Genomic DNA, 57671 nt, shown 5'->3' on the forward strand with positions numbered 1-57671 from the left:
TCCTGAAGCTTTTGATAATTTTCGTTGTCAAATTTGTACAAATACGCACCACGACGCGAACCAGATTTATCTTTTTCATTCAGCTTCACAAGTACATTTAGTGACAATACTTTTTTCCTGAAATTTCTTGAATCCAGTTCCTTCTGGTAAATTGCCTCATACAGTCGCTGCAACTGAGGGATGGTAAATTTCTCGGGTAAAAGTTCAAAACCAATAGGTTTGTAACGCGCTTTCCGTTTTAGCCTGTCCAGTGCATCCTGCACCATTTGGTTGTGATCAAGCACCAGCTTTGGCAATTCATTAATATCATACCAGTGTGCACCATGTTTTTCTACCTGCTCCCTGTCATATTCATTAATTCTTATTAAAGCATATTGCCCAATAGAGATACATCTGAATCCGGGGTCCCTATCTGCGCTTCCGTAGGCTCTCAACTCCTCCATATAAACATTTTCCAGACCTGTAATCTCTCTTAAAACGCGTTGTGCAGCTTCTTTAACATCTTCGTTGAGCTTTACGAAACTCCCTATCAATGACCATTCTCCTGCAAGTGGTTCTACCCTTCTCTTAAATACAAGAAGCTTAAGCGTCCCAGAATCAAAACCAAAGATGATACAATCTGTCGCCACATACATTTTGTCCTTCTGTACATAAAAATCCTGTCTGAATTCTGTCATTGCATCCTTTTGTTAATTGCATAAATATATAGAAACCTTAATATATGGGGAAATAAAAATATACGTATATTTTACATTTATTATCTTTACCTCCTAAAAGCAAAGGATTTTGAAAAAAGAATCATCACAGGATAAAAATCAATTATTGAAGAACTTTAACCAGGAGCTGTCTGTCTCGTCTCCAGGGAGGATCAATCTCATTGGCGAGCATACAGATTATAATGAGGGATTTGTACTGCCCACAGCAATAGATAAAAAGATACATTTTCAATTCCGGAAGAATTCAAATTCTGAAAAATGCCGTATTTACAGCAAAACATATAAGACCTATGCTGAGTTTGACCCACAAAATCTTTCCAAAAGTGAAGATTCGTGGAAGAATTATATTTCCGGAGTCATTCATGAAATTCAGAAGAAAGGCAACAAAATAGAAGCTTTTGACTGTATCATCAACAGCGAACTCCCGGTTGGGGCGGGAATTAGTTCTTCTGCCGCACTGGAATGCGGACTGGCCACAGGATTGAATGAGCTTTTTGATCTTGGTCTATCTCAATTAGAACTGGTGCAGCTATCACAGGCTGCCGAAAATAATTTTGTAGGCTCCAACTGCGGAATCATGGATCAATACGCTTCTGTTATGAGCAAAAAAGATCATTTGATCCTCCTGGATTGTCGCTCTCTTGAAGCTGAATTTATTCCGGCAGACTTTAAGAACTGCAAAATCCTTCTTCTGAATACGAATGTAAACCATAACCTGGCTGAAGGCGAATATAACACCCGCCGCCGCGAATGTGAAGAAGCCGTAAAGATCATCCAAAAAGGGCATCCTGAAGTAACTTCTTTGAGAGACGTGAATTATGAAATTCTGAAAGCATCTGAAAATGAATTATCTGAAAGCCATTACATGCGCAGCCTGTATGTTCTCAAAGAGAATGAACGAGTGCTTAAAGCTACGGAAGCCATCAAATCTGGTAATTTGAAAGAATTTGGAAAGCTGATGTACCAGTCTCATGAAGGATTGCAGCATAATTACGAAGTGAGCTGCCCTGAACTAGATTTCCTGGTGGAGCACACAAGAAATAAACCTTTCATTTTCGGCGCCCGAATGATGGGTGGCGGATTTGGCGGGTGCACGATCAACCTCATTGAGGCAGATGCGATTTCTGAATATACAAAAGAAGTTTCCGAAGCATATAAGAGGAAGTTCAACATTGATCTTGATGCCATCACGGTTTCTCCCAGCGAAGGCACTACCATTACAAAATAACAGTTAAAGAAATGTGTTTCAAAAATGTCATTTTTGAAGCACATTTCTGCAAACACCACACAAAATGAATCAGGAAATTAACAACATGCCCCATCGAAGATATAATATTCTTACAGGAGAATGGATTCTCGTTTCTCCCCATCGCACAAAGCGTCCGTGGCAGGGGAAAACCGAGAAAAGCATGGGTACCGAAAGAGAATCTTACGATCCTTCCTGTTATCTCTGCCCCGGAAATACGCGTTCCAGCGGAGAAAAAAATCCCGATTATAAAGAACCTTATACGTTTATCAATGACTTTGCGGCTTTACTGCCAGATACTCCAAAAAAGGAAGTGAAAAATGGCCTTTTGAGAGCCGAAACCGAAAAAGGAATCTGCAAAGTCGTCTGTTTCTCACCAGATCATTCCCTTACGCTGCCACTTATGGAAGTGGAAGAGATCACGAAGGTGGTACAAATGTGGAAAAAGGAATATAGAGAACTGGGAAGTACAGAAGATATTAATTACGTTCAGATATTTGAAAATAAAGGGGAAATCATGGGGTGCAGCAATCCGCACCCGCATGGGCAGATTTGGTCTCAGCTTTCCATTCCTACAGAAATTCAGAAGAAAACAAAGCATTTTTCAGAATACTGGGAACAAAACCAAAAAAGCCTTTTGGAAGACTACCTCCAACAGGAGCTCGAAGCAAAAGAAAGAGTTCTGCTTGAAAATGAGCAATTTGTGGCGCTCATTCCTTACTGGGCCGTTTGGCCTTATGAAGTGATGATCGTTCCCAAAAAACATTACCAGCACATTGGGCAGCTCAATGCTGAAGAGGAAAAAGCTTTTGCGGAAATTATTAAGAGACAAACGATCATGTATGACAACCTTTTTGGCACTTCCTTTCCTTATTCTTCGGGAATTCACCAGGCCCCAACTGATGGAAAAGATTACCCGGAATGGCATTTTCACATGTCCTTTTATCCGCCGCTGCTACGCTCGGCCACCGTCAAGAAGTTTATGGTAGGTTATGAAATGTTTGCAGGCCCGCAGCGGGATATTACTGCAGAACAGGCGGCTGCCACCTTGCGTGAACTTCCGGAAATTCATTATTCTAAAACCTGATCTGAACTCTTAAAAGTATGGTTTCAGAGACTTAAAAAGGTTGTTTGAAAAAATGTATTTTCTACGTCAACCTGAACTTGTTTCAGGTTCTTCATCAGGAAAAAATTTTCCAGTGATAAGATTCTGAAATAAATTCAGAATGACGAGTTATAAATGTCACTCTCAAACAACCTTTTTCGGTATCCAATTCACACCTTCTTCCGAAGAAATTTCTACCAGAACAAAGCGTACAGCAGGGTTACGATCAATAGAATTACAAAGGCTCCAATATTGAAAGCAGGACCGGTTTTGAAAAGGTCTTTGGTAATAATGATCGATTTCTCCTGATTCTTTCCTTTCGCCTCAAGTAGACTTATCACTACCATTACAAGCATGGTCAATATCCAGGTTGCAAACATTTGGTGCATAAATGGCCATTCCACAAAAAACGCACTATTAGACCAGCCGTTTGGTGCAACTTTGAAGTAAAGCGCAATGGGAATAGACGCCAACACTCCCCAAATAGCAGCGTTATTGGTCGTTTTTCGCCAGAAAAGCCCCAGCATGAATACCGCCAGAATTCCCGGACTCACAACTCCCGTATACTCCTGAATGTACTGGAAAACCTGTCCTAGATTAGCAAGCTGTGGCGCAATGATAATTGCAATGACCAATGCAACTGTCGCAGTGATCCTTCCTACCATTACCAGACCTTTTTCAGATTCTTTCTTCTGGAAGTAAGGTTTGTAGATATCCATCGTAAAGATGGTTGCTGTGGAGTTTAGCATGGAAGCCACAGAAGAAACAATCGCAGCAGCCAAAGCAGCTACTACAAGTCCTTTAAGTCCGGCAGGAACGAATTCCTTGATGAGCCACGGCGCCGCGTTATCGTTTATCACGGTCCCGGCTGCGGAAAAGAAAGAACCATCGGCAGAAGCACGGGTGATTTCACCACTTGGATCCATGTTCATTAAAAATGCCACAATTCCGGGAATTACTACGATTAACGGAATAAGTAACTTTAAAAATCCGGCTAAAATGATCCCTTTTTGGGACTCCCGCAGACTTTTAGCAGCAAGCGTACGCTGAATGATGTACTGGTTGAAACCCCAATAATAAAGGTTAGCAACCCACATTCCCCCTATAAGAACGGCCAGGCCGGGTAAATCCCACCAGGCATCTCTGCCGTTAGGGGTGAAAATTTCTCCTTTATCCAGGATCATTGAGAATTTCTCTGGTACTTCTTCATAAACCTTCACCATACCTGCAATTGCGCCCTCCCCTCCGGAAAGTTCTGAAAGCGCCATATAAGTCGTCACAAAACCACCAATGATCAACAGCACGACCTGTACAACATCTGTCCAGGCTACTGCCGAAAGTCCGCCATACAACGAATACGCCGCAGCAAAAAGTGCCAGTCCAAGAATGGAATACATAAAGATAGACCCATCTCCAGTTCCTAAAATGGTATCTAAAGCCGTTGCTCCCAAATAAAGCACCGAGGTAAGATTCACAAAGATGAAAAGACACACCCAAAAAACGGCTAAAATGGTTTTTAAGTTGGTACCGTATCTTACTTCCACAAACTCAGGAATCGTATATAATTTCTTTTCTATAAAAATTGGGAGGAAGAACTTTCCGACAATGAGAAGTGTAATAGCCGCCATCCACTCATATGAAGCTATGGCAAGTCCTATTGCAAAACCGGAACCGGACATCCCGATGAATTGTTCGGCCGAAATATTAGCTGCTATTAGTGAAGCACCAATAGCCCACCATGGAAGACTTTTATCTGCCAGGAAATAACTTTCTGATGTATCTCCTTTTCCTTTGGAAACGTACAGCCCAATCCCCAGGATTGTGAGGGCATAAATTATAAAAACGATTTGATCCAGTAATCCGAATTCCATGTTGTGATCTAGTTTATTAAGTATTCAAATAAAAGTTTGCTGCTTTATTTAATGCAGCAGTGATTTCTTTTTCATTACCTGCATTCTTTTTCTTCAGCGTGAGCTACCATTTCTTAAAAATTTCCTAAATATAAAATTAAATTCCGAAGAAATTGAGTTGTGCAGGTATTATGTAATACGGTTTTTAAGCATTATTTTTCCTCTTAAGAGCAATCCATTCCTCTACCTTTTGCTCCAATACATTCAAAGGCAGGGCACCGTCCAGCAGCACCACATCATGAAATTCCCGGATATCGAAATCCTTTCCAAGTGCTTTTTTCGCCTTTGCTCTTAGTTCGAGGATCTTGTTCATTCCTATTTTATAAGCCGTGGCCTGTCCCGGCATCACAATATGCCGCTCAACCATTTTTACAGCGTCGCTCTGTGCATTTGGTGAATTTTGAGTGTAATATTCTATGCCTTCTTCACGCGTCCATTTCTTTGCATGAATTCCCGTATCTACCACCAGTCTTATAGATCTCCAAAGCTCCATAGCCAGGCGTCCAAAGTCTGAATAAGGATCTTTATAAAAGCCTATTTCTTTTGGCAGAAATTCACTGTACAATCCCCAGCCCTCTACATATGCTGTATAAAAACTCATTTTCCGGAACATGGGCACTTCATCCAGTTCCTGCGCAATGGCAAGCTGCATGTGATGTCCCGGGATTCCTTCGTGATATGCTAAAGCTTCCATCTGGTAGATAGGCATGGCTTCCATATCATACAGATTGGCATAATAAATTCCAGGTCGTGAACCATCAATGGCAGGGGAAGAGTAAAAGGCTTTACCGGCACTTTTTTCCCTAAAAGGCTCCACAGCCTTTACCTGTATATCTGCTTCAGGCAGGGTTAGAAAAAGATCGTCTAACCGCTCTTTCATGTTGTTGATATGTTGCCTGGCTTCGGTAAGGTACTTTTGTTTTCCTTCAGCAGTGTTCTCGTAATAGAATTGTTCATCTGTTCGCATAAATTCAAAGAAATCCTGCAGGCTTCCTTCAAAACCGACTTGCGCCATGATATTTTTCATTTCTCCATGGATGCGAGCCACTTCATTTAATCCTATTTCGTGGATTTCGGCTGCAGTAAGATCTGTAGTGGTAATTCTTTTAAGCGCATTGTTGTAAAACTGCTCCCCTTTCGGAAATTTCCAAGCTCCATTCTCATTTGTAGCCCTTTGGCGTTGATTTTCAAGCGCAGCTATTAGTCCTTCATAGGCCGGTTGTACAGATTTTATCATGACTTCCTGCGCCCGGCTTATCAAAGAGTCTCTTTTCTCTGCAGGAATTTCAAGCGCATTTACCTTTTCTTTAAAATCGGCTAATAATGCACTGGATTCTGCCGATTTTTCAAAAGGTTTGCCAGAAATGACATTTTTGGAGGCTTCTATGGTATGCTCGTACACAAATTTTGGCGGCATGATTCCGTTGAATTCTCTAAGCTGTAAAGCGTCCTGCACATCTGTGAACACCTGCGGAATTTTGCTCATTCGGGCAATATACGCTTCGGCATCGGCTACCGAATCTATTTGATGCATGTTAATGAGAAAAGCAGGCACTTCTGCATGAATCCCGAACATTTGATTTACCGGATAATTGTAAAACCGGTAATCATAATCTGCAATTTCATTTTGCAATTGCTGTTTATAAAGCCGGTAACTTAATAAATCCTGCTCTTCGAGCGCATCCATGTCTATAGAATCATTTAAAAAAGCTAATCTTCTTTTAGCTTTTTCCAGGTCTTCTGCATGGCGCAAATGGGAGAAACTATCCCAACTGGCATAATCATCTTTGATTCCCAGCCTGGTTTGGAGCATGGGTGAATCTTCAAGGTCTTTATCAAATTCACGCTCAAAAAAGTTGTTCAGCTTAACAGATTCAGCTAAATTTTCTTCAGCAGAAGCAACGTTTTCTTCGGAATTTTTGCAACTGGTGAAGCTAAGAATGAGAATACATAAAAGAATATTGGCAGAGAGGAGTTTTTTCATAAACTGAAATAATTAAAACAAGAAAAACCTGGTGTTTTCAGGAAGGGAAAATAAGAAAAAAACACGCAAACCCTTCTTCTTCTGTCAGAAAAATTAAGGCCTGCGTGTTTTCAAAAAGTGTTCTTTTGCGATCTACTTCAACACCGTGAAAATAATTTCAGAATCATGAAAAACACTGTGTGTCTGCTTCTGAAAATCTTTCTCTTCAGCTTCAAAAATGTTATCTACATACGTCTGCGGATTCAAATCAATGAGCGGAAACCATGTACTCTGCACTTGTATTTGAAGTTTATGTCCTTTTTTAAATGTGTGATGAACTCCCTGAAGATTCAAATCTACCGCTGTTTTTTCGTTTGGTTCAAAAGGCTCGGGTTGCGAAAAGCTGTTTCTAAACCTCCCTCTAATGACTTCACTACGCACCATCATGTGGTAATTGCTCATTTTAATATAATCTTGCGTTTCCTCATAATCTTCGGCATCTGGAGGAAAGACATCTACTACTTTCACCACCCAGTCGGCGGCTGTTCCCGTAGTGGCCACCTGTAACTTTGCCAAAAATTCACCTGCAAGGGTAAGATCTTCTTCCAGTACTTCGGTTTCATAGATTAAAACATCAGGGCGGCGTGCCGCAAACCTTTGATCATCGGTCATATATTTTCTTGGAGTGAAAACCATCTTAATATCTTCGGAATATGGAACGGGTTTTTCAGGATCACTGATAAATTCTTCCGCTCCCTCTCCTGCTGACGGGGTTAATTGCTGATCATCACCCAGGAAAAATGACATTTTTGAGGCTTCTTTTGGAGGCCATGCTTCGTAAGATTTCCAGGATCTTAGCCCGGTGTCGTACATGTAAGCTTCAGGCAAGCCTACAGATTTGTCGCCGCTTCCTTTCAGAAAATGATTAAAGAAAAGCGTTTCTACGTCCTGCTGAAAGTGTTCAGAAATATTATCTCCAAAATACACATTTCCAATCGCCTGTCTTTTTGTGTTACGAGCCCAATCACCGTGGCTCCACGGCCCCATCACAAGCATGCTAAAATTGTCACCGGTTTTCTCGATGGCGCCGTAAGTATTGAATGGCCCGTAAAGGTCTTCTGCATCAAATAAACCTCCAACAACCATTACCGCAGGCTCCACATCATCAAGATGCTGAACGATGCCTCTTTTCTGCCAAAATTCATCATAATTTGGATGTTCCTTAAGCTGCTGCCAGAAAATGTTGTCTTCCTTGTAATATTTATCCAGGTTGCTCAACGGACCTGCATCAAGGAAAAACTGGTATTGATCTTTCGTTTCAATTTCAGGAAAGGCATACCAGGCTTCGGAAGTTGGTCCTTCCTTTTCATAGCCAAAAAGTGCGGTCGCTCTCCAATAACTTAGAAGATATGCGCCATTGTGGTGAAAATCATCAAAGAAAAAATCGCCAATAGGTGCTTGTGGAGAAACGGCTTTTAATGCGGGATGATTGCTTAGCAGGGAATAAGTAGAGTAAAAACCGGGGTAAGATATTCCCCATACTCCTACTCTGCCGTTATTATTTTCAACATTGTTCACCAGCCATTCAATCGTGTCATAAGTATCGCTGGCTTCATCAATTTCTTCCCCAGATTTCTGCGGAACAAAAGGTCGCATGTTATCATAAGCGCCTTCACTCATCCATCTTCCGCGAACATCCTGGTAAACGATGATGTTTCCTTGTTTCATCAAAAATTCATTTGGTCCAATCTTAGACCGAAACTGGTTTTCCCCGTATGGTTTTGAACTGTAAGGAGTCCTCGACATTAGGATTGGATATTCCTGTGAAATATCTTTTGGAGAATAGATGGTTGTGTGCAGTTTAATACCATCACGCATAGGAATTTGCACTTCCATCTTATTGTAATGTTCAGAAACTTCGTAGACGCTATCTGCTTGCGCAAATACGCCAAATCCTGCCACAAAACAGAGAATTAAAAAGGCATTCTTGAGTAATTTCATTCTTGATATTTTTAGTAAAAGTTCCTAAAGATAGGAATTCCATCAAAATGCTCAAGAAATGATTTGATCCTACTCCTTAAAATTTTGGAGTCCGGTTTCAAGCCAGTCTGCATATTCTTCAGCATCGGGAGTGTAACCCACCGGCTCATTCAGCAGATTCATTTCGCTGTCCAGCAGCACATAGTACGGCTGGGAATTATTTCTGAAGTTCAGGGTTTGAAAAGTAGCCCACTTGTCTCCTACCGTCTCAATTTTTTTAATTCCGCCGGAAGGTCTTTGATAGTTAAATTGCTGCTCTTCCGAAAGTTCCTGCCGGTCATCAACATAGAGGGAAATAAGCACATATTCGTCTCTTAATTTTTCAAAAACCTGAGGATCACTCCACACCTGCTCTTCCATTTTCCTGCAGTTAACGCAGGTAAAACCTGTAAAATCAAGCAATATAGGTTTGTTTTGAGCCTGCGCTGCGGCCACCCCTTCATCAAAATCTTTATAAGCTCTTAACCCCAGTGGCCCCTGAGTGTCTTTTTCATAGACGCTGTAATATAACGGCGGCGGAAATCCGCTTAATAGTCTCAAATTTGAATATTTTGTATTGGTAAGCCCTGGAATCAAATACACCACAAAAGCCAGCGTGATGATTCCCAGGATCAACCTTCCTTTGTTCAGTTTTGTCTTTGGGCCGTCATGAGGAAAACGAATAACACCAAATAAATAAAGCATTAGTCCGATACCGATCACTACCCAGATTCCGAGGAAAATTTCTCTTTTTAAAAGTCCCCAGTGTTGTACAAGATCGGCGTTGGAAAGGAATTTAAATGCCAGCGCGAGCTCTATAAAACCAAGCACCACCTTTACCGTGTTCAGCCAGCCACCACTCTTCGGAAGTGAATTCAGCCAATTTGGGAAAAGTGCGAACAGTGCAAAAGGCAAGGCAAGTGCAAGCCCGAAGCCGCCCATCCCGAAGGATAATTGCGTAGCACCCCCGTCACTGGTGAGCGAACCGCCAAGCAGAGATCCTAAAATAGGACCTGTACAGGAGAAGGAGACGATGGCAAGCGTAAGTGCCATAAAGAAAATTCCCAGTACGCCTCCAAAACTTGAAGCTTTATCATCCATCTTGCTGCTCCAGGAATGTGGAAGCGTGATCTCGTAATAACCAAAAAAGGAGAACGCAAAGAAGATAAAAATGACAAAAAAGATAAAGTTTAAAGTGGCATTAGAGGAAATATTATTCAGGATCTCGGGGTTTACCGAATCAAGTAAATGAAACGGAAGACTCAGCAAAAGGTAAATGAGGAAAATGAAAAGTCCGTACAAAATGGCATTTACGAGCCCTCTTTTGGAAGTCTTTGCGCCTTTAGTGAAAAAGGAAACAGTAAGCGGGATCATTGGAAATACACAAGGTGTAAGCAACGCAATTAATCCGCCGACAAAGCCCAGAAAGAAGATATTCCAGAAGCTGTTTTCCCCTTGCTCTTCAATTTCATAGTTGCTCATTCCCTGCAGCTCAATATTAAGAGCTTCGGTAAGGCGCACATCCTTTTCGGCAATATCAAGATCAGAAAAACCTTCAGAAACCTCATTTTTGGATGGTGAGAACGTAAAACGTTCGGTTTCGGGAGGAAGGCATTTGGCATCATCACAAACAGAAAAATAAACTTCAGCAATAATTTCAAGATTCTCTGGCTTAAGCACCTTTATTTTCTGAACAAAAGTCGCTTCTCCTTCAAAATAGGTGATATCGGCTTCAAAAACCTGGTCATACACAGGTTCGGCATCGGGTTCTTTGGTTTCCCCAATCAATTCATAACCTTCCTCAAAGTTGTTATAGGTAAATTCCGTGGGAATTGGAGCAATATCAATGTCTGCTTCTTTTTGAGAATACAGGTGCCATCCCGGCTCGAGTGAAGCCGTAAAAATAAGCTGGTAAATACTGTCATTTTCCTGCTCCAAAGAAGCTTCCCATTGTATAGGATTTTCAATATCCCCACTTCCGAAGTTTTCATTGTCGAAGATCTGCGCCGAAGCAGTTAAAAAAGAAAGCCCAAAAAATGCTAAAAACAGTAATAATCTCATGGTGTAAACGTAATTTTCAATATTTCTGAAGTGGCATCTTCCACTCCAAATCTTGCATCTGCCCGCTGGCCAATCACCCAAACGATCGCATTGCGGGAACACAGCACGCGGGTATTTTCTTTAGCGGGCAAAGATAGCTTATTGTCTTTAAAAAATTTGCTGAGTTTCTTTTTACCTGCCATTCCAAAAGGATGAAAATAATCTCCTTTTTGCCACTTTCTCACCACCAGCGGAAACTGAATTTTGTCTTTATCTACATAAATACAATCTGGCCCCGTTTCATCGATCTCCGCAACCTCATCCAGGTGAAAAGTTCCAATGGGAAACATGAGAACAGATTCTTCTTCGGAAATCTCATAAACTTTATCATCCCCCCGCGGAACTGTGGTTAAAAGCAAATTTTCCCGATCTTTAATAAGCCTGTGCGTGCCCGAAAGCACCATTTTTCCCGGCTGCGCTTCCAAAAGATGCAATACATCGTCCCATTCTGTAAACCCGAAAGGTTTAAAAAGCTCGTATAAAACGGCTTTTGTGTTGGGAATGGTCTTTATCAATTTTATATCAAAAGCGTAACCTTCATTGGTTTGATTTGCGATCCTGGAAAATATTGCAGAAACATAATCTTCAACCAGCAGAGAACTCTGTTCCAAATGTTGCCGCGTTTTCTCAAAACTTTCCAGCAACTGCGGATTCAATTCCTCCAGCGCCGGCACAATTTCATGCCGAATTTTATTCCGAAGGTATTTTGTAGAAGCATTGCTGCTGTCTTCCCTCCAGTTTAGATGATTCTCCCGGGCATATTTTTCAATTTCCGCTCTTGAAAATGGTAGCAAAGGGCGCAGGATAAACTCATTTTTGGCAGGAATACCGGTCAATCCTTCCAATCCTGTTCCTCGAACAAAATTGATGATAAAAGTTTCAAGATTGTCGTTAGAATGATGCGCGGTAAGCAAATAATCAAAATCCATGTGCTCCTTCAACTCTGCAAACCAACGGTAGCGGAGGTCACGGGCGGCCATTTGCACCGAAAGTTTGTTATCTTCGGCATAAGACGTAGTATCAAAATGCTCCACAAAAACCTCCAGCTCGAGCGCATCTGCAAGTTCTACCACAAAATCTTCATCGGCGTCGCTTTCTTCATTCCGAAGGTTGAAATTGCAATGAGCCAATGCGACCTCAAGACCTGAATTTTTACATAAATGAGTGAGTACCACGCTATCTACTCCGCCGCTAACGGCGATCAATATTTTCGAATCCTGAAGAAATGGAAACTGCGCCTTTATATGGTCTAGAAAATTGTGAAGCATAGGCCCCAAATGTACAAAAAATGGCCGGCTAAAAAGAGCGTCTAAAATCCGCTTTTTGAATAGTTATAAAGAAGATTTCTTTAAATGTTTTTCCAGGACTTCCCTCATGGCTCCTGCCTTTACCAGGCACTCTTCATACTCTTTCTGCGGAATAGATTTTGCCGTGATCGCACCGCCTACAGAGAAGGATGCATAATTGTGTTCTTCACTGTACAAAATACTGCGGATGATCACATTAAAATCGAAATCCTGCTGCGGGCTGAAATATCCCACCGCACCACTGTACAAGCCACGTTTGCTCTCTTCCAGTTCTTCAATGATCTTCATGGCCGAGATCTTTGGCGCTCCCGTCATGCTGCCCATTGGAAAAGTAGATCGCAGCACTTCCATAACAGGAATCCCGTCTTCCAGCTCGGCCTTTACCGTGGAGATCATTTGGTGCACCTGCTCAAAAGTGTACACCTTACAAAGTTCTTCCACCAGAACGGATCCTTTTTTTGCTATTTTTGAGAGGTCATTCCGCACCAAATCCACGATCATGATATTTTCTGAACGTTCCTTGGGATCCTGTTCAAGATCTTTACGCAGTTGTTCATCTTCAGCCAAGTCTTTTGAACGTCTCGCCGTTCCTTTTATAGGCTGTGAAATGATGTTTTGTCCCTCCTTTTTCAAATATCTTTCAGGAGAAGCTGAAAACAAGTAATTCCTGTGAAGCTTTAAAAAAGTGGCAAATGGCGGATTCGAAATTTTATTCAGGCTTTGAAATGTTTGCAAAGGATCAAGAATAGCATTTTCAGCATAGAATTCCTGGCAAAAATTGGCTTCATAAATATCCCCACGTTGTATGTGCCACTGCATTTTCTTCACCTTTTCAAGATAAATATCGGGAGAGAGACGCGCTTTAATTTGCGGTTTTATTTCAGAAGATGGAGCTTCAAAAATGTCATTTTCCGAAGTATTTTTAATTTCTTCCAGATCATCTTCCATTTCATCATCTGCCATGCGTAGATACTGGATTTCCAGTTCGTCATCCTTCAGAAGAAACAATTTTTTCGGCTGAAAAAAATATAAGTCCGGAAAATGGAGTCCGTCATGATTTTCAGAAACAAGTTCTTCAGTGTCATTTTTGAGATCGTAGGAAAGATACCCGAAGATCCAGTCGGCTGTAAGCTCCTGGTACTCCTGAAGCTGAGAAAAAGCATTATCATGATCTGTTTGGATCGCGGTAAAAGCCTCTACAGCAAGAATGGCATCGTAGCGGGAATGACGGTCTTTGTAATTATTGCTATCCAGCCACACCACCTCTTCAAACTGCTGTGCCCACTGCAGTAGTTTCTGCCTGAAATCCTGATTATTTTTTAATGTGATCTTTTTACTCGTCCTCAACTAATTCTTGATTTCGTGGGAAAATCCGCTAATGATGTCCTGTACTCCCAACTCCTGAATTTCATTGGTAATACTGCCTTTTTCGGAATCAAAATTTTCATAGAAGTGCGGCAGACTAAAACTTTGGACTACCTCACCGCCAAATCGCGGAAACTGGTTCTTTACGTATTCCAAAGCCGAAGCACCGCCTCTTTGCCCCGGGGAAGTGCTCATAAGAAGTATCTTTTTTTCCTGAAGAAATTTTCTCTCTATCCTTGAAAGCCAGTCAATCACATTTTTAAAAAAGCCAGAAACATTCGCGTTGTATTCATTCACCGCAATGATAAGTGCATCTGCCGAAAGTATCTTTTCATATAGCAACTTTATATCCTGCGGAATTCCTTCTTTTTCATGAACAATACTATAAAAGGGAATGTTCATTTCCCGCAGCTCAAGAAGCTCTACTTTATGTTCGGTAATGCGCGAGGTGACATTTAAAAGTAATTGATGATTGATAGAAGTAGGACTGTTAGAACCTGTGAAGGCCAGAATATTTTTCATGTGCAGGAATTTTTGCCAAAAATACGAAACCAAAGCCATCTTTTGGAAATTCCTTTTTTACACGAAATGAAGTCGTTGCGCTGCAAGAATTAAAAACTACCTTTGCAAAAAAATACGCAGCGTGACTTTTCAGGAATTAAATTTAAATACCCCTTTATTAAATGCATTGGAAGATCTGGAATTTTCCCTTGCAACACCCATTCAGGAACAGGCATTTCCCAGTATCATGTCTGGAAGAGATGTAGTAGGTATCGCCCAGACAGGAACCGGAAAAACTTTCGCTTATTTACTGCCTGTGCTTAGAATGCTTAAATATTCTGAACAGCAAAATCCCCGCGTTCTTATCCTTGTTCCTACCAGGGAACTCGTGGTACAGGTTGTGGAAGAAGTTGAAAAGCTTACGAAATATATCAATTGCAGGATTCTTGGTGTTTACGGCGGCACCAATATCAATACCCAGAAGCGCCTGGTAGCACAGGGGCAGGATATCATTGTTGCAACACCCGGCCGACTGTACGATCTTACTATAAACCGGGACCTGAAGCTAAAATCTATTCAAAAATTAATCATTGATGAAGTTGATGTGATGCTAGACCTCGGGTTTAGATTTCAGCTGAATAATATCCTGGAACTTTTGCCTGCAAACCGGCAGAACATTATGTTCTCGGCAACCATGACCGAGGAGGTGGAGAATCTTATCAACACCAACTTCAGGCAACCTGAAAAGATCTCTGTGGCAGCCAGTGGTACTCCGTTGGAAAATATTGACCAGAATCTTTATGAGGTTCCCAATTTTTACACAAAAGCCAATCTTTTAAAGGAACTGCTAAGAGATACGGATACCTATAATAAGGTGTTGATCTTTGTTGACAATAAAAGATCTGCAGACCGACTTTTTCAGGAACTTGAGCTTTCGTTTCCTGAAGAATGTACTGTGATCCACTCTAATAAAACCCAGAACTACAGATTGAGAAGCATAAGGCAGTTTGGAGACGGCTTCTGCCGGATTCTTGTTGCTACAGATGTTATGGCCAGAGGATTGGACATTGATGAGATAAGCCACGTGATAAGTTTTGATACTCCAAAATATCCCGAAAATTATATGCACAGGATCGGTCGAACCGGAAGGGCCGAAAAAGAGGGAATTTCTGTTTTACTTTCAACTCCTGCAGAAGAAGAAAACCTGCAGAAGATTGAAGAACTAATGAATATGGAAATTGAAAGAAATCCCCTTCCAGAAAACCTGGAAATTTCCACGAAATTAACTCCCGAAGAACAACCTGTCTCTCCCGAGATCTATAACCCCTCAAAAATAAACGACGAAGACGCTCCAGGCCCCGCTTTTCATGAGAAGAAAGATAAAAATAAAAAAGTAAATCTTGGAGGGTCCTACAGGAGAGAGGTTAAGAAAAAGTACAAAAAACCTAAAACGCGCGGCGATAAAAATTACAACCGAAGAAACAAAAAATAAGCTTCTTCAAATTCGAAAAGCGCCTGGATTTCAGCAATCATAAAGTTTCCATTCGATAAAATATGCACAAAAAAGTTGTGATTTGAAAAACCTGATTCTCTTTACGTAACACATTATTTTTAATTATAAAAGAGGAATTTTACTCCTAAGGTTCTGTTAATTTTCTATCAATGAAGTTAATTGCTACACTCTTCGTGTAATCCAAAAAGTTTGCTCCAAATTTATACAGATGCTAGCTCCCCGCGACATCTTCAGAATAAGCTTTAAAAAAATCAGGAAATTCTTAAACATTATTCCTACATTAATCTGATTTTTAACATAAAAACAAATTAGCCTGCTGTGAAAAATTAACTTTTTTATGTTATTTTTAACTTATCGTTTCTCCCCCGAAGCTTAAAAGTAGAGCCTTCCTTTAAGCTTGAAATGTTTGAATTTTGACCACCAATTCTATGAAAAGAAGTAGCCGTATTGTGGGAGAACATTTAATTAAAGAGTCGTCCCGCTCTTTAGTTAAATGGGACAGTTTAGAAGATCATCAAATCCTGATCTTCGTAACAAACCTGCGTTCATTTGAAATTGTTTTCACCAATCTCGGAGCTAGCCACTACCTCAAATCCAGGGAAAATACAACTATTAGAAAAGAACAAAATCAATTCAAAAAATTCATTCATAAGGAGGATTACCAGGATTTTGTTCTGCATTTAGAATCTTTAGAGAATTTATCTAAGGATCGTGAAGAAGAAATTACTGTAAGAGTTAAAAGTCCGCTTCGGGGTGTAAAAAAAATTTCTTTCAGGCACAGGCTTTATTCGGGAGCCGGTAATGAAAAAGATCAATTAATCATTGGGTTTGGAAGAGAAGTAAAACCCTCTGCACCACAAAGCCCTGGAGTTGCCCAGCGTTTCTATGAGAAGGCATTGCTCCAAAATTGGAAAAAGCACAATACATTAATAGATGCCATAAAAGAGGGGTTCTGTGTCGTAGATATTCTTTTCGACGCTCAAAAAATCCCTGTAGATTACCTGTTTCTGGAAAGCAACCATACTTTCGAAAAGCAAATAAAATTCAGCCATATCAATGAAAAGACGATAAAAGAACTTTCTGCCGGACATAAGGAGCATTGGTTCAAAATTCTTGGCAAAGTTGCTCTCACCGGTGAACCTGTACAATTTGAATGCTTCTCACAAGATCTTGATCAAAGCTGGTTTAATGTTCACGCCTTTCCCATAGGGGAAGAAGAAAATTATCAAGTAGGACTGCTACTTAGTAATATTACCCGTGAAAAAATTTGGGAAGAAAAGTTTAATAAAACTGAAGAACTTAAATTTTCCGAAGAACAAATTCGCAGCGAAGAACTTTTTCAGAATTATCATTTATATAAATCTATTTTCAACAACACCACTATTGGTCTAGGTATATTAAAACCAGTTTTTAAGAAAAATGGAGAGCTTGTGGATTTTCTATACTTACGTGCAAATAAACTTCTACTTGATCACTATCCCGAAAATATAATAGGACAAAGCTATCTTAGATTTAATCCTGTCTCTATCGATAACGGTGTCTTTGAAGCATTTAAGAACGTTATGTTATCGGGTACAACAGATGATTTTGATATAAAAAGCACTGAAAAAGGAAAGAAGAGCTGGTACAGAATGACCGGCAGGCGTGAAAATAATTTACTAATAATTTCTATTGAAAATATTTCCCAAAGAAAAATAAAAGCCAACCGGCTTAAGGAAAACATTCGGTTTAAAAAACAGATAGCAGAAGCCTCTCCCGACATCATCATGATCCTGAATTTGCATAAAGAAAATGTACGGTACATCAACCGTGACATGGCAGACCAGCCGGGAATGAGGAAAAAGGACATTGATGGTATGCCCATTTCCTGTATTCTTCCCTTTATACATCCCCACGACCGTGAGAAGGCCATGAATTTCCACAATGAAATCACAGATGCAGAGAACAGGGAAATTTTTGATATAGAATTCAGATTTCAAACAAGTGACAATTACTTTGAATGGTTCAACGCCCGTGCAAAAGTTTTTATGCGTGATAAAGATTCTAAAGTATGTGAATATATTCTCCTGCTTCGAAACATAAATCAACAAAAGGAAACGCAAAAAGCTTTGCTCCAGGCTGAAAAATTATCCATTAAGGGTGAAGTCGCCAGGACCCTCGCTCATGAGCTACGAAACCCAATGGCCAGCATAGGAATGGTTGCAGATATTCTGGCAAAAAAAAACAAATTGGAGGACACCCCGGAAAATGCCAATTACATAGAAGTCATTAAAAGAAGTACCAAAGTCCTCAATAAACTGGTAAATGATCTCTTGAGCTCTTCCAACTACACCGCCTTTAGTCCTGTTAAATGTTGTTTGGCAGAAACTCTCGATAAAGCACTTCAGGACGCCGGGGACAGAATTTACCTTACGGGGGTTAAGGTAATCCAGGAATACAAAGGAAATTATAACGTTCTTGCCGATCCTGAAAAGTTGAAAATTGCGCTGTTGAATATCATAGTTAACGCCAGCGAAGCAATGAATCCAGATGAAGGAGTCCTTCATTTAAAAATTGTAAGAAATCGAAATGATCATGTTCTCACCATAGAAGATAACGGCTGCGGCATGGAAAAATATCAACTCGATAAACTCTTCGATGCTTTTTACACTCAAAAACCTCACGGCGTGGGAATTGGCTTAAGTTCTGTAAAAAGTATCCTGGAAGAACACGATGCTAAAATAGTAGTAGACAGCAAAATAAACGAGGGAACGACCTTTCAGCTGACCTTCCATCGCTATGAAAGTTTTCAAAGAACTTAAACATCTTGTGCATTAGAAGAGTTTAATTATTATCTTCGGCAACAAAAATTGAAGGTGATTTTGCCATGACTTTTTTGAAAAGAATATCATTGTTATTTAATAACCGAATTACAAACCTATGGGCTTAGTAGACTCAATAGGAAACAGCTTCATGAAGAGGCGGCTGGACGAGCTTGACAGGTCGATTTTTAATCCTCATGAAACCCAGCACGACGTACTTCGTAATTTGCTGCATAAAGCAAAGAATACGGTATATGGCAAAGAACACCATTTTTCAGAAATAAAAAATTACCGGCAGTTTCAAGAACAGGTTCCAGTCATTGATTATGAAAACCTGCTGCCTTATATAGAAAGATTGCTCAAAGGTGAGCAAAACATGCTTTGGCCATCTAAAATAAAATTTATGGCTAAATCTTCAGGGACTACCGGTGCAAAAAGTAAAATAGTTCCTGTTTCTTCTGAAGGTTTACACCAATGCCACTACCAGGGAGGTAGAGATATGCTTGCTCTGTATATTCGGAATTACCCTGACGCCAAATTATTTTCGGGAAAGAACCTCTCTATCGGCGGCAGCCAGGAAAGTAAATTTTCGGGACAGGATGAGGATTTCTATATTGGAAATATTTCGGCGATTGTAATGAAAAATCTTCCCTTCTGGGCACAATTTGGAAGAACTCCGGGTCTTGAAGTCACGATGATGAATAACTGGGAGGAGAAGATGAGAAAGATTGCGGACATTACCACTCAGGAAAATGTGACCAGTCTCGCAGGTTCGCCCATGTGGATGTTATTATTGCTACAGCACATCATAAAAGAGCAAAAAATCGAACACATTCAGGATATCTGGCCTAACCTTGAAGTTTTTTTTCATGGGGCAGTGTCTTTCATTCCATACCGTCCTTTGTTTAAAGAACTTGATAAAAATAAAAGTCTGCGGTACCTGGAGATTTATAATGCTACGGAAGGTTTCTTCGGACTTCAGGATCTACCTAATGACCCTTCTTTGTTGCTCATGCTGAATTATGGAATTTTCTATGAATTTATTCCCGAAAAAGACTATTCCAAAGAAAATCCTACGGTTTTGTCCCTGGACCAGGTAGAGATTGGAAAAAAATATTCTATGGTCATTTCCACCAATTCTGGTTTGTGGCGATATAAAATTGGTGATACAGTAAAATTTACGAGTACAAATCCGTATAGATTTGTAATAAGCGGCCGAACCAAGCACTGTATCAATATTTTTGGAGAGGACCTGTTTATGGAACATGCAGAAAAAGCGCTGGAGATTGTGTGTAAAAAAACCGGTGCAATTTTAAAAGATTATACTGCTGCGCCATATTTCTATGACACCCGTAAAAAGGGATATCATGAATGGCTTATTGAGTTTGTAAAATCTCCTGCTAGTCTCAGCGAATTTGCAGAACTTCTGGACAATGCTCTGTGGGATCTAAACGATGATTACGCGCAAAAACGAAAAAATAATGTAGCCATTGAAGCTCCTGTTGTGAGGGAAATGCCTTCGGGAACCTTTTATGAATGGCTAAGGCAGCACGACAAGCTGGGAGGCCAGCACAAAATCCCACGTCTTTCCAACGAGCGTAAACTGGTAGAAGAATTACTTGCCATAAGCAAGTCCATTTCCCCCGAAATGAAGAAAAGCTAGGTTCTCCTACAATTGTTCTTGTAGAAGCTCATCCAGAAGTTTTCTGAAAGCTTTAGAATTCCAATCGGCCGCGCCGGTTTTTGACACCACAATTTCCCCTTCACGTGAAAGCACATAAGTAGTGGGTAAACTAGCGGCATCTAACATTCTAGATGGTTGAGAGAGCGGTTGATATACGGGCAGGTTATAATCTTTCTTTCTCATAAAGGAGTTTAGCTTCTCCTGCTCTTCCGAAGAAACAAAGAAGAACTGAACCCTGTCACCATAGGTGTCAACGATTTTCTGAAAAGAAGGCATTTCTGCAATACATGGCGGGCACCAGGTAGCCCAGAAATTGATTATAACTACTTCACCCCTGGCCTTTTTCAAATTCGAAATATTGCCTTCCATATCTTTAAGCCGCCAGTTATAATCAAGCAGTTGATTACGTTTGGTTTCTGGAATTGTGGACGGACTAAAAGAAATGATTCTGTTTAATTGAACCTGTATTGGTTTTCTTGTTGCAGGAATAAAAAGCAGGACAATGATCACAAGAAACAGAATGTTGGACCACTGATTTTTTAAAAATTTCATTCAATAAAGTTGAAATATAAAAGTACAAAGATTCTTTTTCAGCATAGTCAAAAATGTCATTTTGTTTAGCCTTTTCAGAACATGTAGAGATAAGAAAATCTTCACTTTTTGTATCTTGTAGCAAAAATTATTTAATATGAAAAAACCGATAAAAAGGTACACTAAGCTGACTCTGGGCGTGATCTCTGCCTTTAGTATTACGGCATGTGGTTCGGGGAATGAACAAAAACCTGCACCAGCAAATCCTGTTGTTCAAAATTCACAAGTGAACCAAACTACTATGACAAATGATTTACTAAAAGAATGGGAAGGACCCTATGGAGGAGTTCCCGCATTTGATGAAATGAATCTGGAGAATCTTTATCCCGCCATTACCAAAGGGATTGAGATGCATCTGGAAGAGATTGAGGCAATTGCCAATAATCCCGCACCTCCTACTTTTGAAAATACCATTGTAGCGATGGAAAAATCTGGGGAGGCTTTAGATCGTGCTTTCACTTTCTACAGCATCTGGAGCAGCAACATTTCATCCCCGGAATTCAGAGAGATCCAGGGAGAATTATCTCCGAAGATTTCAGAATATTCTTCAAAGATCTCCCAAAATGAGAAATTATTTCTGCGTATAAAAGCAGTTTACCAAAATTCACTTCAAGATCCGCTTCCCGATGATCAACAGCGAACAGTACAGCTGGTTTATGAAGAATTCGCCATGGAAGGTGCAGATCTTAATGAAGCAGATAAACAGCGATATGCCGAGATTAACAAAGAACTTTCCAAACTCTACACTCAATTTTCAAATAATGTTTTGGCAGACGAAGAGAATTATGTGGTTTATTTAAAGGAAGATCAATTAAGCGGATTATCTGAATCTTTCATTACCGCAGCTGCCAAAGCTGCAGCCGATCGTGGAAGAGAAGGTGAATATGCCATTTTGAACACCCGTTCTTCAATGGATCCTTTCCTTACGTTCTCTAACGACAGGGAAGCGCGTCGAAAAGTTTGGAACAATTACTACTCCCGTGGAGACAATAATGATGAGTTTGACAATAAAGACATTATCAAACAAATTTTACTGTTGCGTGATGAACGGGTAGAACTTTTAGGGTACGATAATTACGCACAATGGAGGTTACAAAACCGAATGGCTAAAACTCCCGAAAGAGCTATGGAATTGATGGAAGCCGTTTGGCCAGCTGCTCTTAAACGAGTTGAAGAGGAGGTTCAGGATATGCAGGCAATCGCCAATGCCGAGGGAAAAGATATCACCATAGCACCCTGGGATTACCGTTATTACGCCGAAAAAGTGAGAAAGCAACGATATGACCTCGATTCTGAAGAAGTCAAACAATATCTACAACTTGACAAGCTCACTCAGGCTCTATTTTATACAGCAGGAGAGCTTTTTAATTATCAATTTGAATCCGTACCCCAAGGCACTGTGCCGGTGTTTCATGAAGATGTAAAGGTGTGGGAAGTAACCGACAAAACGACCAGTGAACATATAGGTTTATGGTATCTAGATCCTTATGCGCGCAAGGGAAAACGTTCGGGAGCATGGGCAACGCAATACCGAAGCCATTCCCATCTTGATGCTGAAGAAACAGTATTGGCATCCAACAATTCAAACTTTGTAAAACCTGCACCGGGTGAACCTGCGTTGATTTCATGGGACGATGCAACCACTTTCTTTCATGAGTTTGGACATGCGCTGCATTTCTTCTCTTCAGAAGTTAAATATCCTACTTTAAACAGCGGCGTGAGAGATTATACGGAATTTCAGTCACAACTTTTAGAGCGCTGGTTGTCTACAGATGAAGTGATCAATCAATTTTTAGTGCATCACGAGACTGGTGAGCCAATTCCGCAGGAACTGGTCAAAAAGATCAAAAAAGCATCTACTTTTAACCAGGGATTTGCCACGACCGAATTTCTTGCGTCTGCTCTAATGGACATGAAATTACACACCACAGATCCTGAAGAAATAGACATGGCTACTTTTGAGGAGGAAACACTTACTGCGCTTAATATGCCAGAGGAGATCGTGATGCGTCACCGCACCCCGCATTTCGGACATGTTTTTTCAGGCGAAGGTTATGCAACCGGTTATTATGGATATTTATGGGCAGATGTTTTAACTTCTGATGCTGCTGAAGCCTTTACGGAAGCTCCGGGAGGTTTTTATGATGAGACAGTAGCCGAAAAACTGGTAAAATACTTGTTTGCACCACGAAATTCAATGGATCCTGCGGAAGCATACCGGCTTTTTAGAGGCCGTGATGCCAACATAGATGCTTTAATGAGAGATCGTGGCTTCCCGGTACCTTCAGAAGAAGGAAGCGAGGAATAATCACTCAAACTTCCAGGAGGAAGTTCTAAAAACCGGTTAAAAAGTAGTTGTCATTCCGACGCAGCCGGATAGGATTCTGAAAAAGGATTCAAAAATGACATTTTTGAATCCTTTTTAATCGGTTTCCTTTTAAAGCAATTCTTTAAAATGATCTTTGAGCGCAGCATTTGCGGCGTGGAAACCACACATTCCATGTACTCCCCCACCCGGTGGAGTTGACGAGGAACAAATGTAGACCCGCGGATCTGGCGTACTGTAAGGGTTTATCTTTGCTATAGGCCGGGTAAAAAGTTGTGTGATATCCTGTCTTCCGCCGTTTATATCCCCGCCCACAAGGTTAGGATTGAACTGTTGCAACTGATGCGTATTCTTGGTAGAACGAGCCAGAATGGTTTCTTTAAATCCTGGAGCTGCTTTTTCAATCTGGTTCTCAATTTCTTTTGTGAAATCCTTTGTACTGCCGTTGGGTACATGGCAATAAGCCCATGCCGTATGTTTTCCTTCAGGAGCACGGGAATTGTCAAAAGGAGAATGTTGAGCCACGAGTACGTAAGGCTTATCTGTAATATTCTTCTCGTGAATTCCCTTTTCTGAGACCTCTATTTCTTCCGAAGAGAATCCAAGATGAACCGTTCCGGCTTTTCTGCATTTTTCATTGGTAAAGGGAATTGGTTCACTTAAGGCCCAATCTATTTTGAAAACCCCGGCACCGTAATTATATGTTTCCATTCGTTTTCTATAAAGGGAACTAAAATTCGTTCCTTTTATATTCAACAGCTGTTTTGGAGTGAGGTCGAACAAATAGGCATAGGCATTGGGAAGTTCCTGCACATTTTCTACGAATGTGTTCAGAAATAATTCCCCGCCTAAAGATTTGTAGTAGCTTAAAAGTGCTTCGGTGAATTTACCTGCACCTCCTTTTGGGAACGGCCATCCATATTTATGAGCTGTTGTGGTCAATACCAAGCCAAAAGAAGCAGATGCCAAACTGGTCAAAGGCAAAGTAGAATGCGCCGCCGAACCGTAAAAAAAGGTCTTAGATTTGTCATTTTTGAAGTAATGGTTTACCAGCAGTTTTGCAGATGGTAAAGCCTTTAATCCGAATTTCATAAACATGAAAGGGTGAGCAGGAATGCCGAGCGGCCCTAGAAGGTCTTTATCCAGCTTATTCCAGTTTTTTACCAGTGGTTCAAAAATATTGAGGTAGCCTTTTTCATCTTCTCCCAATTGGGCAGCAGTTTCATACAAATTCTGGTAACAGGCATAAGCAGTACCGTCGTTGAATGGATGAGCATATGCGACTTCAGGATAAATCCATTCCAGCCCGTGTTCATGCAGCGGAAGACTTCCAAAAAATGGAGAGGCTATCCCCATTGGCAAAATTGCCGAACCTACATCATGTTTAAATCCCGGAAGAGTTAGCTCATTTGTACGGGTGGCACCACCGGGAGTGGAAGCCTGTTCATAAATAGCAGTTTTTAATCCTTTTTCCTGCAGCCGTATGGCAGCTGCAATTCCATTACTTCCACTTCCAATAATTATGGCATCGTATTTTTCAGGCATTAGGGCAAATCATTTAGATCCAGATCCTCCAGATATTCTTTAAATGTAATTGATCCGGTTTTTTCTCCAATCATATCATTTGAGGTGATAAATTTAAAATAACTTAATTTAGAAGAAATATCGTCATTAAGCATTTCGGGAAGGAACATGCCGAAATCGGCTAATTTTTGAGGAACTTTTACAATTTGTCCTCCTATTTTCTCCTGAACCATTTCGGCCATTTCAAGGCGCGTATGAACTAAGGGTCCACCAACTTCTATAATTTCGGGACCATCCTCAAGATAGTTACATATAAATTTAGCTAAATCTTTTTGGTGAATACTGTTTGTTTTGGCTTCACCACTTCCCACAATGGGAATGATACTCCTTTTTGCCATAATAGCAAGATCATTTAAGCCGGAGAAAAAACCTACCGGCCTAATGATCGTATAATCAATTCCTGAAGCGCGTAAAGCATCTTCAAACCTCTTATGAGCTTTAGCTATGCGGAATTCCTTTCCTTCATCGGCACCCTTGATAGAAACATACACAAATCGTTGTACGCCATTTTTCTTCGCATCGTCAAGGATATTATTATTCCCGAAGAAATCAATTTCCATAAAAGAATTGCCATGACTGGAAAAAAGACTTACGCTTTGTCCCATCGTTGAAATTACGAGACTTATATCTTTGGTGATATCTTTAATTTCAGAAGTACCCTCACTGGCGTCGGCTCGCCATACATCAGAGGTGTATGGTAAAACTTTCGAGGCACCTTCAGAAGAATGAACCAGTGCCCGCATTGGGATGTTTCTTTCCTTTAAAAGTTTAGAAACTTCCAAACCAAGAGCTCCTGAAGCTCCTGCAACCAAAACTTTTCCTTTCATTTTCGCATTTTTCGATCATCCATTAAGATCATCTATTGTATTGGAAATTTAAGCAATAAAACAGGAGATAAATTCTCTGTACACAGGGATTAACAAAAATTTAGTCTCTGCATCTTTAAATACCAGCACTTTTTGTAAGCTCTCGTTCCATCTCCCTCTTTCGAAAGCTTCTTATTTTCTCCTTTGCCTTTGTGAGGGACAGCTTTCGTCGCTTTTCCTTAATGGATCTCTTTTTCCGAAGGCCAACAATAAGATTGGAAAGAGATTTTTTCTCCTTTGGTTCCATGGTTTCAAGATGTGGTTTTAGAAGCGCATAAATTGTTTTTGCATCCATAACAAAATTTTTAAGGCTTTGAAGAATCCAAAGCTATCTGATTTTCCAGTTTAATATACAAAAAATATCCTTTATGATATTTATAATGAGAATGATGCAATTCTTCAAAGGAATTTGCATCTCTCTTTACATTAATCGCAAAATGATAAAAAGTATATCATTTCTGAAGTCAAAAAAAATGGAATTGAAATTAATTCAATCCCATTCTTTTTTATGATCTATTAATTTGTATTAGTCCTTACCAATAAATTTGAAGAACTTGCTTTCCCCACCGTCTTTAGTTTCCTCCTGATAAAGAAACTGCAGATCATTTTCATCAAATATCCTGAAAAATTCTTCCCATGAAATATCTTTTAGATTATCTTCAGCATACCCCGGAAAATTGATACGCAGCAAGCCTCCACCTTCTCCGTTGCTTTGAGTACTTTCGACAACTGAAGGTATTCCCTTTCTTTCTTCTGCCCATTTCTTGATCTCACTATGATCTGTAGTAGTTTTTGAATCTGATTTATTGGCCATGTCTGTATTTTTTTAAGTTAACACTGCTGAATTTCATCCATTTCTATCAATTACCGAAGAGGTTTAACATCAAAGACGGCTTTATGTTAAGGCTATGTAAATCAGTAAAAGGGAGCGGATCAATGCCTTCCGCTGTAAAGTCGCTTTTTCCAGTAACCTATTTTATAATAACTAAAAGCCGCCCCAGCAGCAATTAAATTGGAAATTGGAAAAGACCACCAGATTCCTTCATAACCCAGAGAGGTTTTATGGGATAGAACATAAGCTACAGGGAATCGTACAATCCAAAGACTTAATATGGAAATAAGCATAGATGCTTTCGTAAATCCGGCCCCATTGAAAACTCCGTTAAGCACTTGCTGAACTGCGAGGAGTCCAAAACTGGGTGCCATGATCTTGATGAAAAGAGAAGCATCTTCAATAACATCCGGCTCTTCGGGAATGAAGAATGCAGTAAGAGGTTCAGCCAGTAGAAACATGTAAATTCCAATGCCCGTAAGTCCGAAAAAAGCGATTTTATTGCTCAAATTTGCCACCTTCTCTGCCCGCTTTATTTTTATGGCTCCAATATTCTGCCCAACCAAAGATGTGGTTGCAATTGCCAGACCAAGCGCCGGAATGATGATAAAACTTAATATCCTGGCTCCAATTCCATAAGCCGCAACGACTTCGCTTCCAAAACTGGTAACCAGGATCACCATCATCGTCATTCCCAAGGCACGGGTAGATTGTTCCACACTTGCAGGAAAACCAAGTTTTACGATTCTTTTCAGAATATCAAAATCTGGCATCATTGAAGAAAAATCAATCTTTATTCCGCTCTTTCCCCTTAGCAGAATCGCTACTCCTATAACAGCAGAAATCCCCTGTGTAAAAACGCTGGCTACTGCTGCTCCTGCCACTCCGTAACCTGGAATGGGGCCATAACCGTAAATAAATAATGGGTCCAGTACCAGATTAAGAAGGACCGTCCCCAACACAATATATACCGGCAGCATTACATTGCCTATTCCGCGCATGAGCGACTGAAAAGCAAAGAATATGAAGAGAAAGACAAAACCAAGGGATGACACCTTGAAATAAGCAATAGATTCTTGCAGGATTTCGGGACCGGCCCCTATTATGTTCATTAAAGGTTCTGCTGCAAAATAGCTGATCCCGGCGAGCATGGTTGAAATAAAAAAGATGAGGGAAATGGTTTGAGAGGAGCTGAAATTCACCATTTTTTGATTATCCGCTCCTTTATATTGGGAAACCATTACAGTTCCTGCCAGAGTAAGGCCAGAACCTACTGAAAGCACCAGGAACAACACCGGAAAACTAAGACTTACTGCTGCCACGGCATTTGCTCCCAAACGTCCCAACCAGAAAGTATCAATAAGCTGATAGGCAGTTTGTAATATATTTGCGAAGATGATAGGAACCGCCAAACTAAACAAGGAATTAAAGATCTTTCCTTCGGTATATTTATTGGGTTTCTTCATATCCTGTAAAAATAAGGTTCAGCAGAAAGAATTTTCCTAAAATTCTAATAATTCATTTTTTCTAAAACAAGATTGAAAAATGTTCCTGCTTTTGTGTAGGATGCTTCCTTCCAGAAGTGATGAGTTTCGTCTATAATCGATAAAATAATCTCCTCATCTTTTTTACAATCATTTGATTGCCAGATACATATTTTTTATTTAAATTAACGAACGCTACAATTTTATTTTAACAAATCAAATTCACGTAGCATCAACTGCTGGAAAATAGTTTAATCATGAACGCACTAATAAGCTTATGGAGCAACTATACTGCAGAATTTTCCACCCTTCAAAAAGTAATCATCGCCTTGGTTTTGACCTTTATTGTTTGTGTGGCAATTCTGGCTATAGTCTTACTGTTTTTGGAAATAATTCAATGAACATCCTGAAACATTAAATGATTCTGCAATTATCCCTGCCCGCATTTCTTCTACAAATGATCGGGTAAAGAATTCATATGTTTTCTTTAATATTACAAATTCCCATCATTTACTTCTATCCAATATCCATCAGGATCCTGAAAGTAGATTTGCTTCACTCCGTCTGGGCGGTCATTGGTGGTATTTCCTTCACCTTCCCAGTTCTCAAAATGCACGTTTTGCTTTCTTAAGTGGTCCATTAGTCCCGACAAATCGTCTACATTTAAAGCCATGTGAACTCCTTTATGTTTTTTAATTTCTTCCACGCTTTCAATTAGATGAATCTGGACTTTGTCATTCAATGGGAACCAACGAATATGATTAGGCAGGCCGCCATTAGGAATCTCTTCCAGCCCCAGAATATTTTTGTAGAAATCGGCAGAAATGGAAAGATCCTTTACCTGTAAAGCATCATGATCTTTATTAAAATTAAAACCATTTTGTGCGGAAGAGACATGGGCAAAAAGTAGAACCATAACAGGCAAACAGGTACGTATCATGTAATGTAGTTTTAGAATTGAATAATAGATGACAACAAGATACAAAGTTTTCAAAGATGATCCTGAAGCTCTAGATACTTATAGGATCATAAGAGTAAATGCCACAGAACTAATTCTGTGGCATTTACTTATTAAAGAGGTATGGAAGGTAGCATTTTCAGAAGATCTAAAAAGGGCATTTCCCCTACTCTTCATATTTTTCATAAAACTTCTTTTGAATTTTACTTTGGGTACTTTTAGGCATAACCCGTCGCACAAAAGTGGTGACTTTATTTGCAGCTCCGGGAATGTAAATTCGTTCGCCATCCATCAGTGCTTTATAAGCACCTTCGGCAACTTCCTCTGGTGGGGCCATTAATTTATCTTTATGATGCACCACGTTTGTGTTTTCCATATCTGCGCGGGAGAAGAAATCTGTATCTGTTGGACCCGGACAAAGACAGGTTACAGTGACGGCGCTTTCCATATCTTCAAGCTCTGTTGCCAGGGCTTCTGAAAGGGATACTACAAAAGCCTTTGTGGCGTGATAAACAGCCATTAATGGGCCGGGTTGAAATCCGGCGATGGATCCCAGGTTTAGCACCCTACCTTCATTTCTGTCTACCATATCCCGAAGGAAAAGCCGGGTGAGATGTGTAAGTGACATCACATTAAGATGGATCAATTCTGAATACTTCTCTGGCGGAATATCTGTAAAATTTCCCCGCTGCCCTACTCCGGCATCGTTAACCAAGATATTTACCGGATACTTCCACGTTTTAACCTCCTCATAAATTTCCTGGGCAGCACCATCCTGTGCAAGATCTTTCACAATATATTTTACATCGATGCTATATTTTTTCTCAAATTCCGCAGCGATTTCTTTCAGCTTTTCCTCATTTCTAGCAACCCCAATAAGATTATAGCCATTTGAGGCAAATTGGATCGCAAGTTGTTTTCCAATTCCACTCGTAATTCCTGTAAGTAGTACCGTCTGATTGTTTTCCATTTTCATAACTTTCTATTTGTTGTACTCCAATAAGATAGACATATCAGGTTTACAGGTGGTTTAAAAAAGTCTTAAAAATGCCCTTTTTGGATATACATTTATAATTTTCTTCTAAAGATTACGAAGATATTCCTTCCTGTGTGCGTTTTTTGTAGCTGAAAAACATCTGTGAAACTGGAATCCACATCAATCCTGAAGCTAAAAACAAAATAAAAGAAACCCGAAGGTTGAAAAGATGTGCCAGATATCCTATTAATGGTGGCCCCAAAAGCATTCCAACGATTCCATAAGTGGCGATTATGGAAATGGCCATTCCTGCCGAATATTTGTTTGAAGTTCCCGCCAGGCTAAATGTCATGGGGATAATTGCTGCCACTCCCATTCCTACCAGGCTAAAACCTGTAATTGCCGGCCAAAAATAGGGGAAAATGATCATTAACAATATTCCTGCAGAAACAAATGAAGCGCTTAAGATATAGGTTCTTTCCATTCCTATTTTGTCTATTAGACGATCTGAGAAAAAACGGGAAAGGGCCATAAAAGTCATAAAGATCAAATAGCCCAGGGTAAAAATTTCCTGATTTACGACATCCCGAAAATAAACCCCGCTCCAGTCAAACATACCTCCTTCACAAACTGCGGCAAAAAAGACAAGCATGCCAAGGTAAAGAATAAATTTATCAGGTTTTCCCAGTTTTAATTTATTTCCTTCTGCAGCACGGTCTTTTGTGAGAAGAAATCTATAGCCGAAAATGGCAGCAATCATTCCAATTAAAGCAACCCACAGCAAGTGCTGTTCAATGGCAATATTCATTTTAATCATAAATGTAGAAAAACCAACGCCTGCCAAGCCACCTGTACTCCATATACCATGAAAGGAACCAATAATTTTCATGGGAAATGATTTTTGGAGCGTAAGTGACTGGGTGTTCATTGAAATATTCAGAATCCTCATGCAGAAGGAGAATAAACTGATAGCCCCGACTAACACCAAGATACTTTCGGAAAACCCAATTAGCACCAATCCTGCAGAGAATAAAACAAAGGAGATAAGCAAAGGGAAACGACTGTCAAACCTGGAGACGAGCCAGCCTGAAATAGGCAAACCTATAAGAGAGCTTACCGGCATCGCCAAAAGCAAATTGCCTAATTGTGCTTCATTGAGATCAAAAATGGCTTTTAAAGTTGGAATTCTTGACGCCCAGGTAGAAAAGAAGAAACCAGCTAAAAAAAAGTAAAGGCTCAGGGCAATCCGTTGTTTTGACTTTTGTTCCATATGCTCAATTGAGAAGCTGCAAATATCACAGCAATTTTTCTAAGGTTAAAACTTTCCAATATGTTTTTCACAGGCTTTCAAAGTGGAGATTTCTGAACTTGTCGGGGATTAAAGTTGCGTTAAAAACTTTTCTTCGGCTGGTGCATTCCTTAATTTTAAGGGACAACCTTCAGAAAATCAATATTATAAAATTAAATGAAAATGAAAATTGCAAATCTTAAAATGAAAGGAGAAAAATTATGTTAGCAATGAACTTTCGAGGACCTTTTCGGGTTCGCGCCGATTATGACACACCTTATCCTGAAATTGAACATCCTGAAGACGCTATCGTACGGGTATTGCGGTCTTGTATTTGTGGATCTGATCTACATTTGTATCATGGATTGGTACCTGATACTCGTGTAGGGTCTACCTTTGGTCATGAATTCATAGGTGAAATTGTAGAAGTAGGATCATCTGTCGAAAATGTAAAAGTTGGAGATAAAGTAATGGTCCCTTTTAATATCGCCTGTGGAAAATGTGCTTTTTGTAAGCAGGAATTGTATGGTAACTGCCATGAAGCCAATCCCCAAGCTACCGCTGTAGGCGGAATCTTTGGATATTCCCATACCGCCGGAGGATATAATGGAGGACAGGCAGAGTACGTGCGTGTACCCTATGCCGATGTTGGTCCCACCATCATTCCCGACTGGATGGATTCCGATGACGCGGTATTACTTACAGACGTGGTGCCCACGGGCTACCAGGCTGCAGAAATGGGCGGAATTCAGGAAGGCGATACAGTAGTGGTCTTTGGAGCCGGTCCTATTGGTATCATGGCTGCCAAATGTTCCTGGCTTTTTGGAGCAGGACGGGTTATTGTAATTGATCAACTTGATTACAGGCTGGAATTCGTGAAAAAATATGCGCAATGCGAAGTCTACAACTTCAAATCCTTGGAGGACCCCGTTGTTTTCATCAAAAAAATCACCGATTCACTTGGCGCCGATGTATGTATTGATGCCGTAGGAGCCGAAGCTGCCGGCTCACCTATGAACACTCTACTAGGTAGAAAAATGCTCATGCAGGGAGGATCTACTACTGCCCTTCAATGGGCCATCAATTCGGTAAAAAAAGGAGGAATCGTTTCTATTGTTGGAGTATATGGACCAATAGGTGCTTTAGTACCCATTGGAAATGTGGTGAACAAAGGTATTACGATTCGGGCTAACCAGGCTTCGGTTAAAAAGCAGTGGCCAAAAGTTATAGAGCACATTAAGAACGGCGTGATTGATCCCAAGGCTCTCATTACGCACCGTATCCCGCTGGAAGAAGTTGCAGAAGGTTATCACTTAATGTCCACCAAGCTGGATAATTGTATCAAGCCGGTCTTAATACCACCTTCAGCTTAAATCCAAGGACACATTGTTGAATCAATAAAATTATAATTATGACAGACGAAACCAATCCCGCCAATTTTCGATATAAAAAAGGCGGTGATCATAGCCATATAAAAGGATGGGGGATCGATGCCGATCCAAAAAATGATCCTACTTACCCCATGAAAAAAAGAACTGATGAAGAAACTGAAGGGTACACCTGGGAAAGGCCTGCACAACAGGAGGTGAAAATAGAAGTTCTTAAATCTGTAGAAAGGCCAAATATTACAGCTGTTTTTGGGACATCACAACCTCCAAAGGGATTAAGTGGAATGATTCGCCGGGGTGCTTTTAAATATAGCGAGAATAGTTACGGGCGATGGATACCGCTTATTCTGGCCGACAGAGTTGCCGAGTATGAAGGAATTATTGAAGACATTAAACAGGGGCATGTTCCCAATTTCTTTGTAGAACATGGCTGGACGGCAGAATGGAAATACAATCGCAAAAATTTTCTTATTAAAACAGCTGCTGTGGTAGGAATTACAGCAGGTATTGCGACTTTCTTACTTTCGCGCAGTTGTAATAATTGCGAAACCGATGAAAGTTAGTCCATTTTTTAAAAAGCCTTAGTACTATTTTCCAAGGGTTGTTTAAATGATCTGGTAAAAATCATTTAGAAAATAAATTTTAAATGATGCTAATCAGGATGTTTAGACAACCTCTTTTTCTTTACTAAAAAATAAAGAAGCCTACCTCTTCGGAAGTTTAATAACGGTTTCCACACCTTCCACTCCTTGCCTGTTTCGCACTTCAAAAGAATAATGGTTACCATAAAGGTTCTTTAAGCGGTCATTTAAATTCGCTAATCCCACGCCTTTCTTCAGAAGTCCGGCGTGTTCTTCTGTAATTTTCTCACCATCATTTTCTACCTTAAGGACAATATATTTTCCCTCTCTATAGGCAGAAATATAAATTTCAAGATCTGTGTGCCCATAAGAATAGCCGTGCTTAATGGAGTTTTCAATTAAAGGCTGCAGCAAAAGAGCAGGAATTTTTGTCGATAAAATAGCTTCATCTATATCTCGGGTAATCTTCAAGTGATCTGAAAACCGGATGTTGAGAATATTGAGATAATAATCAAGCGTCTGCAATTCCTTCTCCAATGTAATCTCATTGGTTTCACTACTGTAGAGAATTTCTCGCAAAAAATCACTGAGATCCGCAATTGTATCTTTTGCTTTTGAAGCATCAAGATCTGCCAGTACCGCGATACTGTTGAGCGTGTTGAATAGAAAATGCGGTTGTAATTGAGAGGAAAGCATTTTCATACGGGTGTTTACCAATTGAGTTTCCAATATGCGGCGTTGGCTTTCGGCTTCCTTTACCTGCTTCACATAATAATAAGTGTAAATGATAAACACCATTGCGAAATAGATGAGAAAATTCAAATCTATCACAGCCATAAACCTGTGAAGACTATAGCTTATTTCATACTCCGACCAGGAAATACGTTCCGTTATGATTCCTATAAAATCGAAAATGAGCCGAATGATTAAACCAATTAAAATGGAGAATATAGTATGTATGCAAATGATTTTGACCCAGGAGTAGTTTTTATAAAGAAATCTCTTGGTACTAACTGCAATCAAAGACATATAGGTTACCACAGTAAACCAGTCTATGAGCACATTAAACACAAGAAAATCATACCAGGGTTCAAAAGTCTCTTGGACGTAGTAAGTACGCATATATCCAAATTTGACAATATAAACCACATCAAACAAAGCGTAAAAGCCACCCAGTAGCAAAATTAGCTTAGTGTCAATGTAGTTCTTAATAGCTGAAGCTGCCATCTATTACATTCCTATTTTTTCCAGGAATTCTTTCTTGTTGGACTTACTTATATGAAGGAGTTTACCATCAGACATTTTTGCATCCACTTCGGAATACTCAGAATGGACAATCTCCTTCAAATGATTAATATTTATAATAGTTGACCTGTGAATTCTACAAAAAAAGGCATCGTCCAGTATTCCCTCCAGGTTACTGAGAGATTCCCTCAATACATATTTGTTTTTTTCTGAAAAAATTTCAGCATAATAACCAGAGGCCAGTATGTACAGAATATTAGAAGGATTTAGAAGTATAGTTTTGTTACCCTGCTTTACCGGAATTCTCGCCACAGGTGCCGCTTTCTTTTTTTCCTGCGAGTACATCAAAAATAAATCACTGATTCTTTTTTCAAACTGGTTATCGGCTTCAGACCGGGAGATTTTTAAAACCTTCGAAATTGCTTTATGAAATCGCTGATCTTTAAAAGGCTTCAGCAGGAAATCAAAGGCATCAACATCAAATGCTTTTGTGGCATAACCGTCGTATGCTGTAACAAGCACTACGATTGGCTTTTGTTCCAGTTTAATATTTTGCAGAACTTCAAAGCCATTCATATCTTTCATGTTGATATCCAGAAAAACGAGTTGCGGCGCCAGCCTATTGATTTTCTCAATCGCTGTTTTCCCATTGGTACACTCTCCTACCACTTCAATTTCTGCAACCTCTTCGAGGAGGTTCAAAATACGTTTACGTGCCAGCTCTTCGTCGTCAACAATGATAGCTTTCATTCCTCTTAATTCTTCTAAACTAATTTACAAATAATTAGGTTATTTTTAACGATTTATAATTTTAATAGAATGATTCACCTCCTTTTATCATGCATTTCATGTTTGACATAATTTTTTAATAAATGAGAATTCCAGAATTGTTTACGATTCTACTTCTTGAGCACCACCACCTATTTCCTAATTAGAAATCATGGAGCATGACAAAACCATCAGGGATAGAGAACCCGATGGTCTTAAAAATGGCATTTTATTCAAACATTCTAATTGCTGGCTACTCCGGTGTTACTGGCGTGAGGATTAAATTTGAATTTAATTCTCTTTTTGTCCCCATCTCTTTCTAGCTTCACTTTATAAAGACTTTTAGTTATTGTCGCGCCTTCTCCCTTGGCAACATATACATTTTTAACCATTTCCCAGCCTTTATGATCACGGTACAACTGGTGGCGAAGTTCTGCAGGCAGCAGGATATTTACAAAGCGCTGTTTAGTTTTTTGTAAATTTCCTTCTTTATCAAAAAAGGCACGTAAAGATCCTTTACTACTGTTAAAGCTAACTTCGTAGGAATCGTATTTCTTATAGGCTACTTTGTTCATAAAATTTTCGATGCTGAAATATTCATCCATAAATGCCAGAGGATTCAGTTCAAATTCTCTGTGGTAAGATTCATTTACAACAAATGTAAACCTGTCGCCATCTTCGGTAACTTCTGAAGATATTGGTGCAAAGCCAATTTTTGCCTCGTCTAGTACTGTAACTCGCTGTGCGTTGGCGACTGCAGACCAAAACATCAGCACTAATAAAATTCCAAGAGTTCTCATAATGATAAATTTTTAAATGATTGTTACTTCGTTTTTTGAGTGATATAAATTTCTAACACTAAAGTAACTCACGTCATCTTGATTGCGGCGTAGAATGATTTGATTAGGAGGAAAGATGGTATTGATTCAATAAATATTTGATGTAAAACATATTAAGACGCTCTTAACTCTTGGTGTATCCTAAATAATCCATACATAGCAAATTTTATACAATTCAACTCTCTTTAATGGTCATCTGCCGTTTCTCTTTATGTAAATTTTCTAAGAATCGAAATTGCTGCATAAAACTGATTGAATTTTTTATAATTTTCTTAAAGCCAGTTAATTTTATCGACGCTTTTCGTAATTTAGTAGAAAAGGATGTCTCAGGAATACCTCTCAGGCTGCTCCTTTACAAAAATCCTCTAATCTTTTTACGCTTGGCCTCCTTTTTATCATTCAGGAAATAAAAATGTAGGCAATGACCATAGAAGAAAAGCTCACATCTTTCGCACCTTTTGCAGATATGATGCCTGGCGCGATCGTCGTTCATGAATTGCCCGATTTACAAACTGTTTACATGTCTTCCAAAGGCCTTAAGGGGTTAGGTTTAAGCTTTAGCGAACTAAAAAATATGGGAAGTGAATACCATTCCAAGTTTTTCAATAATAAAGACATGGAAGATTACATCCAGAAAATTAGGAAATTACTGGAAGACAACGATCCTGAAGAGACTTTCACTTTTTTCCACCAGGTAAAACTAAAAGAAAAAGAAGATTGGGTGTGGCACATTGCCTCCAGTAGAATTTTTCACGTTGATAGTAAGGGAAATCCTACACACATCATTACGGTTGCTTTTCCTGTGGACCAAATGAAACACATTCCCAATAAAGCGCAGCGTTTTCTTGCAGAAAATGAGTTTTACAGGAAAAATTATCAAAAATTTCTCTCCCTTGGCAAGAGGGCGAAACAGGTGCTAAAATTAGTTGCTATAGGAAAAAGTTCGGCCGAAATTGCTGAAGAATTATACATCTCTGTAGATACTGTAAACACACATCGGAAAATTATTAAGCAAAAATTGGAAATATCTACTACCTATGAATTCACTGTATATGCACATGCTTATGATCTCATATAGGCATAAAAAAATCGGGGCCCCCTACTTCCCCGATTTTTTAAGTGCCATTGATCATATTAGTTAATATTTTCAGTTCCTTAGAACCAAAAAAATAATTTGATCAACTTTACAGGTATAAATATAAAAGAAGATAAAAAGACAGACAATACCTACTTTTAGTGATTTTTCGTTTCTACTTCCAAAAAAGGCCTTTACAGAACAATTTTTATTTTCCGAAATTACCAGATAGGAGCTTTCCTCCACGTTTTCAACTCTAAAAAGTATTTAAATTTCAGAAACAGAAGGGAGATTAATTGATTCTTTTCAATAAAAAAACCCGGCTTATAGGCCGGGCTGAAAATATAATTAAAATGTCTTGTATTAGATTGCAGGATTCTGGCTTACTGCATCTTCTACTGGCTGTTCCTGAGTTGAAAGTGAATCTACTTCTATTACAGGAGTTTCTTCAGGTTGAATTTTTTCTACTTCAATTTGCTCAATAACTTCTACTTCTTCAGTTGTTTCAGCCGGAGTTTCTTTGCAAGAGGTAAAACTTAAAACTAATGCGATTACTGCAAAAGTCAAAAATGATTTTTTCATTTAAAGATCAATTTATTGTTTTTGATGCGCCAAATGTAATAGATATTGCGTTTCATTTATTAGAAGGTCAAAAATATTTTAATAGAAGTTAAACACCTCAATATAAATACATTACCCTTCCTAAGAACGATAGATTTCTATAAAAAAAAACATCTGAACATATTTTTTCTTCCGGAACCCGGGAACTTCATCTTTTTTCCCTCTTATGTCGGTATGTTTCCATCTGTCTGGCTTAACTGTTATCGCCATACTTTTGTCATGATTTGTACTGCAGCAATTTCTGGAAGAAAAGCTTTACCTCCTTCAGGTCTTCCACACGATAATCGGCATAGGTTTGTCGACCATGTTCTCCTACAAGAATACCAATTCCATTTTTAACATATTCAAAGGCATCTTCGTCTGTAACATCATCCCCTACATAAACCGACAGCTGATTTTCTTTTTTGCTAAGCACAGTTTTCAGGAACTCCACAGCCCTGCCTTTGTGCCAATCTATCGCAGGCCTTATTTCGATCACTTTTTTCCCATCTGCTTTTGTAACTTCCGAATAATCGTTCAGCACAGCTGAAACGATATTATGTACCTTTTCTTGCTCTTCCTGTTTTACCTGCCGGTAATGAATGGCCATTGTAAATTTCTTCCGCTCAAAATCTGTCCCCGCTATTTCTTTTAGCTTTCGCTTCAGAAGAGGTTCAATTTCATCAAATACGGGAATTACTTTTACCGCTTCTTCATGATCTTTGGCGAAACCATTGGGACCCGAAATTTCAAATCCGTGGCTGCCGGCATAAAAAAGATCTGGCAAATTCACCCTTTTTCGAACATCTGCCAGGCCGCGCCCGCTTACCACCGCCAGTGGAAATCTCTTCGACAACTCCTGAACGAGCCCGCGCATCTCTTCCGAAATTGCTGCGTCATCGTGATGTTCTACGATGGGAGCCAGCGTACCGTCAAAATCCAGGAACAGCAGCGTATCTTCACTCCCAAAGCGAGCTGTAATCTTCTGAAAATTTTCCAAAGCAGAAGGTAAATCTGTTGGTTGTTTTTCTAATTTATTTTTCGTCATACCTTTCCGAATTAATTTTCTGGTTCTACTTCTTGAGCCTCGAAAAAAGTGCTTCCACATCCTTTTTTTGCAATAGCTCAGTACCAGGTGATTTTATGGTTGCACTTCCGCATGCTAATCCGTATAAAATGGCATTTTCAACAGAGTTTCCTTGAGCAAGACTATAAGTAATGCCCGCCACCATGCTATCTCCTGCTCCTATAGAACTTACATGTTCTACCTGAGGTGCAGGAAAGTGTTGAAAAGTAGAATTATTTACTAAAAAAGCTCCTTTGGCGCCTAAAGACACCACAAGCACTTCAATATTATACGTGCGCTTTACTTCCAGGAGCATTTTCTTTTGTTCTTCTTCATTTTCAGGGGTGTAAGTTGTTAGATCCTGCAGCTCTCTCATGTTTGGTTTCATGAGGAAGGCGCCTTCTTCAAGTGCTGCCGAGAATGCTGTACCCGAAGTGTCGAGAATGAATTTAATATTGTGCTTTTTTGCCCTTTTTGACACCTCAGCATAAAAATTGTCTGGTGCGCCCGCAGGCAAACTTCCGCTGGCGACTAGAAAAGATGCTTGAGAATACAGGTCAATTTTCTTTAAAATATCTTCATATTCCGTTTCGTCTAGCGCTGCTCCAGTCATTCCGAAGCGAAAAAGTTCTCCCGTAGAAGTTTCAGTAACTGCAAAATTTTGCCGAAGGTCGTTTTTCACCTTAACGGAATCCTGAATCACGCCTTCCTTTTGAAGAAGTTCGTGAAAAATTTCACCGGTATATCCTCCTTTAGTGTAAATGGCAGTAGAATCGCCTCCCAGCCTTTTAATGACCCTTGAAACATTAACACCGCCACCGCCAGGATCTTTTGTTGGCATTTCACACCTCAACTTATCACTGGATTTAATGTGAGCGACAGTAGTATAAACATCCAAGGCAGGATTAACGGTAAGGGTTAAAATCATAATTCATATTTTTCAACAAAACGCTTCAGGTTTCAGCTGAAATTAAGAAAACTATCCTAAAAATTTCCTAATTAAATCTCAAAACCGAAAAAACCTTGTTGCTCAAAGCAAATTCTCAAGATTCATGTAGTGTGCAACTACTGGAAAAACAAAGATCCCGGGCAAGCCCGGGATCTTTGTTTTTTTACCTGCAAGTTGTTATTCTACAATAAACTGCCCTTGCATTTGAACGTAATGTCCTGGAAAACTACAGATAAATGTGTAAGTTCCAGGCTCTGTTGGAGCTTCAAACTCTATTGTAGTGCTTTCTTCTCCTCCAATCATTTTTGTATGAGCAACGACGTCATCACCGCCTTCAGGAATATAATCATTCGATGCGGCCTGGTTCGCTCTTTGAGCAAAGTCGGTCACATCTGTTCCCTGTTTTAGGATTACCACATTATGCCCCATCACGTTCTTAGGCAACTGTCCTACATGCTTTAAAGTAAGGCTCACTGTTTCACCAGCCTTGGCTCGTAATTCATTCTTATTGAATTGCATTTGGTCATTCCCTTCAATCGTTAATTGCACAACACCTTCTTCATTAGACTGCATTGTTGATGATGAAGCATCATTGGTAGTTTCCTCAACAGCGCTTTCGGTTTGATTGCTATTTCCAATTGTTATTTTTTCTTCTTCCTCTTTTTGTCCGTTACCGCAACTCATCATTGCAAAAACTCCAAAAATGGCTAAAACGCGATTTAATTTTTTCATTTTTAAGTGTTTAAAAATTTATTATAGATTAGGATTTCAAGGCTTTATTGCCATTGGCTTCTGTCGTCCAAATATAGAGGAAATCCTACAGATTTCCTCGTGGGCAAAACCTTTCTTTTAAGAAAAAAGTATGACTGATTTTCCTTCCGAGCTATGATTTTTTGATTCTACTTTTCTCTGCAAAGAATAAAGTTAAACTATTTAGATACTGCTTAACCGCCATCTTTTCAAAGTTGGCAGCACCTTTTTGAGCCTTTCTGATTCCTCAAAGGATATCTCATTATGCTTTTCGGCTCTTTCCTGTAGTAATTTGGTGAGTTTATGTAAGGTGAGAGAATGATCAAGAAATTCCCCATTTTTAAAACATGCCATGCAATAATCTTCGTTGGGGCTGAGATTTCTGTTAGTCCCCATGTTTTCCTCCTGCAGGGGTTGACCACAACTTTGACAAACCTGTGACACCATGTGGTGAATGTGTAAGAGGGATTTAAGTCTTATAAGCATTAAAACTTCACTTCTGTTCTTCCCGGGGAATGCCAGGGCAATTTTGTTCACCGTTTTCCAAATAAGATCATTGAGATCTTCATCAAAAAGCCATTCATGACTTTTTTTGAAGGTTTCAAAGCGCTCATAAGCCATTTCTGCTGAAAGGTTATTCTCCTGATACCAATCAAAAATCACTTCAATTTGAAAACTGAGGTCAGTTCCATATTCATCCCTGGAATCTTCCACCGGAAGCCAGTCCTTTTCTACAATTTCATTTAGAACCTGTACTTCCTGCTTACTAATTACCTTATCGGCCGCGGCAACAGCATAAAAGAGTTTTCCCAGGTTTTCATATAAGTCTCTTGCCGCCCGTGCTTGTATAGAATCGATCATTTTGAGTAGCTTTTTGTTGAACAATAGATTTATTCTTTACCCTCCAATTTAACATGATAAAAATCGTGTTTCCAAATAACATAAATATCTAAGCATCATAAATTTACAGCTTATTCGGGAGAATTCACATGCTGCATGATTTTTTTATTGTTTACGGAAAATTAAAAAATAAACATGATTTATATCATAGTTTATGAATCAAAAGGAAAGTAATTTAGAAGAGCATTTTTTACACACAAAGCCATGAGGACAATTCTTTTACCCACCGATTTTTCCAAAAACTCCCTGAACGCTATTTATTATGCACTTGACATGTTTAGGCCAGATGACTGCCGCTTTATTTTATTGCATGCTTATAGCGTAAATGGCTATGATCCTGAAAGTAAATTATCTGCAATACCCGGTGAGACTACCCTGGAAAAATCGCAAGCCGAAGCAAATAATAGACTTCAAGAGCTAATATTGAGAATAAATATCGAAAACAGGAACAAAAATCATCATTTTAAAGGCATTAGCAGCAACTCTTCCTTGACCGAGGCAATTAAGGTTGAAATTGAAAAAAATGAGATAGAACTGGTCATTATTGGCACCCAGGGAAGCACAGGTAACTTCGAGGTACTTTATGGCAGCAACACAAGGAATATCTTGGAAGAAGTGCAGAATTGCCCCGTGCTGGCCGTACCTTCTCATGTGAAATTTGAGCAAATTAAAGAAATAGTTCTCCCCAATGGCTATAAATTGCGACATCACAAGGAGGACTTTTCTTATATCAACCGGCTCTCGAAGAAATTTGGGTCAGCTGTAAGAGTTCTTCACATTTTAGAAGATGGTATTTCACCCAGGCAGGAAGCAAACAGGAAACATTTAGCACTTTACCTCAGGGACATTGAGCATAGTTTCCACACGTTGGAACATGTAAGTCTTTCTATAGGAATCTATTGTTTTACTGAAAGCCGAAACAGCGATCTTATCGCTTTTGTCAATAAGAAACATAACTTTTTACAGAACCTGTTAATGAATCCTCTTTACAAGAACCTTGGTCATTATTCAAATGTTCCGGTGCTGGTACTACACCATACTTCCAATTAGTTTATTTCGGTTTACTTCAAATTGATAAAAAGGAAAACCTTAAGTTCCAAAAATGTTATTTTCAGAAGCCTTTCCCTTTTTAAATATTTCATCTGGAGAATGACTACAAACAGAAAAATCCTGCTCTAATTAGACCAGGATTTTCAGAATTCTGGAAAGACTTATAGTTTTTTGAGACCTTTTGTTTCTGATTTTTCAGCTTCCATGATGCTTATTGCATAACCACCTCCCGGCGCAGATTTCTGCCTTAATTTGGACTTGTTGTTCACGACAACCTTCCGAATTCTATACTCCTGCGGATTTGTCTTATAATGTGCACCTTCGGCATCAGAATAAATAGTAGCAATATATGTTTTCCCCTTATCCAGGAAATCAAATTTTATATTTGAAGTCCGCGGTTCCAATCCATTCACATTGCCTAAGAACCAGTTATTGCTATTCTTTTCCTTCCTCGCAACGGTGACATAATCGCCGGGTTCTGCTTCTAAATATATGCTTTCATCCCACTCAACAGGTACGTCTTTTATGAACTGAAAAGCATCCATGAACCTCTCGTAATTCTCTGGAAGATCGGCTGCCATTTGCAGCGGACTGTACAGCGTGACATATAGCGCCAGTTGGTTAGCTATGGTACTATTCACGTGTGAGTTATTATCGGGATTTAACTTGCTAATGTCCATCTCAAAAATTCCGGGAGTATAGTCCATAGGCCCACCAATCAACCTGGTAAAAGGGAGCACCGTAACATGGTTTGGTTTAGATCCTCCAAAAGCCTGGTATTCCTGCCCCCTTGCAGATTCATTTGCAATAAGATTTGGATAAGTACGGGCAATGCCGGTAGGGCGTACTGCCTCATGTGCATTCACCATTATTTCATATTCGGCTGCTTTCTCAACTGCGTATTGATAGTGATCTACCAGCCATTGGCTGTAGTGGTTCTCCCCTCTTGGAAGAATATCGCCCACATATCCACTTTTTACGGCATCATACCCGTGATCTTTCATAAACTGATATGCAGTATCAAGATGTCTTTCATAATTCCTTACGGAAGATGAAGTTTCATGGTGCATGATCATTTTAACTCCTTTGCTCTTCGCATAATTCTCAATTTCCTCTAAATCAAAATCCGGATATGGGGTTACGAAATCAAAAACATAATCTTTAGAATTGCCAAACCAGTCTTCCCAACCTACATTCCATCCTTCCACAAGCACGGCATCAAAATCATGTTCGGCAGCAAAATCTATGTACTTTTTGACATTTTTGGTAGTTGCGCCATGAGTATCATTTGGAGTTGCCGTATTATAATCTGTCACACCCAGTTTCACCGCAGCAAAATCATTGGTATAATTCCAGGAACTTTTTCCGGTGATCATCTCCCACCAAACCCCTATGTATTTCGTTGGTTTAATCCAGGAAGGATCTTCAATTGTCAAAGGTTCATTTAAATTATATGTTATTTTTGAGGCAAGAATCTCACGGGCATCATCGCTGACAATGATCGTTCTCCATGGAGTTTTCCCGGGAGTGATCATATAAGCTTTAACTCCATTAACATCGGGAGTAAGCCACGATTCAAAAACCATTTTTTCATCATCCAGGTTTAAATGCATCGCCGAATAATCTACAAGCGCAGCTTCGTGCAAATTGATGTAAAGACCATCATCTGTCTTCATCATCAAAGCGGTTTGTACTCCCGTGGGTGAAAAAGAAGTCTGGGAAACATTTGCGGTAATGGCGTTTTCCATATGTTCCCTTATTTCTGAAAGTCGGGACTCAACGTAATCATATTCCTGAGTGTCGTAATCTCCGGGAATCCAGAACGCAGTATGATCACCAGTCATAGCAAACTGGGACTTTTCATTCTTCACCACGAAATGTCCAAGATTCTCCTGCTGCGGGAATTCATACCGAAAACCCAACCCGTCGTTGAACACCCTGAAACGTAGAATCATCACACGATTAGTCACTTCCTGACGAAGTGTAACGGCAAGCTCATTGTAATGATTACGAATCTCCTTTTGCTCTCCCCATACCGGCTGCCAGGTTTCATCAAATTTTGATGTTACTGTGTCTGTTATTTTAAAACCCTTCAACAGGTCTTCTTCCTCTTTAAGTTCAAGGCCCAAAGTGCTTTGCTCTACAACCGTTTTGTTTTTGTACTTAAGAAGATAAACAGGCGAACCTTCTTCTGAAAGTTCAAATTTGAGCATCACATTATTATCTGGTGAAGATAATTTCTGTGCCTTACCTACCGTTCCCGCAATTAACAGCAGGGTTACCAATAAGAAGGATTTCGAAGGAGACAAAATTCTTTTTGCTATAGAAGACATATAAGATGTTTTTAGGTTCTTAAACGGAGTATTCACTCCCTAAACAAAGATACACCAAAAACACCTTTTTAAATTCTGCTTGTACTAAAACAGTTCTAATACAAAATCCGGAAACGAATTGTATCCTTTATCTCTTTAAGATCTTTAATAAGTCCTTTATCATATGCCTTATTAATATCTGTAATTACATAACCAATGGTTTCATTTGTTTTTAGATACTGCCCAACAATATTAATGTTATGGGTTGCCAGCACTTCATTTATTCTTGCTAGAATTCCAGGCACATTGAGGTGAATGTGAATAAGCCTGTGCGCATCTTCAAGAACGGGTAACTGCAGGTTTGGAAAATTCACACTATTGGTAGTGCTCCCGGTATTTATATACTCCAAGATCTTTCCAGGAACAAAGTTACCAATGTTTTCCTGCGCTTCCTGGGTGCTTCCGCCAATGTGCGGCGTAAGGATCACGTTGGGCAAATTCCGAAGAGCAGATTGAAATGATTCTTTATTAGTTTTAGGCTCTTCAGGAAAAACATCTATTCCTGCGCCCTGGATTTTGCCGGATGAAATATGCTTCTGAAGGGCATCAATATCTACCACATGCCCCCGGCTCAGGTTTAGAAAAACCACCCCATCTTTCATTTGGTTGAATTCTTTGTCACCAATGAGGTTTTGATTGGCTTTCCTGCCATCTACGTGAAGCGTGACAATATCCACTGTCTCCAATAACTCCTGAAGTGAACTACATTTTGTAGCATTTCCCATCGCCAGCTTCTCCACAATGTCATAGAAATACACATCAAAACCGATGGATTCAGCAACGACAGAAAGTTGAGCACCTATGTTTCCGTATCCAACAATTCCTAGTTTTTTACCGCGGGTTTCGAAACTATTGTCTGCAGATTTATTCCATTTCCCTTCATGCATGAGTTTCATCTTATCTGGCAGGTTTCTTTTAAGAAGAATAATCTCCCCGATTGCAAGTTCCACAACAGATCTTGTGTTGCTATAAGGCGCGTTGAATACCGCAATTCCTTTCTTTAGACATTCTTCAAGATCAATTTGGTTAGTGCCAATGCAAAAAGCACCCACAGCAATTAAACGATTGGCATTTTGCAAAACCTTTTTCGTCAATTGTGTCTTTGATCTTATCCCGATAATTGACACATCCTTAATTTTCTCGGCAAGCTCGTCTTCATCCATCGCACTTGGATGCGTGGTAATATTATAGCCTTCCTCTTTCATAATCCTGAAAGCATCGGGATGTACATTCTCCAAAAGAAGGACGTTTATCCTATTTTTTGGATATGAAATGGCTTTGTTCATGTTGTGCAAGAACAAAAACTCATCAAGACTTGGCGTAATATGATCGGCTTTATCGAGAACGTTCGCTCGCTCTACATTCTCTGTAAATGCGTAAAATTTATTTGCCAGTCCGGCGGCCTTTATTTCGTAATCTGTATAACCATCACCAATTACGTAAACATCGCCTTTAAGGCCTAACTTTTTAAGCTGTTCTACTTTTCCATTGTTAAAAGAGAGTCCGTTCTCTTTATCAAACCCAGTAATATTTCCGTTTTCATCATATTCAAAAGTATTGGCGAAAACATTTTCTTCTTTAACCCCATAAGCCTGAACAATTGGAACTATGAATTCCTTAAATCCATTGGAAATAATAAAAATGTTGTCGTTATTTTCCTGAAAAAAGGATTTGTTACGAATGAAAGATGATGATATTCTTTTACTCAGGTTTTCGACTAAAGTTGGTAAATGCTCTTTCTTTGCTTTCAATAATTCCAGCCTTTTTTCAAGTGATTCCCTAAAGGAAAGATCTCCTTTCATTCCCTGGTCTGTAAGCCGTTGTACTTCCTGCAGGTTCTTTTCCCTGTCATTATCACCGGCAAGAGAAATTTCCCCAAGAACATCTAAAGCCTCCACTTGCGTAAATGTACTGTCAAAATCAATAACGAAATACCTGTTTTCTTTCATAGAATTTGAAATAAATGAATACCAAAACTAAGGGTTTTTGTAGGATAAATACCTGCAGAGGTTTTAAAAATTTCAGGAAATAGTCATAAATTCAATGCTCCTTAAAAACCTAATAAAACTTACCTCCCTTAGAAATTGCGAATTTTCTAATAAGTGGTACTTTGAATAAAATCAGATTCCAAAAATGCAGTATTTAATCTTCATTTTTGAAAGATCCGCATTTTTGCAGTATTAAAAATCCTGTCGCATCCATCCGAAAAATTCCAATTATTTATCGTAATATTGCAATATATTTAGATTTCAAATTATGGGCGTTACAAAAAGTAATCTTTTCACTGTAAAGCAAAATGAGCTTGCAAAATTAGCAAAAGCAATGGCACACCCTGCAAGAGTAGCTATTCTCCAACACCTTTTGAAGGCCAATGCATGTATAAATGGTGATCTTGTACAGGAATTGGGCCTTGCGCAGCCCACAATAAGTCAGCATTTAAGGGAACTTAAAGATATTGGCATTATACAGGGCACTATTGAAGGTGTTTCTGTGAGCTATTGCATCAATCCCGTAAAATGGGAAGAAATAAAGACCCTTTTTGAAAGCTTTTTCAATGAGTATTCAGCACCTTCGGGAGATGAATGCTGCTAAAAAATTACCTTAGAAATGCCATTTTTGGAACTTTATATAAAAAAGTATTAGATAGAATATAAAACCGGAGCAACTATGAAAACTTCAGAAGAATTAAAGAATATTGTACGGGAAAAATATGCGGAAATTGCGAAACAGGATAAAGCCCTTAACCAGGCTTCCTGCTGCGGCAGTGGATCGAGCTCAAAAGAAGTTTATAACATTATGACAGATGATTATTCTGAAATGGAAGGTTATTCAAATGATGCAGATCTTGGCCTGGGCTGCGGATTGCCCACGCAATTTGCACAAATAGAACCGGGTGATACCGTCATAGATCTGGGATCTGGTGCCGGAAATGACTGTTTCATAGCCCGACATGAAACGGGGGAAAAAGGAAAGGTCATTGGTATTGATTTTACAGATGCCATGATCCAGAAGGCGCGCATAAATGCAGAAAAGCTAGGATATAATAATGTAGAATTTCGGGAAGGGGACATTGAGAATATGCCTGTTTCAAACGAAGTTGCCGATGTGGTAATAAGTAATTGTGTTCTAAACCTGGTTCCAAATAAACAGCAGGTCATCGAGGAAATTTATAGAGTACTTAAGCCGGGCGGTCATTTTAGTATTTCAGATATTGTTTTAAAAGGAGATCTTCCAAAAGCTTTACAAGAAGACGCCGAAATGTACGCCGGTTGCGTGTCGGGTGCTATTCAGAAGGAAGAGTATCTAAAATTCATTGACCAGGCAGGTTTTGAGAATGTTGTGCTGCAGAAAGAAAAACTAATTTTAATTCCCAATGACATTCTGCAAAAATATCTCTCTCCTGAAGAAGTTGATAGCTTTAACAATGGCAATACCGGAATTTACAGTATAACTGTCTTTGGTCAAAAGCCCGGGATGCGAAAGAAAAAAGTTAAAATTTCTGAACTTCAGAATGCCACTTGTTCGCCAGAATCTGGTTGCTGTTAAAATACAGCGAAGAGTAATTCCTATCGTATATGGAATGAAAAACAAAAGCTGCTTTTGGATAGGCAGCTTTTATTTTTCACTTATAAAATTTCTTAGTATCCTGTACCCGAGGAGGTATATAGCACATTTTCAATTGGTTTTATAGCGCGTTTTTGGTTTAATGGCCTAAGACTCACTACAGGTGAAGTGTCTATTTTAGCAACACCCGCGAGGACTTGTGAATTCGTAGTGTCGTAGAACAAAGCAAAATCATTTGGTCCCGGTTCAATGACAGAAGCACAGCCAATGGTGAGTTCGTCTATTCCCGTCATTATTGGATGCGAACGGTTTGAACTGGAAGGGATCTCAGTATATTCACAATCTACAGCGCCTCCCGTGTTGTGCAAAACAGCTCCCATGTTTATAAGGAATTGATTTTGAACATCAATATTTAAATAAAATCCTGACCACTCCCCTACAAAAATGATTCTCCCTCCTTCGGCAGCAAAAGCCTTGAGAGCATTAATTTCTGCAATGCTATAATCTACCGTAGGCATTACAAGAAAGATCACTTTTACTTCAGCAGGTATACTGGTTAAGGAACCCGAGCTGGAAAAAACAGGGGTCACAGTAAATCCTTCCGATGCAATTACAGATTCCATGATGCTCCAGCCTTCTTCATTACACTCTCCATTTTGGTAGCACCGGGCAGAACGACCACGGTCCAGCCATACTACATTACCGCTATTTCGAGACCCGATCGTGGTATAGTTCACCAGGTTCTGAACGAAACGTACATTATCGGGGTCTAGCATAGAAGTATCATCAAACATATTAGCATCATTAAATACTACCAGATCACTTCCCGGTACCTGAATACTTTCACATCCAAGTTCATTTACCTCTGTACCGGCTGGTGTACCGGGACATTCATCAGTATCATTTAGTACTCCGTCCCCGTCACAATCGGCAATCGGATTATTTGAATCACATTCTCCGGGATTACCTGGTTCGCCAAAAAGATTAGGGCCATCATCTCCCCCACATCCTTCGCGGAAGTGATAATAATCTGTATTTTCTTCTCCATCAAACAAACCGGTGACATCAGCATCTGTAAACTGACCTTCCCTTATAAGGGTACTCGTTCCATTCTCGATTAAATAAAGTTCTCCATAATAAACATCTTCCCCGTCTGTATCTGGCAGAAACAAACATAAAGGATCTGCATAAGCATCACCATCATTGTTAACACCCAAAGTATTCACATAAGGATCATTGGCATCAAAAAGAGCTGTTCCCCATGGATTTGCAGGATCTCCACTATACATCCAAACATCGAAACGGAAATTTGCAGGAGCATGTCGCCCGTTTTCGTCACATACGTTACCAAATAAACAGAATTCAATAGCTTCGGAATTTTCAATGTCAAAGAAAAGATAGCCGTATTCATTTACAAAACGATCATCATAACAAACCACCTCTACAGGAACATATTTCTTCACTCCGGCACCAAGGCTAATATCCATTGGCAGCGGAAAATCAACAAGTCCAGAAAAATCTCCCGGTGCACCTGTATCTATAGGCGCAGCCCAAAGAACATCACCGTCTCCATCTAGAACCTGAAAATACTCAAGCACATAATCACCGGGCTCAAGTTCGAGGTCTGAAGATTCATCTGTAAAATATTCATCCTCCCCATCGCTATCATAGTCATATGGTGTAGGATTGATAGGAATGCTTACAGGCGAGCCAATATCACCTACTACATTTAACCCTCCCCTAGACAAAATGACTTCCACAGTCGCAGGAGCATCATCTGAACATTCAGGAAGACTTAACTCCTGTTTAAGGGCAGCTTTTGATGAAATAAGATCGTTTAAAACAGTTCTAAAAGAAAGAAGAGCAGTTTCGCCCATTTCTTCTTCAAGGACAGAAGGATCATCTTTAGTACATGATACAGCCATCAGCATTAAGCCTGCAATAAAGGCCGGCCAAGAATTTACTTTTTTCATAATATGTGGATTAGTTATTTATGATTTCCCTTAACACAGGTTGAGAATTCAGTATCAATTAGATAGGAGGATATTTTAAGAAGGGTAGAGAGGGAAAACAAATATACTTCTTAACTAAATTCTCAAAAATGGGGGATATCCCCCAATAATTTTAAGAAATATTAGGGATTCTTTAAGGAAGCAGGAAACTTATTAATTTGTATAAAAAAAGCCGCTAAAAAGCGGCTTTTCCAACATTATATAAACACTACCTTAGAGACTATAGCCAAGATTTTGTAACGCTGATACAATTAGACTTTCGTAATACGCTGGTGACGCGCCAGGAGTAACATTGTACTCGTAACCAAATTCGGTTCTGTCCGAAAGACCATATTGGCTGGCATAATTACCGGTCCCATTCTCTATATAGCTAATGAGTTCTGCAAAATTATCTGCCCCGGGATAATTAGGTGTTGCCACCTGAAATATGACCCCGTGATAATAATTTACTGGCCATCCTGCCAACCTGGATCTTAAAGTCGCTATATCTGCTTCAAAAGTAGCTGTTCGCGGACTACTGGAATCCCAAACAGGATTTGAACTGGTATAACTGCTTACAGACTCATCCTGAAAAACAAGTACAATTACGTCTCCGGCGGGCGTATCACCTTCCATATTCAAAAAGTCCATAGTTCTTTCCGAAGGACTGGAAATTACCTGTACTTTATCGTCATAAAGCACATCATCATTATTGTACAATCCTATAAGTGCATCTCTTAAAAGGGTATTTCTCATTTCGACCAAAGGAGCTAAGGTAGAATTCATAGACCCAGAGGAATCAAAATAGATATAAATATTTGTATCCTCAGTTATTTCAGGTTCTCCTTGATTTTGACCAGGAAATAAATCTGAAAAATCATCTCCCCCACATCCTTCGCGGAAGTGATAATAATCTGTATTTTCTTCTCCATCAAACAAACCAGTCACATCAGCATCTGTAAACTGACCTTCCCTTATAAGGGTACTCGTTCCATTCTCGATTAAATAAAGTTCTCCATAATAAACATCTTCCCCGTCTGTATCGGGCAGGAACAAACATAAAGGATCTGCATAAGCATCACCATCATTGTTAACACCCACAGTATTCACATAAGGATCATTGGCATCAAAAAGAGCTGTTCCCCATGGATTTGCAGGATCTCCACTATACATCCAAACATCGAAACGGAAATTTGCAGGAGCATGTCGCCCGTTTTCGTCACATACGTTACCAAATAAACAGAATTCAATAGCTTCGGAATTTTCAATGTCAAAGAAAAGATAGCCGTATTCATTTACAAAACGATCATCATAACAAACCACCTCTACAGGAACATATTTCTTCACTCCGGCACCAAGGCTAATATCCATTGGCAGCGGAAAATCAACAAGTCCAGAAAAATCTCCCGGCGCACCTGTATCTATAGGCGCAGCCCAAAGAACATCACCGTCTCCATCAAGAACCTGAAAATACTCAAGCACATAATCACCGGGCTCAAGCTCAAGGTCTGAAGATTCATCTGTAAAATATTCATCCTCCCCATCGCTATCATAGTCATATGGTGTAGGATTGATAGGAATGCTTACAGGCGAGCCAATATCACCTACTACATTTAACCCTCCCATAGACAAAATGACTTCAACAGTCGCAGGAGCATCATCTGAACATTCAGGAAGGCTTAACTCCTGTTTAAGGGCAGCTTTTGATGAAATAAGATCGTTTAAAACAGTTCTAAAAGAAAGGGTAGCAGTTTCGCCGATTTCTTCTTCAAGGACAGAAGGATCATCTTTAGTACATGAAGTAAACAGTAACATCATACTAATGACAACAGCCGATAAGTAATTGAATTTTCTCATAATATAAGATATTGAATTGGTTAATACATTTCTTCAGCCAATAGGGTGAAGAGTTTAATTATCAGATATTTAGAGGGATGATATCCAAAGCTTCTTGAGCAGGGAGATAACAAATATACTTGTTAATTAAATCAAAATATATAGGGGAATTCCCTTAAAATTTAAATATAAACTGCTAATCATTAACCGTTTAGCTTTCTTACCTACAATTGCTATCATATACAATTTATTCTTAGTTAAATTTTTAAATTTGCTCCTCCTAGTCAGTCTCTTGTAAGAGCCCGGAACCGAATTAAACCTTATGATAGAACTTAGTGAAGAAGATATAACTTTAAAAGAAGCTGATTTAATACTTAAGGATGAAGAGTTTAAATTGGTAAAGCAGTCAATAGGTATAGTGACCTTAAAACTGAACTTCGCCGCGCATAATTAAAAGATTAAAATAATTGCATTGATTACTAAAAGCAACCATAAATATTTTAAAATATATAAACCTTACGGATATCTAAGTCAGTTTCTCAACAACCAGAATACACGCAAGAATAAGAAGCTGCTGGGTGAATTATTCAATTTCCCGTCAGAAACGATGGCTATTGGCCGGTTAGATCAGGATTCTGAAGGTTTGCTGCTTTTAACCACCAGTGGAAAAATGAGTGAAAAGGTGCGAAGCAGAGAGGTTGAAAAGGAATATTACGTTCAGGTAGACGGCCTGATCAATGAAGAAGCCATTGAAGAACTTAAAAGCGGGGTTGAAATAGGAATTTCCGGAAAGAAGTATATGACCAGGCCTTGCGAAGTTCTTATTCTTGACACCGTTCCTCAATTTCCTGAAAGAGCAAAAAAGATAAGAGATCCACGCCACGGCCCCACCAGTTGGATCTCTATTACCATCACCGAAGGAAAGTTCCGGCAGGTCAAAAAAATGACTGCAGCAGTGGGTTTTCCTACCTTACGACTCGTACGTGTGAGAATAGGGATGGAAACCCTCACCGGACTTTCTTCCGGAGAAGTTATTCCCGTAAAGGATTTTAAACTAAAATAAAAAGGCGATCTACCCGATCGCCTTCTAAAAATTTGTTTCAAAAATGACATTTTTGAAGCTTATTCTGAAAGGCCTTTTTTGATCCACCCGGCGATCTGCAAAGTACGCTTCACCTGATGTTTGATGGCCTCTTTTGTTTCTTCTTTGAGATCCTTATCACCGGCAGTAACACTTACCCCATAAGGGTTTCCGCCACCGGCAAAAATTGCTTTATCTGTATATCCTGGTGCAGCGATAATAGCGCCCCAATGGTGCATCGTCTTATAAAGGGAAAGTAAAGTAGTTTCCTGACCGCCGTGCGGATTACTGGCACTGGTCATTCCGCTGACCACTTTATTGGCGAGTTTTCCACTAAACCAAAGTCCGCCTGTAGTGTCTAAAAACTGCCTTAGTTGAGAAGGGAGGTTTCCATATCTGGTAGGAGCACTAAAAATAATCGCATCTGCACTTTCCAGGTCGTCCAGGCTTACAGTAGGTACATCTTTTGTTGATTCAAGGTGCTTCTTCCAATCCTCATTGGCAGCAATCGCTTCCTTGGGTGCCAATTCGGGCACTTTGAAAAGTTTGGCTTCGGCTGCACCTAAATTCTTTGCAGCCTCCACTGCCCATTTTGCCATTTGATAGTTTGTTCCTGTAGAGCTGTAATATATCACAGCAAATTTTACTTCTTTCATACTCAATTGCTTTATAGTTATGATAATAACCATAAAATAAACTTATTTCCTGAAGATTATTTTAAACTTTTTATAAATTTTCGAATTTACTAAAGGTCAAGGCCTGGCAGGAATGTATAAATTACAGAATGAAAAAGAGGCTGAACCACCAGCCTCTTTTTATTTTAAAACGATCTTTTAACCGTTATACTATAAAACAGATATTCTATGATTCCCCCATTGCTGCAGAAACTGCTGCAGAAAGTTTCTTATAAGTACCATTTTCAAGGCGTTCTCTAATTGCTGAGAAGGCTTCAAGCGTTTCTGTCACATCTTCAAGCGTATGGGTTGCAGTAGGAATGAGTCTCAATAAGATCATTCCCTTTGGAATTACCGGGTAAACTACAATTGAACAAAATATCCCGTGGTTCTCTCGTAGATCTTTCACCAACGCCATTGCCTCTGGAATGCTACCTTTTAGATATACCGGAGTTACACAGCTTTGTGTAGTTCCAATATCAAAACCACGCTCTTTGAGCCCGTTTTGAAGAGCATTCACATTTTCCCAAAGTTTTTCTTTCAATTCTGGCATCGTACGCAGCATTTCGAGCCTTTTTAAGGCACCTACTACGAGTTGCATTTGCAAGGATTTGGCAAACATCTGCGAGCGCAGATTGTATTTCAGGTAATCAATGATCTCTTGGTCGGCGGCTATAAATGCGCCTGAACTCGCCAAAGATTTGGCAAAAGTGGCAAAATAAACATCAATTCCGTCCTGCACTCCCTGCTCCTCGCCTGCTCCTGCACCGGTTGCTCCCAATGTACCAAAACCATGGGCATCATCTATAAACAACCTGAAGTCATATTTTTCTTTAAGAGCAACGATCTCTTTCAATTTTCCCTGTTCACCACGCATTCCGAAAACACCTTCAGAAATTAACAAAATTCCGCCGCCGGTTTGTTCAATTATCTTTTCTGCGCGCTGAAGATTTTTTTCAATGCTCTCCAGGTCATTATGCTTATAAGTAAACCTTTGCCCCAGGTGCAATCGTACTCCATCTATAATACACGCATGCGCGTCTACATCGTATACAATAACATCTTTTTTGGATACTAAAGCGTCAATCGTTGATAGCATTCCCTGGTAACCAAAATTCAAAAGATAAGCTGCCTCTTTACTTACAAAAGACGCCAGCTCCCGCTGTAATTTCTCATGAAGATCTGTGTGGCCACTCATCATTCGTGCTCCCATTGGGTATGCAGAACCATACTCTGCTGCTGCCTCAGCATCCACTTTCCTTACTTCGGGATGATTGGCAAGCCCAAGGTAATCATTGATGCTCCATGTAATCACATCCTGCCCCTGGAATTTCATTCGATTGGAAATAGGTCCTTCAAGCTTCGGAAATACAAAATATCCTTCGGCCTGCTCTGCCCATTTTCCAAGAGGACCTTTATCCCTGTATATTTTATCAAATAAATCTGCCATTTCTACATAAGTTTAAACTCCGGCAAAAGTAAGAAATTTACAACAACTGTTTAAACTTCTTTCTCTTCCGTAGTATGATCTCCGGTTATATTTTAACTCTTATTTTCCGGTAAAAATTTTATAGGATAAAGAAGTGTTTGGAATCAAAAAAACCACCTAGATAAAACAGCTACGCACCTGGAATTTACTTAATAAATTCAATACGGTGTGTACTGGCTTCGTTCTTACTATCAAAGAAACCCTGGTCATTCATCCAATCGTCACTATAAATTTTGCTCATATACCTTGAGCCGTGATCTGGGAAAACAACAACCACTTTACTGTTCTCGTCAAATTCTCCTTCTTCAGCCAGTTGTTTAATCCCTTGAAAAGCTGCACCACTGGTATATCCTACGAAAAGACCTTCCGTTTTTGCAATTTGTCTTGCCGTGTGGGCGCTTTCTTCATCTGTAACTTTAACGAACTTGTCTATCACCTCAAAATCTGTTGCGGTGGGAATAAGATTTTTCCCTAACCCCTCAATCCTGTATGGATAAATTTCTTCGCTGTCAAATTCTTTAGTTTCGTGATATTTTTTAAGGACAGAACCATAGGCGTCTATTCCCAGGATGCGGATATTAGGATTCTGCTCTTTAAGAAATCTTGCAGTTCCGGAAATAGTTCCTCCGGTACCACTACAGGCTACAAAATGCGTTATTTTACCTTCTGTTTGTTTCCAGATTTCCGGACCTGTGGTTTTATAATGCGCCTCAATATTCAGCTCATTGAAGTATTGATTAATATAAACCGAACCCTTAATTTCCTGATGCATTTGCTTCGCCACCTGGTAGTAACTCCGGGGATCATCTGCCGAAACATTTGCCGGACAAACATACACCTTAGCCCCCATAGATCTCAACATATCAATCTTGTCTTTTGAAGACTTTGAACTTACCGCAAGAATACATTCATATCCTTTAATGACGCTCACCATTGCAATGCTAAAACCGGTATTTCCAGATGTGGTTTCTATAATGGTATCTCCAGGCTTTAGAATACCTTTTCTTTCGGCTTCTTCTATGATGTGGAGGGCAATTCTATCTTTTGTAGAATGTCCAGGATTGAAAGCTTCTACCTTTGCAAAAAATTCACCTTTTATATCTTTCGTGATCCTGTTCAACTGGATTAGGGGTGTATTACCTATGAGCTGTAATACATCATTATAAACCTGTAAATCTTCTCTCATAAATTGAAGTTATTTACAATTAATAAGTCTTTGCTGCTGCACCAAACTTAACTGCAAATTGGTACAAATTTAAAGTAAATATTTTAATTAATGGGTAATCTCCTCTAAATCGAGCAAAAAAGCATATTCTTCAGCTACTTCTTTAAGCGCTTCAAATCGTCCTGATGCTCCACCATGACCAGCATCCATATTAATATGGAATAGTAACTTATTTCTATCTGTTTTGAATTCCCTCATTTTTGCTACCCATTTTGCCGGCTCCCAGTATTGCACCTGTGAGTCATGTAATCCTGTGATCACAAGCATATTTGGATAATCCTGTGGAATTACATTGTCATATGGAGAATAAGATTTGATATAATCGTAATATTCTTTGTCATTTGGGTTTCCCCACTCATCATATTCTCCTGTGGTAAGAGGAATGTTTTCATCTAGCATCGTAGTTACTACATCTACAAAAGGAACTGAAGCTATAACGCCATTGTATAATTCCGGTGCCATATTTACAATGGCCCCCATAAGTAATCCTCCTGCCGAGCCGCCACTGGCATATAAATGTTTCGCAGATGTATATTTATGTTCTATTAAATATTTAGAACAATCAATAAAATCTGTAAAAGTATTTTTCTTTTTCAGAAGTTTTCCATCCTCATACCATTGCCGCCCTAGATATTCACCTCCACGTACATGAGCAAGTACAAAAATAAAACCTCTGTCCAGCAAACTTAATCGAACAATTGAAAAGTAAGGATCAATAGTAGATCCATACGAGCCGTAGGCATATTGCAGCACAGGATTTGTTCCATCTCGTTTTACATCTTTATGATGCACTACCGACATTGGAATTTTAGTACCATCTTTTGCCGTTGCCCATATTCTTTCTGAAACATAATTCTCTTTGGCAAACTTACCTCCCAGGACCTCCTGCTCCTTCATGATCGTCTTTTCCTTCGTTCTCATGTTGAAATCTACAATCGAGGTAGGCGTGGTCATAGAGTTATATGTGTAACGAAGAATTTCAGTATCAAAATCAGGATTCGTACCAGTAAAAGCGGTATAAGTTTCGTTATCAAAAGGAATAAAATAAGACTGCGTTCCATCCCACGTCATGATCTTGATCTGGTTAAGTCCA

General features: G+C 39.5%; 47 protein-coding genes (2 of these 47 running past the window's edge). 14 read left to right on the forward strand and 33 right to left on the reverse strand.

The window, feature by feature from the left end; translation table 11 throughout:
* Window positions 1-677, reverse strand: the 5' portion of a protein-coding gene (locus ACOV1Q_RS07585) for an NUDIX hydrolase (RefSeq protein ID WP_424493791.1). The gene continues 28 nt to the left of window position 1, outside the view; 677 of the gene's 705 nt are visible here — the first part of the coding sequence; the start codon lies at window positions 675-677; its stop codon lies off the left edge, out of view.
* 109 nt (window positions 678-786) lie between these two features.
* On the opposite strand from ACOV1Q_RS07585, the gene galK reads away from it, so the two are divergent.
* Complete coding sequence (gene galK / locus ACOV1Q_RS07590; RefSeq protein ID WP_424493792.1) at window positions 787-1944, forward strand: galactokinase; 1158 nt, start codon at window positions 787-789, stop codon at window positions 1942-1944.
* A 64-nt stretch (window positions 1945-2008) separates the two neighbouring features.
* Window positions 2009-3049 carry a UDP-glucose--hexose-1-phosphate uridylyltransferase gene (locus ACOV1Q_RS07595; protein ID WP_424493793.1) on the forward strand — a complete coding sequence of 347 codons (1041 nt, stop codon included), beginning with the start codon at window positions 2009-2011 and terminating at the stop codon, window positions 3047-3049.
* 212 nt (window positions 3050-3261) lie between these two features.
* Here ACOV1Q_RS07595 and ACOV1Q_RS07600 read toward each other — a convergent pair whose 3' ends face one another.
* The 7 genes from ACOV1Q_RS07600 to ACOV1Q_RS07630 all read right to left on the reverse strand — a co-directional run bounded on the left by ACOV1Q_RS07600 (window position 3262) and on the right by ACOV1Q_RS07630 (window position 14253).
* Entirely contained in the window at window positions 3262-4938 is a 1677-nt protein-coding gene (locus tag ACOV1Q_RS07600) for a sodium/sugar symporter (RefSeq protein ID WP_424493794.1), read from the reverse strand.
* 184 nt (window positions 4939-5122) lie between these two features.
* Window positions 5123-6961: a DUF885 domain-containing protein gene (locus tag ACOV1Q_RS07605; RefSeq protein ID WP_424493795.1), complete on the reverse strand. Its 1839-nt coding sequence runs from the start codon at window positions 6959-6961 to the stop codon at window positions 5123-5125.
* A gap of 132 nt (window positions 6962-7093) precedes the next feature.
* Window positions 7094-8941 carry a CocE/NonD family hydrolase gene (locus ACOV1Q_RS07610; protein ID WP_424493796.1) on the reverse strand — a complete coding sequence of 616 codons (1848 nt, stop codon included), beginning with the start codon at window positions 8939-8941 and terminating at the stop codon, window positions 7094-7096.
* A 69-nt stretch (window positions 8942-9010) separates the two neighbouring features.
* A complete protein-coding gene (locus ACOV1Q_RS07615) occupies window positions 9011-11020 on the reverse strand; it encodes a protein-disulfide reductase DsbD family protein (protein WP_424493797.1) in 2010 nt (669 codons plus the stop codon).
* Window positions 11017-12327: a tRNA lysidine(34) synthetase TilS gene (gene tilS, locus ACOV1Q_RS07620; protein ID WP_424493798.1), complete on the reverse strand. Its 1311-nt coding sequence runs from the start codon at window positions 12325-12327 to the stop codon at window positions 11017-11019. Before tilS ends, ACOV1Q_RS07615 begins: the two co-directional genes overlap by 4 nt.
* Before the next feature lie 63 nt (window positions 12328-12390).
* A complete protein-coding gene (gene pabB, locus ACOV1Q_RS07625; protein WP_424493799.1) occupies window positions 12391-13713 on the reverse strand; it encodes an aminodeoxychorismate synthase component I in 1323 nt (440 codons plus the stop codon).
* Window positions 13714-14253, reverse strand: coding sequence for an NADPH-dependent FMN reductase (locus tag ACOV1Q_RS07630; protein WP_424493800.1), 540 nt, complete (start codon window positions 14251-14253; stop codon window positions 13714-13716).
* 121 nt (window positions 14254-14374) lie between these two features.
* Here ACOV1Q_RS07630 and ACOV1Q_RS07635 point away from each other — a divergent pair, with 121 nt between their 5' ends.
* From ACOV1Q_RS07635 to ACOV1Q_RS07645, 3 genes are all read left to right on the forward strand, one after another.
* A complete protein-coding gene (locus tag ACOV1Q_RS07635; protein WP_424493801.1) occupies window positions 14375-15724 on the forward strand; it encodes a DEAD/DEAH box helicase in 1350 nt (449 codons plus the stop codon).
* A 449-nt stretch (window positions 15725-16173) separates the two neighbouring features.
* Entirely contained in the window at window positions 16174-18546 is a 2373-nt protein-coding gene (locus tag ACOV1Q_RS07640; protein ID WP_424493802.1) for a two-component system sensor histidine kinase NtrB, read from the forward strand.
* 118 nt (window positions 18547-18664) lie between these two features.
* Window positions 18665-20209, forward strand: coding sequence for a GH3 auxin-responsive promoter family protein (locus tag ACOV1Q_RS07645; RefSeq protein WP_424493803.1), 1545 nt, complete (start codon window positions 18665-18667; stop codon window positions 20207-20209).
* 6 nt (window positions 20210-20215) lie between these two features.
* Here ACOV1Q_RS07645 and ACOV1Q_RS07650 read toward each other — a convergent pair whose 3' ends face one another.
* Window positions 20216-20782 carry a TlpA family protein disulfide reductase gene (locus tag ACOV1Q_RS07650; protein WP_424493804.1) on the reverse strand — a complete coding sequence of 189 codons (567 nt, stop codon included), beginning with the start codon at window positions 20780-20782 and terminating at the stop codon, window positions 20216-20218.
* Window positions 20783-20918: 136 nt separating this feature from the next.
* Between ACOV1Q_RS07650 and ACOV1Q_RS07655 the strand changes: the two genes are divergently transcribed.
* Window positions 20919-23129, forward strand: a complete 2211-nt coding sequence (locus ACOV1Q_RS07655; protein WP_424493805.1) for a M3 family metallopeptidase — start codon at window positions 20919-20921, stop codon at window positions 23127-23129.
* A gap of 129 nt (window positions 23130-23258) precedes the next feature.
* Here ACOV1Q_RS07655 and ACOV1Q_RS07660 read toward each other — a convergent pair whose 3' ends face one another.
* The 5 genes from ACOV1Q_RS07660 to ACOV1Q_RS07680 form a co-directional block, all read right to left on the reverse strand.
* The gene (locus ACOV1Q_RS07660) at window positions 23259-24692 is read right to left on the reverse strand and encodes a phytoene desaturase family protein (RefSeq protein WP_424493806.1); all 1434 of its coding nucleotides are present in this window, start codon (window positions 24690-24692) and stop codon (window positions 23259-23261) included.
* The gene (locus ACOV1Q_RS07665; RefSeq protein ID WP_424493807.1) at window positions 24692-25558 is read right to left on the reverse strand and encodes an SDR family oxidoreductase; all 867 of its coding nucleotides are present in this window, start codon (window positions 25556-25558) and stop codon (window positions 24692-24694) included. The genes ACOV1Q_RS07660 and ACOV1Q_RS07665 overlap by 1 nt, the downstream gene beginning before the upstream one ends.
* 115 nt (window positions 25559-25673) lie before the next feature.
* Window positions 25674-25892, reverse strand: coding sequence for a hypothetical protein (locus tag ACOV1Q_RS07670; protein ID WP_424493808.1), 219 nt, complete (start codon window positions 25890-25892; stop codon window positions 25674-25676).
* Window positions 25893-26123: 231 nt separating this feature from the next.
* The gene (locus ACOV1Q_RS07675; RefSeq protein WP_424493809.1) at window positions 26124-26411 is read right to left on the reverse strand and encodes a hypothetical protein; all 288 of its coding nucleotides are present in this window, start codon (window positions 26409-26411) and stop codon (window positions 26124-26126) included.
* Window positions 26412-26530: 119 nt separating this feature from the next.
* A complete protein-coding gene (locus tag ACOV1Q_RS07680) occupies window positions 26531-27895 on the reverse strand; it encodes an MATE family efflux transporter (protein WP_424493810.1) in 1365 nt (454 codons plus the stop codon).
* Window positions 27896-28170: 275 nt separating this feature from the next.
* On the opposite strand from ACOV1Q_RS07680, the gene ACOV1Q_RS07685 reads away from it, so the two are divergent.
* Entirely contained in the window at window positions 28171-28314 is a 144-nt protein-coding gene (locus ACOV1Q_RS07685; protein WP_424493811.1) for a hypothetical protein, read from the forward strand.
* 92 nt (window positions 28315-28406) lie between these two features.
* Here ACOV1Q_RS07685 and ACOV1Q_RS07690 read toward each other — a convergent pair whose 3' ends face one another.
* The 3 genes from ACOV1Q_RS07690 to ACOV1Q_RS07700 all read right to left on the reverse strand — a co-directional run bounded on the left by ACOV1Q_RS07690 (window position 28407) and on the right by ACOV1Q_RS07700 (window position 31117).
* Window positions 28407-28853: a VOC family protein gene (locus ACOV1Q_RS07690; RefSeq protein WP_424493812.1), complete on the reverse strand. Its 447-nt coding sequence runs from the start codon at window positions 28851-28853 to the stop codon at window positions 28407-28409.
* A gap of 184 nt (window positions 28854-29037) precedes the next feature.
* Window positions 29038-29841: an SDR family NAD(P)-dependent oxidoreductase gene (locus tag ACOV1Q_RS07695; RefSeq protein ID WP_424493813.1), complete on the reverse strand. Its 804-nt coding sequence runs from the start codon at window positions 29839-29841 to the stop codon at window positions 29038-29040.
* Window positions 29842-29959: 118 nt separating this feature from the next.
* Entirely contained in the window at window positions 29960-31117 is a 1158-nt protein-coding gene (locus ACOV1Q_RS07700) for an MFS transporter (RefSeq protein ID WP_424493814.1), read from the reverse strand.
* 248 nt (window positions 31118-31365) lie between these two features.
* On the opposite strand from ACOV1Q_RS07700, the gene ACOV1Q_RS07705 reads away from it, so the two are divergent.
* On the forward strand, window positions 31366-32508 hold the full coding sequence (locus tag ACOV1Q_RS07705; RefSeq protein ID WP_424493815.1) for a zinc-dependent alcohol dehydrogenase: 1143 nt from the start codon (window positions 31366-31368) through the stop codon (window positions 32506-32508).
* Between the two features lie 38 nt (window positions 32509-32546).
* The gene (locus ACOV1Q_RS07710; RefSeq protein WP_424493816.1) at window positions 32547-33086 is read left to right on the forward strand and encodes a hypothetical protein; all 540 of its coding nucleotides are present in this window, start codon (window positions 32547-32549) and stop codon (window positions 33084-33086) included.
* Window positions 33087-33227: 141 nt separating this feature from the next.
* Here ACOV1Q_RS07710 and ACOV1Q_RS07715 read toward each other — a convergent pair whose 3' ends face one another.
* The 3 genes from ACOV1Q_RS07715 to ACOV1Q_RS07725 all read right to left on the reverse strand — a co-directional run bounded on the left by ACOV1Q_RS07715 (window position 33228) and on the right by ACOV1Q_RS07725 (window position 35917).
* Window positions 33228-34331 carry a sensor histidine kinase gene (locus tag ACOV1Q_RS07715; protein WP_424493817.1) on the reverse strand — a complete coding sequence of 368 codons (1104 nt, stop codon included), beginning with the start codon at window positions 34329-34331 and terminating at the stop codon, window positions 33228-33230.
* Between the two features lie 3 nt (window positions 34332-34334).
* On the reverse strand, window positions 34335-35099 hold the full coding sequence (locus ACOV1Q_RS07720) for a LytR/AlgR family response regulator transcription factor (RefSeq protein WP_424493818.1): 765 nt from the start codon (window positions 35097-35099) through the stop codon (window positions 34335-34337).
* Window positions 35100-35359: 260 nt separating this feature from the next.
* Window positions 35360-35917 (reverse strand): hypothetical protein, encoded by a 558-nt coding sequence (locus ACOV1Q_RS07725; RefSeq protein ID WP_424493819.1) that lies wholly within the window; start codon window positions 35915-35917, stop codon window positions 35360-35362.
* A gap of 460 nt (window positions 35918-36377) precedes the next feature.
* Between ACOV1Q_RS07725 and ACOV1Q_RS07730 the strand changes: the two genes are divergently transcribed.
* A complete protein-coding gene (locus ACOV1Q_RS07730; protein WP_424493821.1) occupies window positions 36378-37034 on the forward strand; it encodes a response regulator transcription factor in 657 nt (218 codons plus the stop codon).
* A gap of 360 nt (window positions 37035-37394) precedes the next feature.
* Here the strand turns inward: ACOV1Q_RS07730 and ACOV1Q_RS07735 are convergent, their stop codons facing one another.
* The 5 genes from ACOV1Q_RS07735 to ACOV1Q_RS07755 form a co-directional block, all read right to left on the reverse strand.
* Window positions 37395-37613: a hypothetical protein gene (locus tag ACOV1Q_RS07735; protein WP_424493822.1), complete on the reverse strand. Its 219-nt coding sequence runs from the start codon at window positions 37611-37613 to the stop codon at window positions 37395-37397.
* 256 nt (window positions 37614-37869) lie between these two features.
* On the reverse strand, window positions 37870-38679 hold the full coding sequence (otsB, locus tag ACOV1Q_RS07740) for a trehalose-phosphatase (protein WP_424493823.1): 810 nt from the start codon (window positions 38677-38679) through the stop codon (window positions 37870-37872).
* Window positions 38680-38704: 25 nt separating this feature from the next.
* Window positions 38705-39625 (reverse strand): 1-phosphofructokinase family hexose kinase, encoded by a 921-nt coding sequence (locus ACOV1Q_RS07745; RefSeq protein WP_424493824.1) that lies wholly within the window; start codon window positions 39623-39625, stop codon window positions 38705-38707.
* A gap of 198 nt (window positions 39626-39823) precedes the next feature.
* A complete protein-coding gene (azu, locus tag ACOV1Q_RS07750; RefSeq protein ID WP_424493825.1) occupies window positions 39824-40378 on the reverse strand; it encodes an azurin in 555 nt (184 codons plus the stop codon).
* A gap of 201 nt (window positions 40379-40579) precedes the next feature.
* A complete protein-coding gene (locus ACOV1Q_RS07755; protein WP_424493826.1) occupies window positions 40580-41257 on the reverse strand; it encodes a zinc ribbon domain-containing protein in 678 nt (225 codons plus the stop codon).
* 243 nt (window positions 41258-41500) lie between these two features.
* Here ACOV1Q_RS07755 and ACOV1Q_RS07760 point away from each other — a divergent pair, with 243 nt between their 5' ends.
* Entirely contained in the window at window positions 41501-42346 is an 846-nt protein-coding gene (locus tag ACOV1Q_RS07760; protein ID WP_424493827.1) for a universal stress protein, read from the forward strand.
* A gap of 161 nt (window positions 42347-42507) precedes the next feature.
* On the opposite strand, the gene ACOV1Q_RS07765 is transcribed toward ACOV1Q_RS07760, so the two are convergent.
* Window positions 42508-44679, reverse strand: coding sequence for a glycoside hydrolase family 97 protein (locus ACOV1Q_RS07765; RefSeq protein ID WP_424493828.1), 2172 nt, complete (start codon window positions 44677-44679; stop codon window positions 42508-42510).
* 95 nt (window positions 44680-44774) lie between these two features.
* Window positions 44775-46667 (reverse strand): phosphoglycerate dehydrogenase, encoded by a 1893-nt coding sequence (gene serA / locus ACOV1Q_RS07770; protein WP_424493829.1) that lies wholly within the window; start codon window positions 46665-46667, stop codon window positions 44775-44777.
* A gap of 307 nt (window positions 46668-46974) precedes the next feature.
* On the opposite strand from serA, the gene ACOV1Q_RS07775 reads away from it, so the two are divergent.
* Window positions 46975-47310 carry an ArsR/SmtB family transcription factor gene (locus tag ACOV1Q_RS07775; protein ID WP_424493830.1) on the forward strand — a complete coding sequence of 112 codons (336 nt, stop codon included), beginning with the start codon at window positions 46975-46977 and terminating at the stop codon, window positions 47308-47310.
* Window positions 47311-47385: 75 nt separating this feature from the next.
* Window positions 47386-48264 (forward strand): arsenite methyltransferase, encoded by an 879-nt coding sequence (locus ACOV1Q_RS07780; RefSeq protein WP_424493831.1) that lies wholly within the window; start codon window positions 47386-47388, stop codon window positions 48262-48264.
* A 92-nt stretch (window positions 48265-48356) separates the two neighbouring features.
* Here the strand turns inward: ACOV1Q_RS07780 and ACOV1Q_RS07785 are convergent, their stop codons facing one another.
* Together ACOV1Q_RS07785 and ACOV1Q_RS07790 are read right to left on the reverse strand one after the other, a co-directional pair.
* A complete protein-coding gene (locus tag ACOV1Q_RS07785; protein WP_424493832.1) occupies window positions 48357-50255 on the reverse strand; it encodes a motility-associated ABC transporter substrate-binding family protein in 1899 nt (632 codons plus the stop codon).
* A 252-nt stretch (window positions 50256-50507) separates the two neighbouring features.
* The gene (locus tag ACOV1Q_RS07790) at window positions 50508-52130 is read right to left on the reverse strand and encodes a hypothetical protein (RefSeq protein WP_424493833.1); all 1623 of its coding nucleotides are present in this window, start codon (window positions 52128-52130) and stop codon (window positions 50508-50510) included.
* 451 nt (window positions 52131-52581) lie between these two features.
* Here ACOV1Q_RS07790 and ACOV1Q_RS07795 point away from each other — a divergent pair, with 451 nt between their 5' ends.
* Window positions 52582-53172, forward strand: coding sequence for a pseudouridine synthase (locus ACOV1Q_RS07795; RefSeq protein ID WP_424493834.1), 591 nt, complete (start codon window positions 52582-52584; stop codon window positions 53170-53172).
* Window positions 53173-53231: 59 nt separating this feature from the next.
* On the opposite strand, the gene wrbA is transcribed toward ACOV1Q_RS07795, so the two are convergent.
* From wrbA to ACOV1Q_RS07815, 4 genes are all read right to left on the reverse strand, one after another.
* On the reverse strand, window positions 53232-53846 hold the full coding sequence (gene wrbA / locus ACOV1Q_RS07800) for an NAD(P)H:quinone oxidoreductase (RefSeq protein ID WP_424493835.1): 615 nt from the start codon (window positions 53844-53846) through the stop codon (window positions 53232-53234).
* A gap of 205 nt (window positions 53847-54051) precedes the next feature.
* Complete coding sequence (gene capB / locus ACOV1Q_RS07805) at window positions 54052-55314, reverse strand: cysteate-C-fatty acyltransferase (RefSeq protein ID WP_424493836.1); 1263 nt, start codon at window positions 55312-55314, stop codon at window positions 54052-54054.
* A 184-nt stretch (window positions 55315-55498) separates the two neighbouring features.
* Complete coding sequence (capA, locus tag ACOV1Q_RS07810) at window positions 55499-56539, reverse strand: cysteate synthase (protein ID WP_424493837.1); 1041 nt, start codon at window positions 56537-56539, stop codon at window positions 55499-55501.
* Window positions 56540-56626: 87 nt separating this feature from the next.
* Window positions 56627-57671: the 3' portion of a S9 family peptidase gene (locus tag ACOV1Q_RS07815; protein ID WP_424493838.1), read on the reverse strand. The gene runs 1025 nt beyond the window's last position; the window shows 1045 of its 2070 coding nt (coding positions 1026-2070); its start codon lies off the right edge, out of view — the gene reads right to left on this strand; it ends in the stop codon at window positions 56627-56629.

Source organism: Salinimicrobium maris, from assembly GCF_049680855.1.
Taxonomy (GTDB): Bacteria; Bacteroidota; Bacteroidia; order Flavobacteriales; family Flavobacteriaceae; genus Salinimicrobium.

Excerpts from the sequence above, each read along its gene's own strand:
- ACOV1Q_RS07730 (WP_424493821.1), top strand. The coding sequence starts at position 36,378 with ATGACCATAGAAGAAAAGCTCACATCTTTCGCACCTTTTGCAGATATG.
- ACOV1Q_RS07735 (WP_424493822.1), bottom strand. The coding sequence starts at position 37,613 with ATGAAAAAATCATTTTTGACTTTTGCAGTAATCGCATTAGTTTTAAGT.
- ACOV1Q_RS07775 (WP_424493830.1), top strand. The coding sequence starts at position 46,975 with ATGGGCGTTACAAAAAGTAATCTTTTCACTGTAAAGCAAAATGAGCTT.
- ACOV1Q_RS07720 (WP_424493818.1), bottom strand. The coding sequence starts at position 35,099 with ATGAAAGCTATCATTGTTGACGACGAAGAGCTGGCACGTAAACGTATT.
- ACOV1Q_RS07790 (WP_424493833.1), bottom strand. The coding sequence starts at position 52,130 with ATGAGAAAATTCAATTACTTATCGGCTGTTGTCATTAGTATGATGTTA.
- ACOV1Q_RS07680 (WP_424493810.1), bottom strand. The coding sequence starts at position 27,895 with ATGAAGAAACCCAATAAATATACCGAAGGAAAGATCTTTAATTCCTTG.
- ACOV1Q_RS07615 (WP_424493797.1), bottom strand. The coding sequence starts at position 11,020 with ATGAGATTATTACTGTTTTTAGCATTTTTTGGGCTTTCTTTTTTAACT.
- ACOV1Q_RS07660 (WP_424493806.1), bottom strand. The coding sequence starts at position 24,692 with ATGCCTGAAAAATACGATGCCATAATTATTGGAAGTGGAAGTAATGGA.
- ACOV1Q_RS07690 (WP_424493812.1), bottom strand. The coding sequence starts at position 28,853 with ATGATACGTACCTGTTTGCCTGTTATGGTTCTACTTTTTGCCCATGTC.
- ACOV1Q_RS07595 (WP_424493793.1), top strand. The coding sequence starts at position 2,009 with ATGAATCAGGAAATTAACAACATGCCCCATCGAAGATATAATATTCTT.
- ACOV1Q_RS07710 (WP_424493816.1), top strand. The coding sequence starts at position 32,547 with ATGACAGACGAAACCAATCCCGCCAATTTTCGATATAAAAAAGGCGGT.
- ACOV1Q_RS07605 (WP_424493795.1), bottom strand. The coding sequence starts at position 6,961 with ATGAAAAAACTCCTCTCTGCCAATATTCTTTTATGTATTCTCATTCTT.
- ACOV1Q_RS07745 (WP_424493824.1), bottom strand. The coding sequence starts at position 39,625 with ATGATTTTAACCCTTACCGTTAATCCTGCCTTGGATGTTTATACTACT.
- capA (WP_424493837.1), bottom strand. The coding sequence starts at position 56,539 with ATGAGAGAAGATTTACAGGTTTATAATGATGTATTACAGCTCATAGGT.
- ACOV1Q_RS07610 (WP_424493796.1), bottom strand. The coding sequence starts at position 8,941 with ATGAAATTACTCAAGAATGCCTTTTTAATTCTCTGTTTTGTGGCAGGA.
- ACOV1Q_RS07640 (WP_424493802.1), top strand. The coding sequence starts at position 16,174 with ATGAAAAGAAGTAGCCGTATTGTGGGAGAACATTTAATTAAAGAGTCG.
- tilS (WP_424493798.1), bottom strand. The coding sequence starts at position 12,327 with ATGCTTCACAATTTTCTAGACCATATAAAGGCGCAGTTTCCATTTCTT.
- ACOV1Q_RS07765 (WP_424493828.1), bottom strand. The coding sequence starts at position 44,679 with ATGTCTTCTATAGCAAAAAGAATTTTGTCTCCTTCGAAATCCTTCTTA.
- ACOV1Q_RS07600 (WP_424493794.1), bottom strand. The coding sequence starts at position 4,938 with ATGGAATTCGGATTACTGGATCAAATCGTTTTTATAATTTATGCCCTC.
- ACOV1Q_RS07695 (WP_424493813.1), bottom strand. The coding sequence starts at position 29,841 with ATGGAAAACAATCAGACGGTACTACTTACAGGAATTACGAGTGGAATT.
- azu (WP_424493825.1), bottom strand. The coding sequence starts at position 40,378 with ATGAAAAAATTAAATCGCGTTTTAGCCATTTTTGGAGTTTTTGCAATG.
- ACOV1Q_RS07655 (WP_424493805.1), top strand. The coding sequence starts at position 20,919 with ATGAAAAAACCGATAAAAAGGTACACTAAGCTGACTCTGGGCGTGATC.
- ACOV1Q_RS07650 (WP_424493804.1), bottom strand. The coding sequence starts at position 20,782 with ATGAAATTTTTAAAAAATCAGTGGTCCAACATTCTGTTTCTTGTGATC.
- ACOV1Q_RS07785 (WP_424493832.1), bottom strand. The coding sequence starts at position 50,255 with ATGAAAAAAGTAAATTCTTGGCCGGCCTTTATTGCAGGCTTAATGCTG.
- ACOV1Q_RS07675 (WP_424493809.1), bottom strand. The coding sequence starts at position 26,411 with ATGGCCAATAAATCAGATTCAAAAACTACTACAGATCATAGTGAGATC.
- ACOV1Q_RS07670 (WP_424493808.1), bottom strand. The coding sequence starts at position 25,892 with ATGGATGCAAAAACAATTTATGCGCTTCTAAAACCACATCTTGAAACC.
- ACOV1Q_RS07725 (WP_424493819.1), bottom strand. The coding sequence starts at position 35,917 with ATGAGAACTCTTGGAATTTTATTAGTGCTGATGTTTTGGTCTGCAGTC.
- ACOV1Q_RS07760 (WP_424493827.1), top strand. The coding sequence starts at position 41,501 with ATGAGGACAATTCTTTTACCCACCGATTTTTCCAAAAACTCCCTGAAC.
- otsB (WP_424493823.1), bottom strand. The coding sequence starts at position 38,679 with ATGACGAAAAATAAATTAGAAAAACAACCAACAGATTTACCTTCTGCT.
- ACOV1Q_RS07780 (WP_424493831.1), top strand. The coding sequence starts at position 47,386 with ATGAAAACTTCAGAAGAATTAAAGAATATTGTACGGGAAAAATATGCG.
- ACOV1Q_RS07700 (WP_424493814.1), bottom strand. The coding sequence starts at position 31,117 with ATGGAACAAAAGTCAAAACAACGGATTGCCCTGAGCCTTTACTTTTTT.
- ACOV1Q_RS07755 (WP_424493826.1), bottom strand. The coding sequence starts at position 41,257 with ATGATCGATTCTATACAAGCACGGGCGGCAAGAGACTTATATGAAAAC.
- serA (WP_424493829.1), bottom strand. The coding sequence starts at position 46,667 with ATGAAAGAAAACAGGTATTTCGTTATTGATTTTGACAGTACATTTACG.
- capB (WP_424493836.1), bottom strand. The coding sequence starts at position 55,314 with ATGGCAGATTTATTTGATAAAATATACAGGGATAAAGGTCCTCTTGGA.
- ACOV1Q_RS07715 (WP_424493817.1), bottom strand. The coding sequence starts at position 34,331 with ATGGCAGCTTCAGCTATTAAGAACTACATTGACACTAAGCTAATTTTG.
- ACOV1Q_RS07705 (WP_424493815.1), top strand. The coding sequence starts at position 31,366 with ATGAACTTTCGAGGACCTTTTCGGGTTCGCGCCGATTATGACACACCT.
- ACOV1Q_RS07630 (WP_424493800.1), bottom strand. The coding sequence starts at position 14,253 with ATGAAAAATATTCTGGCCTTCACAGGTTCTAACAGTCCTACTTCTATC.
- ACOV1Q_RS07645 (WP_424493803.1), top strand. The coding sequence starts at position 18,665 with ATGGGCTTAGTAGACTCAATAGGAAACAGCTTCATGAAGAGGCGGCTG.
- wrbA (WP_424493835.1), bottom strand. The coding sequence starts at position 53,846 with ATGAAAGAAGTAAAATTTGCTGTGATATATTACAGCTCTACAGGAACA.
- ACOV1Q_RS07685 (WP_424493811.1), top strand. The coding sequence starts at position 28,171 with ATGAACGCACTAATAAGCTTATGGAGCAACTATACTGCAGAATTTTCC.
- ACOV1Q_RS07665 (WP_424493807.1), bottom strand. The coding sequence starts at position 25,558 with ATGAAAGGAAAAGTTTTGGTTGCAGGAGCTTCAGGAGCTCTTGGTTTG.